This window comes from Nakamurella sp. UYEF19 (genome assembly GCF_040546275.1).
In the GTDB taxonomy this organism is placed as follows: domain Bacteria; phylum Actinomycetota; class Actinomycetes; order Mycobacteriales; family Nakamurellaceae; genus Nakamurella.
Genome location: NZ_JBEPNO010000014.1, coordinates 1 through 56,553, shown reverse-complemented (window position 1 = coordinate 56,553; position 56,553 = coordinate 1). Strand labels below are relative to the sequence as shown.

Here is a 56,553-nt window from a genome sequence, read left to right as displayed (position 1 = left end):
GGATCTGCTCGGCCGTCGCGCCCTCCAACTCGGCCGCACCCCTGGCAGCGGCAGCCGAGAGATCAACGGCGGAGCGAACTGTGGTGATCATCGGGTAACCCCTTCGTGGGCTGTGCCCGGTGTTCCACTGACCGCAGCGCCGGCGGCTGCATCCTGCGCAGCGCCGGCAACCGAGGAAGAATTCCCGGCGCCGGCAAGTCCGATGAATCTCACTGCGAACACGCGACGGCAGTCGCGGCAGCTCCACGCACCGTGGGACTCCTCGTGCGGCCACAGGTTCGTCTCGCCGCAGTAGGGGCAATACTGCGCGGGTGCGCGATTTTCAGACATCCGTTATCTCAACGCACCTTCGTCGGCGCGCGCGACCCAGCTGGCGAAGCGCTCACCCGGCTCGCGGGATGCGGTGTAGGAGTTGACGATCCGCTCGACGTAGTCAGGAAGCTCGTCACCGGTGATCTTGTGGCCGCGGACCTTGCGCCCGAACCCGGCGTCGAGCCCCAGACCGCCGCCCAGGTGCACCTGGAAGCCTTCGACCTGTTCGCCGTCGGCATCGGTGACGATCATGCCCTTGAGCCCGATGTCGGCGATCTGCGTCCGTGCGCAGGCGTTCGGGCAACCGTTGATGTTGATGGTCAACGGCACGTCCAGATCGCCGAGCCGCTTCTCCAGTTCGTCGACCAGCGCGATACCGCGCGCCTTGGTCTCGACGATCGCCAACTTGCAGAACTCCAAACCGGTGCAGGCCATCATGTTCCGCCGGAACGTCGACGGCGTGGTCGGCAAACCCAACTCCAGAAGGCCGGCCTGCAACGACGCCAGCTGATCGGCCTCGATGTCCAGGATCACCAGGGACTGCTCGGTGGTGGCCCGCACCCGGCTCGAACCGTGCGCTTCGACCAGGTTCGCGATGTCGGTCAGCAGCTTCCCGTTGACCCGGCCAACGGTCGGAGCAATCCCGACGTAGAACTTGCCGTCATTCTGCGGATGCACCCCGACGTGGTCACGCGGGCCCTCCCAGACCGCCGGTGCCGGGCCGTCGGTCAGCGTCCGGTGGAGGTATTCGGTCTCCAACACCTCGCGGAACTTCGCGATGCCCCAGTCGCCGACCAGGAACTTCAGCCGGGCGCGGTTCCGCAGCCGCCGGTATCCGTAGTCGCGGAAGATCGAGATGACGCCCTTCCAGATCTCCGGGATCTCCTCGATGGTCGCGAAGACCCCGAGTCGTTGCGCCAGCATCGGGTTCGTCGACAGTCCGCCGCCGACCCAGACGTCGAATCCCGCACCCAACTCCGGGTGTACGACGCCGACGAAGGAGATGTCGTTGATCTCGTGCGCGACGTCCTGACGCGGCGAACCGGAGATCGCCGTCTTGAACTTGCGCGGGAGGTTGGAGAATTCGTCCGAACCGATGAACTGGTCCAGGATCGCCTGCATCGCGGGCGTGCCGTCGATGATCTCGTCCGCCGCGATCCCCGCCAACGGCGACCCGAGGACCACCCGGGGGACGTCGCCGCACGCCTCGGCGGTACTGAGCCCGACGCCTTCCAGGGCCTCCCAGATGTCCGGGACGTCCTCGATCCGGACCCAGTGCAACTGGATGTTCTGCCGATCGGTCAGATCCGCGGTGTCGCGGGCGTAGCGCGTCGACACCTCCCCGATCGTCCGCAGCGCGGCCGTGGTCAACAGCCCACCGTCGACGCGGACCCGCAGCATGAAGAACGGATCCTCGAGCTCGTGCGGCTCCAGCACCGCCGTGCGGCCACCGTCGATGCCAGGGGCCCGCTGGGTGTAGAGGCCCCACCAACGGAAACGGCCCCGCAGATCACCAGGGTCGATACCGTCGAAACCCGTGTGGCGATAGATATTCTCGATCCGCGCCCGGCAGTGCAGGCCGTCGTCGTCCTTCTTCATCCGCTCGTTGGGATTGAGTGGCTCGCGGTGACCCATCGCCCACTGGCCCTGCCCGCGTCCGGCGTCCGGTCGCTTCCGCGCCGGGCGCGGGGCGCCGGCGGCATCGGGAGCGGGGCGGACCGACGTCATCTCGGCCGCGGTCACGCGGGAGTCGGTCACGGACCGATCAATCTGGGGTGTGGCTGAAGGCACGGCGAATCCTTGCGGAGGTGAGCCGGGCACGTGTCAGCGGCAATCAATCCGGAGCATGGCGATCCGGGCCGTCAACGCATACCCGACGGCTGGAAAGAGCGGCGGGGTCAGCGTTGAGCGCAACAGGCAGCGCTGGAGACGCGCGAGAGATCGATCTCGCGACGGCACACCAACGGAACTCCCTGGACGGACACGGTGCCGAGCATACCGCGCCGATACCCAGGCGCCTCGCCTTCGCGTCTCAGCCTGTGGGACGCAGGACCAGAGCGTGAGACCTGACGCGCCACCCCGACAGCTCCCGGGGAAGACTGTCGGTGCCCCGGGGGAAGCTATCGGCATGAACGCAACCGGGCTGCTGATCGGCGCCCTTCTCATCGCGGTCGGCGTCGGGATCGGCATCGCCCTGGCCGCGGGGTGGTGGCGCGAGAACTCCGCCGGCAGAACGAACCCGACGCTCGAGGTGGCGGCACTGCTGGCTCCGGCGTCGGACGCCCTGGTTCGGGTCGAGCAACGGTTGCGCGAGGTGGAGCGCGATCGGGCCGGCGCCTACGCCGGCCTCTACGAACAGGTGACGGCCCTGCATCGCACGTCAGCCGAGCTGGGCGCCCAGACCAGGTCGCTGGTCGGTGCGCTGCGAGCGCCCGCCGTCCGCGGCCGGTGGGGCGAGGTCCAGCTCCAGCGCATCGTGGAACTGGCCGGGATGCTCGAGCACTGCGACTTCGACACCCAGGTGTCCGCCGCTGTCGCGGACGCCGCCGGGGTCCGGCCGGACATGATCGTCCGATTGGCCGGCGGGCGGCACATCCCGGTGGACGCCAAGGTCCCGTTCGACTCCTGGCTGCAAGCCCGCGAGAGCAACGACGAGATGCGTCAGCGCCAACTGATGGGTCTGCACGCGAGGGCCGTGCGTGCCCACGTCGACGCTCTCGCCGCCAAGTCCTATTGGAAGCACTTCCAGCCATCACCGGAGTTCGTGGTGATGTTCGTGCCGGGTGAGCCACTGCTGGATGCGGCGATGACGGTCGACCCGGGCCTCACCGAGTACGCCTTCAGCCGCAAGGTGGTGATCACCACCCCGACCACGCTGATCGCCCTGCTCCGGACCGTCGCCTTCACCTGGCGGCAGGAGCGACTGTCGGAGTCGGCCGAGGCGATCCATGCGCTCGGACTCGAATTGCACGGTCGTCTGGCCACTCTCGGCTCGCACTTCTCGCGGCTGGGCAACGGGCTGGAACGCGCCGTCGATTCCTACAACAGCGCCGTCGGCTCGATCGAGAGCCGGGTCATGGTCACAGCCCGCCGCTTCACCGATCTCGGCGTCAGCACGCTGGATCTGCCCAGCCCGGAACCGGTGCTGACCACCCCGCGAAGACCTCAGGCACCCGAGTGGCTTGCCGCAGACGGCACACCAGATCCACCGGTGGTCGAGATGGCGACCCACCACCTGACCCTTGACGACCTCGCCTCCGGTCAGCACCGGGTGTTCGGACAGGCCCCGGGAAACGCCGTGGGGTGAGAATTTCGGACTGCTTCCTCCCGTGGGTTCGGTGCCGTGCGCTGCGACGATCACCGAAAATCGGGCATCTCCCGCTACCGTGAGGGGGTGAACACGCCTGACAACCGCCCGGTGCCGTCCAGGCCGACCCTGGCCAACGCGTCCGCGGTGCCGACGATCACCGGAATTCCCTCCTGGGCCGCCGTTCTGGTCGCCGTCCTGCTGACTGCGCTCGGTGCCACCTTCGACGGCCTGGTCTCCGGTGTACTGACCTGGGGCTTCCGCATCGGGTTCGTGGCGGGAGTGGCTCTGGCCGCAGTGCTGGTCCGACGTGGCTCGATCTTCACTGCGATGGTCCAGGCTCCACTGGTCATGGTGGTGGTCATCTACATCTCGTTGCGTCTGCTGGCGACCGAGCGCATGACGATCACGCTCATCAAGGTCGTCGACGCCTTCCCGACGATGCTGATCGGGACGGCCGTCGCCGTTCTGCTGTGCGTCATCCGCATCTTCGCGCAGCCACTACGCCGGCCGAAGAAGGCTCCCGCCCCGCAACGCGCCAACGTGTGACGGGTCCGGCCGACGAATCAGGCAGGACGCAGGTCCCGGCGCAGTTCCTTGGGTAGGGAGAAGGTCAACGTCTCCGTCGCCGCGGTGAACTCCTGGACATCGCCGAACCCGCGTGCGGCGAGCCATTCGAGCACTCCCTCGACCAGGTCCTCGGGAACCGAAGCACCGGAGGTCAGACCGACCGTGGTGACGCCCTCGAGCCACGCCTCGTCCACTTCGTGCGCGTAGTCCACCAGGTAGGAGCTCCGGGCCCCGGCGTCCAAAGCCACCTCGACCAGCCGAACCGAATTCGACGAGTTCTGTGATCCGACCACGATGACGAGGTCGCAGTCCGGCGCGATCTGCTTGACCACTTCCTGACGGTTCTGCGTGGCGTAGCAGATGTCGTCGCTCGGGGGTGCACTCATCAGCGGGAACCGGCGGCGCAGCAGATCGACGGTTTCCAGGGTCTCGTCCACCGACAGGGTGGTCTGCGACAGCCAGATGACCTTCTCCGGATCCTTCACCTCGACCCGATCCACGTCGGAGGCGTCCTGCACGAGTTGGATGACGTCGGGCGCCTCGCCCTGGGTTCCCTCGACCTCTTCGTGGCCGCGGTGTCCGATCAGCAGGATGTCGTAGCCCTCCGAGGCGAACTTCTTGGCCTCCTTGTGCACCTTGGTGACCAGAGGGCAGGTGGCATCGATCACCCGGAGATCACGCCGGGCGGCCTCCTCGTGCACAGCTGGCGAAACACCGTGGGCCGAGAACACCACCAGGGCGCCCTCCGGAACCTCCTCGGTTTCCTCCACGAAGATCGCTCCGCGGGCTTCCAGAGTGGCCACCACATGCTTGTTGTGGACGATCTGCTTGCGGACGTAGACCGGTGCGCCGTACTGCTCCAGCGCCTTCTCGACCGTGATCACCGCACGATCCACCCCGGCGCAATAGCCGCGGGGGCGGGCCAGCAGAACTCGTTTGGCGGGGGCAGTCATGGTCTCCATCGTAGGCGGCAGCGCCGCGCTGCTCTCCCGATCGCAGTCGACACGAATGACCCCGGACCGCATGCCAGCGCCGACCATGGGGCACCCTGGAGCAATGGCCATCACGCTGCCCATCGGTATCCGCGTCGCCGCCGGCCTCCTGGGCACGGCCATCGACCGCATCACCAAGCTGCCCGAGGAACTTCCGACCCTTGGCGTCACTGTGGTCGGGCAGGTCTTCAAGACCTCGATGCGACTGCGTCAGGAGGTCGCCGAGCTGGCCACCCGCGGCGACGATCTGCTGTCCGGGATCACCGGCGGAGCGCAGGAGAACCCGCCCTGGGCAACGTTCGACGAGGATGAAGACGGGGACGGGGTCCACGAAGCTGTCGACAACGGCGGCGGCGAGAGCGATGACCACCCAGCCTCTGCCCGGTTGACACCACCAGCACCGGGACCAGCAGAAGCGTCGGCGAGCCCGGCGTCGGCCCCGACGACGGCAACCGGCCCGACCGCGACCGGCCCGATGGCGACCGGCCCGGCGGCGACCGGCCCGATGGCGACCGGCAGGACAGCGACCGGGCTGACCGCCGCAGCACCGGCCGGCGGCCGGCGGCCGGCGAGCAAGGGCATTCCGGTTCGTCCTGCGATGCCCGCCCGGGTCGTCACGCCCGGCGATGCCGCCGACGCAGCCGAGGCGCGGGCCACGGCCCCCCCGCCCCCGAAGACGCCGAAGGTCGGCCCGGTCCGCAAGCCCCGACGCCCTGCTGCTGGTTCCGGCCATACCGGCACTCTCGCGGTTGCCACGCCGGCCGGCACTCCCACGCCAGCCACCACCACGGCCACCACCACGCCGGCCGCCACAGCCACCAGAGCCACGGGAACGGCCACCCCCACCACAGCGGACAACGTCACGGAAGCCATGTCCAACCGCCGTACCTCGGCCCGCCCCTCGACCGCGGGCGGCCCCGCCGGCGTCCGGAGCCACCCAGGTTCCGGAGTAGGCCTGCCCGACGGCCAATTGATCGGCCCGGACCACCAGTTGAGCGTCTCGGAGCTCAAGGAACGCCTGCTGGCCGTTGACCTGCCCGTCGTGCGGGCCCTGCTCGCCCAGGAGGAAGCGGGACCGCAACGGGCGGCCTTCCTCACGCTGCTGACCAACCGGATGACCACCCTCCAACACGAGCATCGGTGACCGAACCGACCGGCGGCGGCCCCCAGGGCCGTCCGCTCCGGGCCGGTGACACCACCCGACAGAATCCCTGGCCGGTACGGGCGCTGTCCCAGCGCATGGCGGAGTACATCTCGAAAGCGCCGGCGGCATGGATCGAAGGCCAGATCGCCCAGCTCAACATCAGGTCCGCCACTGCCTTCCTGACGCTCCGCGACCCATCGGTCGACCTGTCCGTGCAGGTCACCTGCTCGAGGGCGCTGCTGGCCTCGCTCCCGGTTCCCCCGACGGAGGGGTCACGGGTGGTGGTCCACGGACAGTTCGAGTTCTATCCGGCGAGGGGTTCGCTCTCGTTCCGGCTGGACCAATTGCACCCCGTCGGACTGGGTGAACTGCTGGCCCGCCTCGAGCGGGTCCGGCGCCTGCTGGCCGCCGAGGGCCTCACCGCGGCGGCGCGGAAGAAGCCGTTGCCCTTCCTCCCGCGCACGGTGGGTCTGATCACCGGCCGCGCCAGCGCCGCCGAGTCCGACGTGCTGGCCAACGCCCGCGCCCGGTGGCCCGCCGTCCGGTTCCGGGTCGAGAACACGGCCGTCCAGGGTGTGGGCGCTGTCACCGGAATCATCGACGCGCTGCAGAGACTCGACCGGGCGTCCGACGTCGACGTCATCGTGCTGGCCCGTGGCGGCGGATCGGTCGAGGACCTGCTGCCGTTCTCGGACGAAACCCTCTGCCGCGCCGTCTCCGACTGCCGGACGCCGGTGATCTCCGCGATCGGCCACGAGCCCGACCACCCGATCGTCGACGATGTCGCCGATGTGCGCTGCTCGACGCCGACGGATGCCGGCAAGCGGGTCGTCCCGGACGCGGCCGCCGAGAGCCGCGGTGTCGAGCAACTGCGGGCCAGAGCCCGGCGAGCACTCACCGGATGGGTCGATACCGAGTCAGCGCGGCTCGGGCGGCTGACCTCCGCCGCGGTCCTGCAGGACCCGATGAGCCCCCTGCTCGTCAGGGCCGACGGGGTACGACGGACCCGGGAACGGGCCCGATCGGTGATCGCCGCCAGGCTCGACGGCATGGATCGGGATCTGGCCCATCGGCGCGCTCAGCTGCTGGCGCTCGGGCCGGCGGCCACCCTGGCCCGTGGCTACGCGGTGGTGCAGGTCGGCATCACCATCCTGCGGTCGGTCGGCCAGGCTCCAGCCGGCACGGCTTTGCGTATCCGGGTCGCCGACGGCGCGTTGGCGGCGACCAGTGCGGGTGCGGAACAATTCTCATGACCGACCGGAGAACCCCGGCGAAGAACAGGACATCCCGTTGAGCGACCCGACCGAACCAACCGAACCCACTGCGCCGAAAGCCGCCAGGACCCCGGCGAAGAAGCCGAAGAACGCTGACGTCGACGCTCCACAGTCAGCGGCCGCGGATACCCAGGCGGCGGTCGCGACGTACGAGTTGGCCCGCGACGAACTGGCCGCCGTGGTGTCGAAGCTGGAATCCGGCGGCTTGAGCCTGGACGAGTCGCTTTCACTCTGGGAGCGCGGCGAGCATCTGGCCGGCGTCTGCAATCGCTTTCTCGAGGGTGCCCGCGAACGGGTGGAGGTCGCACTGGCCCGCGCCGACGGCGACGACTGACTGCGAAACCGGTTCGGCACGAACAGCTTCCATCACCGGGGAAGAAGAGCCCGTCATGGTGCCGCCGGAGTCGTCATGTTCGGAGGCCGCCCGTCAGGCCACGATCGTCCCGGCCAGCGTCGTGAAGTCGGCCACGGTGGCATTGCCGGTGATCAGCAGCGTCACTGCGCCGGCCGTCCGGGTCCAGGCCGTTTCCTGCCGTACACCCGGGCTGACGGTCCAACTCGCACCACCGGCGGTGACGGTGCCGCTGACCGCCCCGCTGGTCTGCCCGATCTCCGCGCCCAGCACCGCGGCCACCGGCCCCGACGACTCGATCAGCGTGATGTATGAACCGTCCGGGGTCAGCCAGCCGGCGCGCACCGTCGGCGGCGCCTCCTTGGTACCGGGCGGATCGGTGATGGAGAAGGAACTGCCCTTCCACGCGGCAGGCACGCCCTTGGGCACGATCACCGCGAACCCGGCAGTTCGGCCGGCGGTGCCGAACCGGCCCTGGACGTCCGCGGTGGCAGCGATACCGCCCGACGCCTTGCCCGGTGAGAACGAGAAGCCGCCGTTCAGGATGCCCAGGATCAGCACACCCACGACGATGACGCCCATCGAGATGGTCATGTCCCGGACGGTCTTGTTCCTGCGATCAGCCACCACCTCATGCTCCCACGCGCTGCGATTGGCCGGGTTCCCGCGGCCACGGCCAGATGAAGCAGCCGACCGCCCCGGCACCTGCTGTGACGCAGATCGGAGGCGCTCGGCTGGCTACGCCTGATCGCGCCCGGCTAGCGTGAGGTGCATGGCAGAACACAACGGCGCGTTCCCATCAGCGGAGACGACAGCCTCAGACAGCGGCGAGTACCGCATCGAACACGACACCATGGGCGAGGTGCGGGTACCGGTATCGGCCCGCTACCAGGCCCAGACCCAGCGGGCCGTCGAGAACTTCCCGATCTCCGGACGTGGCCTCGAGCGCGGTCAGATCCGGGCCCTGGCCCTGATCAAATCGGCCGCCGCCGGGGTCAACGCCGAGCTGGGGGTGATCGACGCCGAGATCGCAGCGGCCATCGGACGCGCAGCTGACCTGGTCGCCGCCGGTGACTTCGACGCAGACTTCCCGATCGACGTCTTCCAGACCGGGTCGGGCACCAGTTCCAACATGAACACCAACGAGGTGCTGGCCACGCTGGCTTCGGAGTCGTTGGGCCGCAGGGTGCATCCGAACGATCACGTCAACGCGTCGCAGTCCTCCAACGACGTCTTCCCGACGTCGATCCACGTCGCCGCCACCGAAGGCGTCGTCCGCGACCTGATCCCGGCCCTCGATCACCTGGCCGCCTCGTTGGAGGCCAAGTCGCAGGAGTGGTCCGGCGTGGTCAAGTCCGGCCGCACCCACCTCATGGATGCCACCCCGGTCACCCTCGGGCAGGAGTTCGGTGGCTACGCTGCGCAGATCCGCGGCGGTATCGCGCGGCTGACGTCGAGCCTGCCGCGGCTCGCCGAACTCCCCCTCGGCGGCACGGCCGTCGGCACCGGCATCAACACTCCGCCCGGATTCTCCCCGGCCGTCATCGCCAGTCTCGCGACGAAGACCGGGCTTCCGTTCACGGAGGCCGCCAACCACTTCGAGGCGCAGGGATCCTGCGATCGGCTGGTCGAGACGTCCGGCCAGTTGCGGAGCATCGCCGTCGCGCTGGTCAAGATCTGCAACGACATCCGCTGGATGGGCTCGGGTCCGCGGGCCGGCCTGGCCGAGATCCACCTACCCGATCTGCAGCCCGGTTCCTCGATCATGCCCGGCAAGGTCAACCCGGTGCTGCCCGAGGCGACCGCCATGGTCGCCGCCCAGGTGATCGGCAACGATGCGACGGTCGCGTTCGCCGGCACCACCGGCTCGTTCGAGCTGAATGTGATGCTCCCGGTGATCGCCCGGAACCTCCTGGAGTCGATCCGGCTGCTCTCCAGCGTCACCCGGCTGCTGGCCGATCGCTGCATCTCCGGGATCGTCGCCGACGAGGAGCGCTGCCGGGTCTACGCCGAGTCCTCTCCCTCGATCGTCACGCCGCTGAACAAGTACATCGGCTACGAGGAGGCCGCCTCGGTCGCCAAGCAGGCGCTGAAGCAGGGCAAGACCATCAAGTCGGTGGTCACCGAGCGCGGCCACGTCGACAACGGCACGCTCACCCTTGCGCAGCTCGACGCCGCACTCGACGTGCTCTCCATGACCCACCCGTAGTACCGACCCACCGAGCCGGCCGGGCGGGCGTCACCGGCTGTGGCGTCCGCCCGGCGACGGTTCGTCGCCGTCCGGATCGGCATCCGCTTCGCGGCCCGGATCGGCATCCGCTTCGCGGCCCGGATCGGCATCCGCTTCGCGGCCCGGATCGACGGAAGGCTGGTCAGTGAAGTCCGGCCGCCAAGCCCCGGTCTGCGGACCGGCGATCTCGGTCGGCGGCTGTTCGGTGAAGTCCGGCCGCCACGCGCCCGTCGGCGGGCCTGCCTCGTTCCTCGCATCCGGAACGTCGCCTGTGCCGAAGGATCCCGGCCGACCCGGAGTACCCGAGGGCGGCAGATACGTGGTCGGCTGGTCGGCGGTGTCGTCCGGCCGATAGGTGTTGCCCGACAACAGACCTGGATTGTCCGGGTTGTCACGGCCGGACAGCAGGCCGTGCTCGCCGGGGTGATATCCGGTGTAGCCACCGGTCTGCCCGCTGTATCCGCCCAATTGTTCCGTTGGACGGTCCCCGAGGTAGGCGGTGGGGGCATCGGAGTTCGCCGCTCCAAGGGCATCCGTGGCCCGTTGGTGTTCTGCCGCAGCACCTTCGGCGAGAATTCTTTCCTTCTCGCGCATGTCGGCGTCCAGCCGGTGTCGACGCCGCTGCAGCATCCAGACGGCGAAGCCGATCCAGAGCAGCACGATCACACCGAGGACGTACCACGGCCACACCAGGCGTGAACCCGAAGACGCACTCCCGGGCACCGGCGCCGCCGCCGAGGTTACCGGCGCTGACGAGACCACTGACGGCGAGGGGGAGGCAACGGTGACCGGCGGGACGACGGCCGAGCTGACCGGCGCACTGGAGACGGCCGCCGAAGACGCCACCGGGGTGCTGGAGGGCGGCGCGCTGGAGATCGGAGCACTCGACACCGGCGGCGCGATGACCTGGAAAGAGGCGACCCCGGTCACCTTCGATTTCGCCCCGACGATGCGGAGCAGGTGGGTGCCGACCGGCAGATCGGCCGGCACGATGAAGGCGATCCTGACCACCCCGTCGGAGTCCGCCTTGGCCGCCGGCAGCGAGCGCGGCGCGGAGTAGAGGGTGACCGAGACGAACTCACCCTTGGTGAAGCCGGCGAACAGCACCTCCTGGTTCCCACCGGCCACGACTGTCGACGCCTTGATCGTCTTCGGCGACACCGTGGTCGGGACGGCGGCGATGATGCTCGTGCTCTGCGAGGTCGGCGTTGGCGTCGGCGTCGAACTACTGGAGGTGGAGGACACCGGGGCGGTGGACGCCGGCGTCGACGTCGGCGAGCCAGAGCCCGAGCCCGCAGCAGCGGCGTAGACGAGCGGAACCGAGAGGGATTGCGAGGTGTCCGAGCCGCTGTCGGCCTTGGTGTAGACCGCGCAGGGCACCTTGGAGCAGTCGAGGGCGTCCGAAGCCGGGTTGGAGGCGGGCAGCGTCAGGTTGACCGAGAACGCCCCACCGCTGAACCATTTCGCGCCCACCGGGCCACCGCCGGCCGGCGTCGTGCCCGCGGTGGTGATGTGGCCCCAGGAGGTGCTGGTGTTGGAGTTGGGGATCGCCCCGCCGACGCAGTCCGCCAGGTTGGCCGGCGCCTTCCCGTCGGCGTGGCAGATCACCACCCAGAGCCCGGCGCCGCCGTCCATCTTGAAGCCGTTGCCGACGACGTTGATCGTCCCGCCCGCGGCCGTCAGCCCACTGGCCGGCTCGACCGACAGGGAGATCTTCCCGACGGTCGTGGTCACCGGAGCGGCGGCGGCCGCCGGAACCGCCAGAACGACGCCAGGACCGGCAAGGGCAGTCTGGTCGAGCGCGATCACGAGGCCGGCCACCACCACCGTGACCGCCGCGAGAGCGGCCGCGGTACGGCGGCGGAGCGACGGGGCGAGGTGCATTCCGATGGTCACCGGATCATTTTGTCCCACGACGTACTGCGATTCGGTGAGCAGGCTTGCACGGCGTGTGATTTCACACGCCATCGGCCCGCCCACCGATCCGCCGAGCTCAGCTCGATCCAGCTCAGCTCAGCTCAGGGAACTCCAGCAGCTCGGTCACCAGGGCGGCGATCGGCGAACGCTCCGACCGGGTGAGGGTCACATGGGCGAAAAGGGGGTGGCCCTTGAGCGCCTCGATGACGGCGGCGATCCCGTCGTGCCGCCCGACCAGCAGGTTGTCCCGCTGCGCGACGTCGTGGGTCAGCACTACTCGCGAGTTGGTCCCGAGACGGGACAGCACGGTCAGCAACACGTTGCGCTCCAACGACTGTGCCTCGTCGACGATGACGAAAGAATCGTGCAGCGAGCGGCCGCGGATGTGCGTCAGCGGGAGCACCTCGAGCATCCCCCGCGCGATGACCTCCTCCACGACGGCTGGCGAGGCGATCGCCGACAGCGTGTCGAAGACGGCCTGCGCCCACGGCTGCATCTTGTCGTTCTCGCTGCCCGGCAGGTAGCCGAGCTCCTGGCCGCCGACGGCGTACAGCGGACGGAACACCACCACCTTGCGGTGGGCGCGCCGCTCCATCACCAGATCCAGTCCGGCGCAGAGCGCCAGCGCCGACTTGCCGGTGCCGGCCCGGCCACCGAGCGAGACGATGCCCACCTCGTCGTCCATCAGCAGGTCGAGGGCGATACGCTGTTCGGCCGACCTTCCCCGGAGGCCGAACGCCTCCTTCTCGCCCCTGACCAGCCGGATCTGCTTGCCCGGGGTCACCCGGCCGAGCGCGGAACCGGTCGGCGTGATCAGCTTGACGCCGGTGTGACAGGGCAGCTCCCTGGCCACGTCGGCGTCGATCAGGCCGGTGTGGAACAGCGTGTCGACCTGCTCGGTGGTGACGTCGAGCTCGGCCATCCCGGTCCACCCCGAGGAGACCACGTCCTGGGCGCGGTACTCGTCGGCAGCCAGCCCGACGGCGGAGGCCTTGACCCGCAGCGGCATGTCCTTGGACACCAGGGTCACGGACCTGCCCTCGGCCGCGAGATTCAGCGCACAGGCCAGGATCCGGGAGTCGTTGCTGTCATTGCGGAAACCGGCCGGGAGCAGCGAGGGATCGGTGTGGTTCAGCTCGACATGCAATGTCCCCGGACCGATCTCACCCGTCTTCCCACCGATCGGGACGGGGGCGTCCAGCCTCCCGTGCTCGATGCGAAGGTCGTCCAGCATGCGCAGGGCCTGGCGGGCGAAGTACCCGAGTTCGGGGTGATGACGCTTTGCTTCCAATTCACCGATGACCACCAGCGGCAGGACCACCTCGTGCTCCGCGAACTTCGTCAGTGCCCAGGGATCCGACAGCAGGACGGACGTGTCGATGACATACGTCCGGCGGTGCGGGGCGGCGGCAGCCTGGGGGGATGTCGGGGCGGCGGCAGCCTGGGGGGGTGTCGGGGCGGCGGCAGCCTGGGGGGGTGTCACAGAGGCGGAACGGCGTGGGACCACGAACAGCTCCTTGACGGCGCGGGCACGCGCGCCTTGCAGAGTGGACCGGTGGTCCCCATCCCGATCCGGCACTTCGCCGGCGAGGAAAAAGGGCCCGCTACCGGCCCTCTCACTGTCCTGTGCTGGAAATGTCCGGCACTGTCCAATCGGGGCCTCCCGTGTGTTCCGCAGTACTGCGGTGCACTGATTCGGACGCTACCCGGGCGATTCCGGCCAATCCCGCAGAAACGCGAGGAGGCGGGTGAACATCAGGTTTCGGGTGTGTTGAGGGCGTCGTCCGGCCGCGCGGAACGTGACACGACCGACATCTGGCCACCGGGGGATGGCAGGCCGCCACCCGACGGGGCGGCGGCCGAGAACGCGAGCGCGGAGAGGTCGATCGGGCCGGTATTGACCCCGACCGGCGCCCCGGTGGCCAGCCCGGTGACGGCGGCCGTCCCGACCGGTCGCGGCAGTACGACCGTCATCGTGAGACCACCACCCCGGGCGTTCGCGGCCAGGATCCGGCCGGAGTGCGACCTGACGATGGCCGCCACGATGGACAGACCCAGCCCGCTGCCGCCGTTCTCCCTCGACCTCGACTCGTCCTCCCGGAAGAAGCGGTCGAAGAGCCTCGGGAGGGCCTCCGGAGCGACGCCCGGACCGTCGTCGGTGATGCTCACGGCGATCTCGTCGTGGCCCGGCAGCAACGAAACCGTCGCCGTGGTCCCGGCCGGCGTGTGCGTCCGGACGTTGGACAGCAGGTTGGCGAACAGCTGGTGCAACCGCAGCCGGTCCCCCACCACGTTGGTCATCCGGGTCGCGCCGACCAGACGCCAGGTCCGGGATCCGTCGATCACCGCCGCGTCGTCGACCACCCCCACCAGCAACTGGGCCAGATCCACCAACTCGTGCTCGCGGGCCTTCTCCGCATCGGCCTTGATCAGGGTCAGCAGGTCCTCCACCAGGCCACCCATCCGCCTCGCCTCGAAGCCCATGCGGTTCATCGCCTTCGCCACCGAGGCCTCGTCCGGGAGCATGCCGGCGCGGTAGAGCTCGGAGTAGCCCTGCACCGCGGCGACCGGGGTGCGGAGCTCGTGCGAGGCGTCGGCGACGAACTGGCGGAGTCTGGCCTCGTTGCGCTGCTGCTCGTCGAGCAACCCGTTGATGCCGTCCAGCATGCCGTTGAAGGCGGTGCCCAGCCGGCCGATCTCGGTGCTGGGATCTCCGGGGGCGACTCGTCGTTCCAGCTCGCCCCCGGCGATCTCGTCGGCCGCGGTGGCCATCGCCTCGAGGGGCCTCAGTTCGCGCCGGATGATCAGGCTGGCCACCAGCCCCAGCAGGATCAGCAGGCCGACGGTGATCAGGAACTCCAGGAACACCAGTTGGCTCAGCGTGGCGGTGACCTCGTCCAGATCGCTCCAGGCCACCAGGTAGACCGGACTGTTCGACGGATCGAAGATGACGACGGCCAGGATCCGGTATCGGGCCGACGAACCGGAGACGTCACCGACGGTGCGGGCCACCCCGACGGGCGGCGGATTGCCGAAGTCGGGGGTCCCGATCGGGTCGCGCGGCGGCTGCACGATCACCTGCGCCGTCCCTGACCTGGTCACCACCGTCCAGCCGACCTCGCTGCGCAGCGGGTTGTTCTTGGTCAGTTCGGTGAGCGAGGACGAGTTGATCGTGGCCGGCAGTTTCTGGACGACGCTGGCCAGGCCCTTGTCCCGATCGGAGATCAGGGCCGCCCTGACGTTCAGCGGCACGATCACATCGACCGCGATGAGCGCGAGGGCCGCCACGGTCAGCACCACCGCGATCAATCTGACGCGCAGCCCCCACCGGCGCCGCGGGGGCAGAACGGCCGCGGACATGGTCAGCGCCGCGGGACGCGCAGCACGTAGCCGAAGCCGCGATGGGTGTGGATCAACGGCTCACCCGTCGCGTCGACCTTGCGCCGCAGGTAGGAGATGTAGGTCGCGACCACCGAGTCGTCGCCGTAGAAGTCGGTGCCCCACACCGCGTCCAGCAACTGCTGGCGGGACAGCACCACGTTGGCGTTGATCATCAGGTGGCGCAGCATCTTGTACTCGGTCGGAGCCAGCTCGATGGGCACCCCCGCCCGGCTGACCTGGTAGGTCTCGGGATCGAGCTCGAGGTCGGCGACCTTGAGCACGCCGTCTGCGGCCAGATCGGGACGGACCCGCCGGAGAACGGCCGTCACCCTGGCCGCCAGCTCCTCGAGTCCGAACGGCTTCGTCACGTAGTCGTCGCCGCCGGCACTCAGACCGGCGATCTTGTCCGCCGGTGTGTCCCGGGCGGACAGGAAGACCACACCGGCATCGACCCCGGCCGCGCGGACCCGCCGCATCACCTCGAGCCCGTCGAAATCGGGCAGCATGATGTCCAGGATGATCAGGTCGGGGCGGACGTCGGTGGCGACTCGCACAGCCTCGCGGCCGGTGGCCGCGACGCTCACGTCGTAGCCGAGGAACCGCATCGACGTGGCGACGATGTCCTGCAGGGAGGGCTCGTCGTCGACCACCAGCAACTTGGACTGCGCCGTCATCTGTGGTAGCTCACTCTTCTCGTCCGCGCGAGGCACCGCCTCGACTGCTCCACCATGCCTGATGGTGACCGTGCTCCGGCGTCCAAGGGGTGGCCACCGGTGAGGACAACATCTCATTCCACCAGGGTGAACGCCTGGTCTAGGGGTGTGAAGCGGATGGGAGAGCCAGCTCGCCGCCGACCCCGTCCGCTCAGCTGCTGGGCGCTGTGGTCACCACGACGATCAGACCGGCGACCACCATCACCGTCCCCACCCACGTCCAGGCGTTCGCCCGCTCGTTCAGGATCACCGTACTGGCCACCAGGATCACCACGTAGCCGAGTGCGTTGAACGGATAGGCGACGCTCAGCGGGACCCGCGACAGGGTCACCAGCCAGGCCACCGCGGAGACCCCGAAGATGACCAGCCCGCCGAGGATCCACGGTGAGGTGCCGGCCGTCAGGATCAGTGACTTCCCCTGGGCCGCCGCTGCTTCCTTGGCGATGTTCATACCGTTCTTGAGCACCAGCTGGCCGGTGGCCGCCAGGGCGACCGCGAACAGCAGGATGCCGAGACTGGCCAGGCTCATGCGGGCTCCTCTGCGCGGTGTGTCGGCTGCGGGGACGATTGCCCTCGGGGCGGGATCGGCGGTCCGACGATCGCCGGGCCGGATGCCATCGGGGAGGGCATCGGCGGGTTTAGCGGGTTCAGGCGCCGATGGCACGTGACAGCACATTCGGCTCGCGCAGGGTGATCGCTGCGGTGAGCACGTCCTCGGCGTGGGGGGTGAGCCGCAGGACGTTCTGGTAGCCGAACAGCGTTGGACGCAGACGGACCAGCGCGGCGTCGATCTTGCGGAGCACCCCGGCGAGGCCACCGGAAGCGCCGATGGTCCCCAGCGGCAGCCCGGTCGACGCCTCCTGCAATACATCGAAACCGGCCCGACGCACGGTGCGGCGGAGCGTGGACCGGGTGAAGAAGCGCAGGTGGGTGTTGTCGAGCACCCCTCGACGGTCGTACCCGAAGAGACCGAAGGTGACCCGGAAACGCGGATACCAGTGACCGAAGTTCGGCACCGACAGGATCAGCTGTCCACCGGGGCGCAGCACCCGTCGCATCTCGCGCAACGCGTCGCCCGGGCGGGCGAGGTGCTCGATGATGTCGCCCGCGATCACCACGTCGAAGCCGGTCCCGATCTCCGGGGCAAGCGGCTTCTCCAGATCGGCGACGAAGAAGGCGTCGGTACGGTCCCTGACCTCGGGCAGCTCGATGGCATCGACCCCGACGACGGTGTGCCCGGCGGCCCTGATCTGCTCCGCCAGCAGACCCGCCGAGCAGCCGAGGTCCAGCACCTTCGAGGGCGCCAGACCGGCCATCATCTCCAGGATCAGCGAGTGCGAGGAGCCGTCACCCTCCTTGAACGCGTATTCGTCCGGCGTGGGGACCCACTCCGACGTCCCGAAGCCCTGCACGGCCAATCGGTACTCGATGACGTCCCTGACCACGTCCTTGGCGTACTTCAGGCCGTTGACGTAGCAGATCTCGTCGCCGTAGTAGGTGGGGATCGGGACCTCGACGATCCGTCCGCCGGCGTGGATCACCTGGGCGATGATCTGCGTGTCGAAGTCGAAACCGTCACTGTTCGCCTCGAAGGGAATCTCCCGCAACGCACTTGTCCGGTATGCGCGGTATCCGGAGTGGAATTCGGTCAGATCCGTGCCGAGCACCGTGTTCTCGAATCGGGTGAGAACCTTGTTGCCGATCCGCTTGTAGAAAGGCATTCCGCCGTTCTTCGCAGCTCCCTTGTCCATCATCCGGGAGCCGAAAACAGCGGCGCAATCGGTAGTGTAGAACGGCGCGACGATGTCAACGAGGCTCTCCGGTGCGTATTGACCATCGGCATGCAGGAGTACGACGAGATCGAGTCCCTGCTCGATCGCCAGCAGATAGGCAGCTTTCTGATTTCCGCCGTAGCCGAGATTCTTCGTGTGCTTGATCACAGTGGTCGACGGGGTGTCGTCCCGCGCGGCCCACTGCTGTCCGTACTCGAAGGTCAGGTCACCGCTGGCGTCATCGCAGATGATGACTTCCTCGATGCTCGGCCGGAAGCCGACCGGGATTCGGTCGAGCGTCTCCAGCAGGGTCGACTGGGCGTTGTAGGCGACCACCACGATCCCGATGCGCAACGACTCAGTCTTGCTGTGCGGCATTCTGATTCCTTTCAACTGCTTCCTGAGAACTTCTGTCGGCAACCCATCTCGGGTCACCGGCCACGACGGCCATCGGCACCGGGGGCAACCGCAGACCTGGGCCGGCCGCGCTGCCGGTTCGTCCCGAGAACATGGTCCTGGTGGCCTGGAAGGCCAGCACGACCAAGGTCAACCATGGTAGGAGAAGGAAGAGCTTCTCCGGCTGCGTGAATTCCGAGGCCGAGGCATTGAACCACGGAAATCCCCCGGACCAGCGGGTGTAGACCTCCACCATGATGAGGCCTGCGGAGAAGCTGTACAACGTGGCGAGTCGAACGCTGACCAGGTAGCAGGCCGCAAGCGGCCACACCAGGTACTGGGTACCGAAGGTGGTGGCCAACGTCAGGAACACCGTCAGCGACCAGGCCACCGCGACCGTCACCGACTCGGGCCGGCGCCAGACGGCGACGGCCGGGACCGCCACGCAGAGCAGGACGAGCAGCGAGCGTCCCGGCCCGGCGGCAAAGGCCACCCACGACGGATTGCCCATCCAGTGGCCCAACTGCATGAATCCCCACCAGGACTGTCCGATGCCGCTGTAGCCGATGACGTTCGACCGGACGGCGTCGAACTGCAGCAGCAGGGCCGGCCCCCAGGTGACGGCGACCACCGCGACGAACGCGGCCAGGAATCGCACAGCAGCGCCACGACCCTGCCGGTAGGCGTAGATCAGCAGCGCCGGGACCAGCACGAAGGGCACGATCTTGATACCGACCGCGAGTCCGATGGCGACCCCCGCCAGCACCGGTGCCCGGCGGTCGACCAGGAGGTAGAGGCCGAGCATCGTCAGGAAGGTGAAGATCGGGTCGGTATTCCCGTGGAAACCCGAGATGATGAACAGCAGCGGACTGGCGACCACGAGGATCGCTGCGGTCAGGGCCTGCCCGAGAGTCGACCTGCGGCGCAGCATTTCGAACAGCACCAGCGCCGTCCCGACGTCGGCCAGGCTGGACATCGCGCGAATGGTGAAATTGATCGGTATGCGGAGATCGTGGACGCCATTGACGAACCAGAGGAAATAGCCGATCAACGGAGGGTGGTTGTAGAACGACAACTGAAAATGTAGACCATAGATTCCGACCGGCCCCGCCGCTCGGACGCCATTGGTGAAATCGACCCAGTGGATGATGTCATTCGTGCCGAAAGTCGTTGCAGCGACGACGAGCTTGAGGGCCAACACCGGAAGAGCGAATAACAGGACCAGACGCCACGGATGGGCAGCACCGCCGGCGCGCGCCAACAGCACTTTCACTCCTGTCATAGGCGCACAGTACCGTCCCGGAGGCCGCCAACCGATCTGGCCGCGCCAAGGCGCGAACGCCTCGCGCGCGGCTCCGACCCGTCGGTCAGCTGACCCGGCGGGCCAGCGCGACGATACCGTTGCCTTTGCTCTGGACCAGTCGCTGCATCACCTGGAACGGGAAGATACCGACCGTGATGACGATGGCGGACAGGCGCTTGGTGGGCTGGAGCCAGCGTCCGGAATGCGCCGTCTGGTCGGCCGCCGAGTCCTCCATCTGGGCCGAACCGTCGGCGACCCGGTTGCGGATCGCTTCCAGCAGGAAGGCCAGCGGCCAGCCGTAGAGGCCGATCTTCACCGGCTCGAACCCGGCCGCCCTCAGCTTCGTCGCCAATTCGTCCGGCGAGTAGCGGCGGTAGTGCCCGACGGCCTTGTCCCAGGTACCGAACATGTGCTGCCAGGCGGGGACGGAGAGCACCAGGTGCCCGCCGATCCTGACCTTCTTGACCCAGGCATCGAGTGCACCGGTGTCGTCCTCCAGGTGCTCGAGCACCTCGAAGGCGCAGACCATGTCGAAGGTCCGGTCGTCGTCGAGTTCGTCGGACGTGCAGTTGAGTACGGTCCCGCCACGCGTCCCGATCCGCTCCTTGGCGATCTGGTAGGACGACACATCGGGCTCGACCGCGGTGAAGGACGGGGTGAGCCCGACCAGGCGGGCTCCCATGGCGCCCTGCCCGCAGCCGATCTCGAGCGTGGTGGCCGGCCGGGTCTGCTTCATGGCCCGCTTGATCAGCGGCCAGCGTAGTGCCGCCCGCGGAGTGAGCGGCGCCACCGGCGCGGAATGCTTGCTGGCAGCGGCGGTGGACACGTCATCGAGGGGCACGTCGGCCAGCCTATCCAGAAGGGGAAGCACCACAGCGCCACCGGTGAACGAACTCAGGGCAAGTTCACGCGCTTGGCGGCGGCGGTGGACGAGCAGCTGACGATCCTCCACCAGACGGGCGATCGCGTCGGCCAGGGCCGATGGATCACCGACGGGCACGAACTCGGCCGCCTCGCCGAGCACCCGACGTTGCGGCCGGGTGTCCGACGTGATGATCGCGCAGCCGGCGGCCGCTGATTGATACACCTTGTTGGGCACGACGTCTGCCCCTTTCGGCGTAGTACCGAAGATCCCCAGGGCCACCTGGTGGGAAGCCACCACGGCCGGCAGACGGGCCGGATCGACCCAGCCGACCCACTCGGCGGGAGCCTCCGGGCCGGCTGCCGCCTGCGCGGCCGCCAGGTCCTGGCCGCTGCCGATCATGGTGACTCTCAACCGGTCAGCGCCGAAGCCGCGGCGATGCAGCAGATTCAACGCCTCACCGATCACCACCGCGCCCTGCAGCGGGGTGAACAGGCCGAAGAAGACCACCCTGACCGGCTCGTCGAGGGCCGGGGCCGGGGATGCGTGCCCGCCTGCCTCGAACCAGGTCGCGTCGGCTCCGACCGCGGCGACCAGCGCGCGCGACGACAGTTCCTCCGGCACCCGGTCCCGATGTTCGGCGGTGTCCAGCACGATGACGTCGGCGGCCCGCAGCGCCCGGCGGTCGAGGACCTCGAGGGCGCCGGTCACCAGTCCCTTGGCCGAGCCGCGATCCACGGCAGTACCGGCGGCGAAGATCAGGTGATCGAGCACGATCGGGGTGCCGTGGAACACCCGCCGGGCCAGGTGCACGTCGAAGTGGCCGAGATAGCCGACCAGGACGGCGTCGGGCGGCTGACGTTTCGACTCGGACCGTCCACGACGGGCGAGCCTGGTCCAGCGGTGCGCCAGGCGAAGCCCCAGCACCGGCAGGGTCCAGGGCTTGCGCAGCATCGAGACCCGTTCCGCGGTGGACAGTCCCAGCGGTTCGTTGATCTCGAGCACGTCGTGACCCTGTGCCCGCAGACCCTCGATCAGCACCCGCACCCTGGGGTGCGAATCAGCCTGGTAGGTGCCGAAAGCGATGATCCGCATGGTGGTCTGAGTGCTCCGATCCGGGTGGGTGGTCATCGTGCCGTGGTCATCGTGCGGTGGTCATCGTGCGGTGCTCGTCATCGTGAGGTGGTGGTTCGGCGGCCGGCGCGGAGAGCTATCCCGGCCAGGACGAGGTCGACGACGGTCAGGACGGCCCGGGACAGCAGGACGACCAGTGCCGCCGATCCGGGCGGCATCAGCGGGTTGAGACCGGCCGCGAGCAGCAGTTCACGAGGGCCGGCACCGGCCGAGGCGAAGATCACCACGATGCCGACCGCGGTGGCCGTCGAGAACAGGCCGATGGCCAGCAGTGGGTTCGGGTAGGTACCGCCGACCATGCCGACGAGGAGGAAGAACTGCAGCCCGTTCACCACCTGGCCGCCGATGGACCAGGCCGCAGCGATGACCAGGTTGCGGGCCGGGATGCGTTGCAGCGGCACGTTCCGTCGGGTGATCCGGCTGACCACCCGTCCGGCCCAGACCAGGACGGCCGGGTGCAGCAGCGCCACCAGTGGCAGCACCAACCAGAGGGTCCAGCCGTAGTCGCCGAGGATCTGCCGGCCGGCGATGCCCAGGCAGAGGGCCCCCATCGAGGCGGCCGTGACGACCGACAGCAGGATGGACATCAGGCTTGCGGTCGCGCTCCGGGTCGTCGGTACGTCCAGGTCCTTGGCCAGCCGGGCCTGGGCGACCACCGTCCAGACACCACCGGGGATGTACTTGCCGAGCTGCCCGGTGAGGAAGACCCGTTGGGCGTCCTTCAACGGCAGCGGCGAACCGAGACCGGCGAGGACCGAGCGCCAGGCCGGTACACCGGACCAGGCGCCGAGGGCACCGGCCACCAGCGCGCCGGCGATGGGCCAGAAGGTGATGCGCTGCGCAGCATCGGCGAACGAGTGGCGGTTCTTGATGACCCAGTAGGCGCCGAAGGCAAGCACCAGCAGTAGGAATCCGACCCGCACGAGCGTGCCGAGCGAGCGCTTCCGCCGCGTCGGCGACGCGTCCTGCCGGGCTTCGGACGAGGAATCGGACGCCGGATCCGACCGGGCGTCCGAGACTGGATCAGGCGGCGTCAGTGGTCGAACTCCTTGCTCTGATCGGCAGCGCGGCGAGGACCACCGGCGGTCGGTCGGCGAATGATCACCGACGGCCGGACGTGAGTTTAGCCGTCCTTGCCGGGCAGGCCGACGAAGATCACCGTGCCCGGGCCACCAGGCTGATCCTCGATCCGGTCACCGTCGCAGCCACCACGAACGCAAGGAGCGGAAGCCCCACGATCAGCACGGCGATCGGTCCCCACGGCACCTCGAAGTAGGGCTTCGGGAATCCGCCGGACTGGTAGACGAGTCGCACCAGCCCGAACGCCGGGACCAGACCCAGGAGAGCGCCCAGCACGCACCCGATCCCGGTGATGAGCATTGCCGACCAGCCGGAGAATCGACGACGCATCCACCCGGGGGCGCCGACGGCGCCCAGGGTCGACAGGTCATCGCGCGCATCCGACACCGACAGGGCAGTGACCACCGCGACCGTCAGCGCGATGAGAAGTGCCGCGGCGGCGAAGATCAACCAGGGTGACGGTCCACCCGTCAACGAATCCTGTCCGGTCTCGAGGTAGGTGAAGACCTGACTCCCTCCTGCCGCGAGCTGCTGCTGGAGCGAATCGGTCTGATCAGCCGTCGCAACGCCCCCCGGGTCGATGATCAGGCCGGCCGATACCGTACGCAGGCCTGCCTCCCGAGCCGCCGACGGTGAGACGATGGCGCTGATCCGGGTGGGCGACCAACGGGCCGCCGAGGCGTTCAGCGAGATCACCCGGTCCTGGACCCATTCATCCTTCGTCCCCTCGTAGTGGCTCTGCGCCAGGGTGAGAACGCCTGCAGGCGAGAGGAATCGGCGATCGAGGGTGACGGTGCCGCCGGCGGCGAGCACCCGGTCAGCGGCCGGATCCTCGATCCCGGTGACCAGAGCTCGCAGCTCGGGGCCACCGACCAGCAACCGCGGAACGGCAAGGCCACTCCGGATCCCCGAGGCGTGCGTACCCGACTGCTCGTCGGAAACGGTCGAATAGTCCGCACCGGCGCACCGCCAGTCGCCGACGGCTGCCGGAATCTCGGCGGGGGTCGGTAGCGCCAGGCCCCGGATCGAGCCGTCGACGAGCGACGCGTAGTGAGACACCATCCAGGGACAGCCGTTGCCGGCCGGAATCTGCGGATCGACCGAACTTGCTTCGGTCGGACCGGTCGGCGTGGTCAGGATGGCAAATGTCGATTTCGGCCAGATCGCCGAGAGACCGGCCGCGGACACTCCCGTGTCGGCGGGGGTGTCGGTCGGTGGGAGCTTCGGATCTGCCGGTTGGACCATCACCGCCCCGAGGGGGATCCCGGGGGTGTAGTTGTCGGCTCTGCTGAGCTCCAGCGTGGCGAACAGGCTGGTCAGCGCCACGGCGAGGGCGGTCACCGTCATCACGGCAGCAACTGCGGGAGCACTCCGGCCACTGTGTCGCGCGGCATCGCGGACCGCCAGTCGAGGCATGGTGGGCAACACCCGACCGAGCCGGGCGATCACCCGCAGCAGCAGCGGGGTACCCATCAACAGACCGATTTCGGTCAGCAGCAGGCCGGCACCGATGACCACGGCCCGGAGCTCGCCGGGTTGTGCCCGCTGGGCTTCGGTCACGCCGGACAGCGCGACGGCGAGAGTCACCCCGATACCGATCAGAGCGGTGACGGCGCCCGCAATCGACCACCAGCGGATGGTCCGCTTCGCCACCGGGGACTGGCCGAGCAGTGCCATGACGCTCGCCCGCGACGCCGAGATGGCCGGCAACAGGGCGGCGAGCATCGCCGTCAGCAGACCGAGGGCGAAGATCGCAAGCAGGTCCGCGGGCACGACATGCGTTGCCACATAGGGCAGACCGAGCTTCTCGACGGCAACGCCACGACCGGCCAGTCCCGCGGCCACCCCGAGCAGGACGCCGAGACCCGACCCGAGCGCGCCCAGCACCAGCCCGCTGCCCAGCACCACCAGGCGCAGCTGGCCGGGCGTCGCACCAGCCGCACCCAGCTGCCCGAGCTGGCGTCGCATGCGTTTGGCGCCGACGGCGAAGGCCGGGCCGGCCAGGAAGATCACCTGCATCACCGCCAGCAGCCCGCCCAGCACGGCACCGGCCACCATCAGCACCGATTCGCTCTGCTGCTGCTCCGGCACCGCGGTGGCCCCGGGACCGGAGATGGCAGCCCGGGAGAACACTCCGAGTCCGTGCTTGTTGAGGCCCTCGACCTCGCTCCAGCTCAGCGAGACACCGGACATCAGATATCGCGGCCCGCGGTAGGACTCGAAATACTTCACCTGACCGAAGTCGGTGACGGCGATGGACCGATCGCCTGGCTTGTCCGACGGCACCAGGGACTGCACCATCCCGACCACCGTGTAGGCCGCAGCCGGTGCGCCGAGGGAGACGACCGCACCGATCCCGGTGTCCAGACGCTTCGCCAGGGCCGGCGTCAAGGCGACCTGGCCGGGTCCGGCCGGTGCGGTACCGGCCGTGACCCGGAATCGGCCGGCGGCCGCAGTGGCCGCCAGGTCCAGCATTTCCAGGTCCGTCCGGAAGTATTGCCCACCAACACCTTTGGCGGGGACCTCGGTCTGCACCCAGGGAGCCAGCTCGGCCCCGGCCGGAAGCAGCGCGAGCACCTCCGAGGCCGGGCGCAGCGGATGCGCAGAAGGGAGGTACCCGGCCACCCCGGGACCGGTGTCGAAATTGAAGCCGTCGTCGGTCGGGCCGTACTGGACCACCGCCGGCGCTCCGGCCGGGGCCTCGATCCAGGCACTTGCCGCACCGAGATCGGCCCGCCCCAGAGTCAGGTCGGCCCGTTCGGCCGGTGTGCCGAAGGACGATCTCAGCAGCACGTCCGCGGCCGCCATGACCAGGATGGGCAGGGCGATCAGGATGATGATCAGCAGTGAATTGCCCTTGTGCCGGAGCGTGTCGCGGCGCGCGATGCGTAGCGCCGGCCCCAGCCCGGTGATCACCGTCACGGCTGCGTCACCAGCAACGACGCGGCGTCGTCGCGTCCGGCGGTGTCGACCATCCTGCCGTCGCGCAGGAACACGACCCGGTCGGCCCAGGCGGCGTGCCGGGCCTCGTGGGTGACCAGCACGACGGCCGATCCGGCATCGGCCCGGCTGCGGAGCAGCGCCAGCACCAGCTCTCCGGTCGCACTGTCCAGTGCACCCGTCGGTTCGTCGGCCAGCACCAGTCGGCGGTCTCCGACCAGGGCCCTGGCGATCGCGACCCGCTGCTGCTGACCCCCGGACATCTCGTCGGGGAACCGATCGATCATGTCGGCGAGGTCGACCTCGCGAAGGGCGGTCCGGGCGTCCCGTCTGGCCTGGTGCCGACGAACTCCGTCCAGTTCCCTCGGCAGCGCCACGTTCTCGCCGGCGGTCAGCGTCGGCAGCAGGTTGAAATCCTGGAAGACGTAGCCGACGTGCTTGCGCCGGAGCGCCGCCCGCGCCGAGCCGCCGAGCGAACCGATATCGAGGCCCGCGACACCCACCGAACCCGACGACGGGGTGTCGAGGCCACCGGCCAGATGGAGCAGGGTGGACTTCCCGGAACCGGACGGTCCCATCACCGCGACGAATTCCCCGGCCGAGACCACCAGGTCGATGTTGTCCAGAGCAGTGACGCTGGCCCCTCCCCGGCCGTGCACGCGGCGTACGTCCGTCATCTGCAGCAGCACCGTCATGAGGAGACCTCCGAGTTCTCGGCGGGTGCCGCCGCGATCGGGGCGACAGCGCGTTGCTGAACGGCGTGCCGGATCACCGCCGACTCGCAGTGGTCCAGCCATCGGATCTCCGCCTCGGCGGCGAAGATCATCGATTCCAGGACCAGCCGCCACGGGAGGTCTGCGACGTCGGCATGACGCTTGAGCCGGGTCAGATCCTGCATGGCCCGCATCGTGTCCAGCCGCTGGGTCTGCAGGATCGCACTGGCATCGACGCCGGTCGCGGTGACGGCCAACGCGATCTTGATGGCCAGTTCGTCACGGGGCCGGTCGTTGCGGGAAACCGGTGAGCGCCACCAGCTCTGCAGCTCTGCCTGCCCCGCCTCGGTGAGGTGGTACATGGCCCGGCCGTCGTCACCCGTACCGGTGCCCAGCACCAGTCCGTCGCGCTCCAGCCGCGCCAAAGTGGTGTAGACCTGCCCGATGTTCAGCGGCCAGACGGATCCGGTGAGCGACTCGAACCGGGACCGGAGCTGATAGCCGTAGGCATCGTGATCGGCGAGCAGGGCGAGAAGACTGTGACGGATGGACATACTCGGTATGTATACCCGGTATGTGGTCGGGTGGCAATGGTCCGCCCGCAGCGTCCTGCAGCGTCCTGCAGCGTCCTGCACAGTGCTCGCTATAGCGAGCACTGTGCAGGACGCTGCGTCGCGAGCCGGCCGAAGCTGTCCGGGGCAGTCCCGCGGTCTCCGTCAACCGGAGCGGACGGCCGACATCTCCGCCTGGATGACGGCCGGGGTGAGCGGCTCGTCGAGCAATCGCTGGAAGCGTTGCAGCGCGCTCTGACCCTGCGGTCGGGCCTCCAACCAGGGCCGCAGCAGTCGCTCCCCCTCGACGTAGGTCGAGGTGTAGGCCCGCCAGAGCGGATCGGACAGGAACCGGAGCGACTGCCGCGACCGCTTCTCGTCCGCCAGACTCCATTTCTGCAGGTAGGACACCACGTCCTCGGGATCGGCGCCCTGGTCGTGCAGCATGATCGCGGCATTCTGGCGCACCGAGTTGAGTGGCCGCGATGCCACCTCCAGCGCCTCGGCGAGTTCCGGTTCGAAGCTCGGGCCGATCCCGTCCAGCACTCCGGCGGCCCAGGTCGCCCAGCCGGGACCGATGGCAGCGGTCAGCGCCAGATCGCCAAGGCCTTCGGCCATCAGGCACTGCGGGGTGTTCACCAGGAAGATGGTCTGCTCGGCCTGTCCGCCCTGCTCGACGAGCAGGCTCTCCTTGCGGCAGTGCTCGGTGTGATGTCCCGGGTAGCACTCGTGCGCCACCAGCACCGGGAACTGGCTCATCCGGTGGCCGACGTCCGCGTTGACCGCCACCCGGGACGAGTACGACCCGAGGTAGTAGTTGAAGCCGCTCCATGCCACGTCGCGCTCGATGTCGAAGTCGATGTTCTCCTGCTCGAGAAGCCCGGTGGCGCTGACGATCTGCGGTCGCAGCGCCGCGGCGACCGCCCGCACGGCCGTCTCGACCAACTCGGGCGGACAGGCTTCGGCGGCACGGACCGCGCCGAGTCGCTCGGCGAGATCGGGGTTCGCCGGGGCGCCGGCGCCGTCCAGCAGCCCGGAGATCCTGGCGTGCGCGTCGGCGTAGACGTCGGTGTCCACCAGAGCGATCTCGACCTGGAAGTACGAGTGCACCTCGGCGATGAACGACATCTCCTGCCCGGCCAACCGGGCACCGGCGACGGCCAGGGCATCCAGATGCGCGGTCAGGAAGGCCGAACGGTCCGCGGACAACCCGGCGTCCGGGATCTGCGCGGACAGCTCGGCGGCCCGACGCGACAGCTGCGCCGGATCGGGGGCCGGTTCGGCGGCGACCTGATCCTTGAGTGCCGGGTCACCGATGTAGGCGTCGACGAACCCGTCGACCACCCGATCGAACCGCAGGCCCAGCTTCAGGTACTCGCTGACGACATCCACTGCTAGCACTCCACTCTCGTTCGATCACCATCGTTGTGCGTCAGGATCTTCCGCCTCGTCATTCGCCGAACCGGCGGTGGCGCGCGGCGTAGTCGCGCAGCGCTCGCAGGAAGTCGACCCGGCGGAAGTCGGGCCAGTCGGCCTCGTAGAACCAGTACTCCGAATGTGCGCTCTGCCAGAGCAGGAATCCGGACAGGCGCTGCTCACCGGACGTGCGGATGACCAGGTCGGGATCGGGCTGGCCCGACGTGTAGAGGTGCTCGCTGATCGCATCGACGTCCAGTCGGGCGATGACCTCCTCGACCGACAGCCCGGCGTCGGCTCCGGACTGCAGCAGCGACTTCACCGCATCGGCGATCTCCTGACGACCGCCGTAACCCACCGCGATGTTGACCTCGACCCCCGTGCGGTCGGCGGTGCGCATCTCGGCCGCGGTCAGCCGGGTCACCATGGCCGGCGGCAACACCTCCATGGCGCCGACGATCCGCAGTTTCCAGGGCTGGTCCGGCGCGGCGAGATCGTCCACCACGTCGGTGATGATGGCGAGCAGGGGTTGGAGTTCCTCGTCCGGACGCCGCAGGTTGTCGGTCGACAGCAGCCACAGGGTGACCATGCCGATTCCACTGGTCTGGCACCACTCCAGCAGGTTGGAGATGTGGGCCGCACCGGCGCGGTGACCGTCGTTCGGGTTGGTCATCCCCTCCTTGCGGGCCCATCGGCGATTGCCGTCGATGATCACGCCGACGTGGTGCGGGACGGCCGCGCCACCCAGGAGTTGGTGGATCAGCCTGCGCTCGTAGACCCGGTAGAGCAGCGTCGGAAGCCTCACGAGTGCCGACCCTACTGGCGCGGGGGCGCGAACCCTGACCCGACCGGCTCATCGGAGCACGCCCGATCCGGCGCAGTGATTCCAGCCCGCTGCTTCTACGAATCGTCGAATAGACCACAGGCACCTCGCAATATCCGCGCATCTGACGGAACATGGATCTCATGACGTCCGGGACCCTGCCACGCACCTCCACGACACGGCCCCGTGCCCGCGGCTGGATCCACTGGTACTCCGCGCTGGCCGGGGGCGTGCTCGGCATCGTGCTCGTGGTGGTGGCCGCGACCACCGTCGGAGCGGGCGCCGCAGTTGCCTGCGTCATCTACGCCCTCACGATCGTTGGCCTGTTCGGCATCAGTGCGACCTACCACCGTCATACCTGGGTGTCGGTCAGGGCCAGGACGTGGATGAAGCGGGCCGACCACTCGATGATCTTCGTGTTCATCGCCGGCACCTACACCCCGCTCGCCGTACTGGCCATTCCCGGCCGCACCGGAACCGTTCTGCTGACGATCGTCTGGATCGGTGCTGCCGGTGGTGTCGCGCTCAAGATGCTGCTGCCCAATTCGCCGCGCTGGGTCGGTGTGCCGTTCTACATCGCGCTGGGCTGGGTCGCCGTCTTCGCGATGCCGCAGCTGCTGCACAACGGTGGCGTGGCGGTCGTCGTGCTCGTCATCGCCGGCGGTCTGATGTACACCGTCGGCGCGGTGTTCTACGCGATCCGCAGGCCCAACATCTGGCCCGGCACGTTCGGCTACCACGAAGCGTTCCACGCTTTCGTCACGCTTGCCGCCCTCTGCCACTACATCGCGATCTTCCTGGTCCTCTACCCCGGCTGAACCGCCCCGCCCACGGGGCCACACCACCCCGCATGACGACAGAACGCCCACCCGCGCAGGCGGGTGGGCGTTCTGCTGGCTCGAACTCACGGCAGATGGCTCAGCCGAGGTCGGGACCCTCGTTGCGGAGACGGTTGACCTGCTCCATGGCTTCGCGGAGTTCGCCCAGCCACTCATCGGCGTGATCGCCCACCAGACGGATGGCCCAGACGAGGGCATCCGACCGGGAGCGCGCGACACCGGAGTCGACCAGGGTGTCCAGGATCTGCCGTTCCGGCTGGCGTAGACGCGTCATGACCGGGACCGAGGCCGTGGTGAACAGCTCTTCGGAGCCGCCGAGCTTCGCACCCCAGGAGATCTCGCGGCCGTAGCGGAACTGTCCCTGACGGGCGATCTCGATACGGGCCTCGCGGGTGTCCTCGCGGAAACGGGCGATCCGGCCGGCCTCGGCCGCAGCAACCGCTGCGGCATCCTGCTTCTCGGTGGTCGTCTCGAGAGCGGGCAGCTCTCCGACGATCAGCACCTCTTCACGATCCACCGTAACGGTCGGGGTTCCGACGAACCAGTCGCTGGGCAGTCGGCCGGCGAACCAGCCGGCCGCGTCGGAGGCATCCGGTGCTTCCGGCGATCCCCCGCGGCCTCGACCCCGCGGTCCGAACGGACGGCCACCGTGCCCGCCGAAGCCGGGACCGAAGCCGGGGCCGCGCCCACGTCCGCCGCCCTTGCCTCCGCGACCACGGCCACCTTCGCCGCGCGGGCCGTCGCCCTCACCTTCGAACTCGGGACCGAAGCCAGGGGCGCCGGGTCCACCGAGCGGGAACTTGCCGGGGTTGAATGGTGTCCTCATGTCAGACTCTCTCTCTATCATTCGCTGCAATGATTACAACGTTACAGCGCTTACAACGAGAGCACCAGCATGTTTGTTCCCGGGTCTCATCCCTGGCGCGGTCGCGCTCATGATCGGGTCGATTCGCGCACCACGCGTCCCAAAACCCGCACGATCATGAGCGCCGTCGAAGTTGATCAGCGCGGGGGCCTAGCGGCGGGTGAGAAGCTCCACCAGATCGTCGACCGAGACCACCGGTCGGTCGCACACGAAGCCGCGGCACACGTAGGCGGCGGGCCGGCCGTCGATCGTCGGCCGGGCGGCGAGCAGTGCGGCGGAATCGGCTTCCCCGACCACGATCACCGACCCGCCCGGAGCATGCTTCCACGCGGCAGCGACCAGTAGATCGCGGTCCGCACCCGGCCGACCCGAGAGGGCGATCTGCAATGGTCCGGCCGCCAGCGCCTCGGCGGCGGCCAGATGCCAGCCGGCCGAGCGCGGCACCCGCATCAACAGCGTGGCGACCGTCCCCATAGCACGCTCGGCGGCCAGCAGGTATCCGGTCTCGCCGGTGAGGGCAGCGGCCGTCACCAGCGCGTCGGCGATGGAGGACGCGCCGGACGGGGCGGCCCCGTCCCCGGGATCACGCGGACGCAGGAACAGTTGCTCCGCGTCGTCGGCGGTGTCGTTGAACCCACCGTCCGGGGCGAGGAAGTGGTCCAGCACCAGGTCCAGCACCCCGCGGGCCTCAAGGAGCCAGTCCGGGTCTCCGTCGGCCTGGTGCAGGGCCAGCAGGGCTGCGGCGACGTCGGCGTGGTCGACCAGCACCGCCTCACCCGGGCCGGCCGCACCATCCCGGGACGAGCGGCGCCAACGGCCGTCGACCAGGTGGACCGACAGCAGATACCGCGCACCTCGCGCCGCCGCCTGCACCCAGTCGGCCCGTCCGTGGGCGGCACCGGCCTCGGCCAGACCGCGGATGGCGAGGCCGTTGCTGCGCATGACCACCAGCTCGTCGCGACCGGGCTGCGGGCGCAGCTGACGGGCCACCAGCAGCGATCCGCGGATCGCTTCGAACCAGGCCGGATCGTCCGGATCCTCCCGCAGGCGCAGGACGGCTCCGGCCAGTTCGTCGTCGTGATCTGGGAGGTCCAGGCCGAAGATCGTCGCGGCCCGCGCACCGTCGGCCTCGCCGAGCACCTCGTCGAGCTGTCCGCGATCCCACAGGTAGGTGGCGCCCTCGACCCCCTTCGTGTCGGCGTCGAGGGAGGCTGCGAACCGGCCGTCGACCAGCTGCAACCCGTCGATGAGGAACTGCGCCGTCTGCTCCGTGACGCGGTGGGACAGAGCACTACCGGTGAGTCGCGCGTGGTGCGAATACACCATCAGCAGCAGGCCGTTGTCATCGAGCATCTTCTCGAAATGCGGGACATGCCAACGGGAGTCGACGCTGTACCGGGAGAAGCCGCCGGCCAGCTGATCGTGGATGCCACCCCGGGCCATCTTCTCCAGGGTCACCGTCACGGCGTCGAGGGCGTCCTGGTCGCCGGTCCGCTCGTGGTGTCGCAGCAGGAATTCGCACACCATCGCCGGCGGGAACTTCGGTGCCCCGGGGAATCCACCCTCGACGTGGTCCATCCGGGTGACCAGCGATTCGGCAGCCAGGGTCAGCTCGTCGCGGTCCAACGGGCCGAGCCGGGACTCCCCGCCGGCCAGCGCATCGGGCACGTTGACCTCGGCGAGCGAGGTCCGGATCCCGGCGGCTGCGGTCAGGACGCCGGCGTTGTCGTCCTGCCAGGCCTTGGTGATGGCAGTGAGCAACTGCGGGAACGACGGAAGGCCCCGGGACGGCACCGGAGGAAAATAGGTACCGGCGTAGAACGGGTCACCGCTCGGCGTCAGGAAGCAGGTCATCGGCCAACCACCCGAGCCGGTCAGCGCCTGGGTGGCCGTCATGTAGACGGCATCCACGTCAGGCCGCTCCTCCCGATCGACCTTGATCGGGACGAAGCCGTCGTTGATCTGGGCGGCGACGACCGGATCGGAGAACGACTCCCTGGCCATCACATGGCACCAGTGGCAGGACGCGTACCCGATGGACAGCAGGACGGGGACCTGACGCCGGGCCGCCTCGGCCATGGCATCGGGCCCCCACGGCCACCAGTCGACCGGCTGCGCCGCGTGCTGACGCAGGTAGGTCGAGGTGGCTTCCGCCAGCCGCGAGCCACTCATCGTCGTCCTACGGGGTGGCAGATGGTGGCGAGGGGTCGGTCTTGGGAGCCGGGTTCCCGGCAGTCCCGGCCTCGGCGGCTGTCGTGTCCGCTCCATCGGCCGTTGCCCTGGTCCCGGACGCGGATCCGGAGGCGGACGCGGATCCGGCCGCGGAGGCGGACCCGGCCCCGGACGCACCGACCAGCGCCGGCTCGCTGTCGAAGGATTTCGGCACCTTCTTGAGGTTCCGGTTCATCGATTTCACCAGGAAGTACACGGCCACGCACATGAGGACGATGACGAGCAGACCGATCGGCGCCGCCTCTCCCCACTCCGGACCTTTTCCGGTGGTCGGATCCACGTCCGACGGGCTGTTGCCCCCGTCCGCCAGGAATGTCTGCACGGCCAGGACCGCTTCGGACATCGTCGTCATGACACCACCCTCTCCCTGACCCCGGCGAAGAGGTCCGTTTCCGGTACATCGGTATCGACCAGCGATCTGGCCAGTTCGTAGTCGTCGGTGCCCCAGACGGACGCCTCGATGTCGTGCGGCACCGCGAACCAGTGTGCATCGGGATCGATCTGGGTCTCGTGTGCCTTGAGCGCTGCATCGCGCTGCGGGAAGAAGTCGGCGGCTTCGATCCTGGTGGTGATGCGGGCGCCGGGATCGGGACGCGGGTTTTCCGCGAAACGCTTGATCCACTCGTCGAACGGCCCCTCCCCGGTGCGCTCGCGGACCGCTTCGTTGATGGCCAGCATGCGTTCCCTGGAGAACCCGACGTTGTAGTAGAGCTTGAGCGGCTGCCACGGTTCGCCGGTGCCCGGGTAGGCGTCCGGGTCGCCGGCAGCCTCGAACGCGGCCATCGACACCACATGGCACCGAATGTGGTCGGGGTGCGGGTACCCGCCGTTCTCGTCGTACGTCGTCATCACATGAGGACGAAAGGCCCTGACCACCCGGACCAGCGCCTCGATCTCCACCGCCGGGTCGAGAGCGCCGAAGCTGCCCTCCGGCAGGGTCCAGGTATCGGGGGCGCCTTCGTGGTAGCCGGAGTCCTCAAAACCCAGCCACACGTGGGCCACTCCGAGAATCTCTGCTGCCCTTGCCATCTCGGTCACCCGGAGGGTGGGGATGTCGATCGCCGTGTCGGCGAACTTCGGATTGAGCACGTCACCACGCTCGCCGCCCGTGCAGGACACGACCACCACGCCGACCCCGTCGCTGGAGTACTTGGCCAGGCTGGCCGCTCCCTTGCTCGACTCGTCGTCGGGGTGGGCGTGCACTGCCATCAGGCGCAGCGGCGCGGCCGTGGCGACTTCGGTGCGCGCCCGGGCGCCGTCGGCGAGGACGGAATCACCGAGCAGGTTCTCGTCGGACGCCGGGTGGACGGAACCCGGTACATCCCGATCCTTGACGTCGACACCGCTGCTGGTGCCCCGGGTGCTCGTGTTGTCCATCTGTCCCTCACTGGCCGTACTTTGCATGCTCACAGTGCCTTCGATGCTCACAGTGCCTTCGGTTCCCTTCGAGGCCGGGCGCCCTGACGCCCTCGTTCCTCCATTGTCCCCCGCTCGCGGTCGGACTCCGACAGGCCCGTGCAAGGCATCGTCCGGCACGGTCGTCGCAATCCGCGATCGAGCCGCCGCGGGGAGCCTGTCCGCGCAGAAATCAAGGGGCTGTCGGTGGCTGCGTGTTAAACTTGGTCACCACTTCCGGCGGCCCCTGACGGGGCCGTCTGGTGTTTCAGGAGCGAACGACGGGTGCCGCAACGGACTCGATCTCCGTCCGCGAGCAACCCAGCGGTGCTTCCGAGCGTCGTGACACGCGGGGATGGTCACGTCATCGGCAGTGGGAACAGCGCATTGCCCGAGACGGCCGCAGCTCCACCCTCAGTCAGATTCACCCGTGACGGCCTGTACCTGGTCGTACCGAGAAGTAGATGTCCGCCAGAATCCAGTCCGCCCCATTGACGTAGCAAGGAGTTGCCATGACCGGAACAGTTGCAACTTGGTTGACCCAGGAAGCACACGATCGACTCAAGCACGAGCTCGACGAGCTGGTGCTGCAGCGACCGGTCATCGCGTCGGAGATCAACGCGCGCCGCGAAGAGGGCGACCTCAAGGAGAACGGTGGCTACCACGCTGCCCGCGACGAGCAGGCGAAGCAGGAGGACCGGATCCGCAAGATCCAGGAGCTGCTGCGCGAGGCCCAGGTCGGCGTTCGCCCGGCGGACGACGGCACCGTCGAGCCCGGCATGGTCGTGACGGTCGCCTACGACGGTGACGACAGCGACCAGGAGACGTTCCTGCTCGGATCACGCGAGGAAGGGGCCCACGGCTCCCTCCAGGTCTACTCGCCGCAGTCGCCGCTCGGCGCAGCGATCCGGGGCGCCACCAAGGGCGAGTCCCGCGAGTACCTGCTGCCCAACGGCAAGACGCAGAAGGTCAGCATCGTGGAAGCCAAGCCGTTCAACGGCTGACCACCCGTCGGCGGTGGTCGAGCACCCTTGTCGAGCACCCGTCAGTGGTGGTCGAGCACCCTTGTCGAGCACCCGTCAGTGGTGGTCGAGCACCCTTGTCGAGCACCCGTCAGTGGTGGTCGAGCACCCGGTAGTCGGCCCCGGCCAGGGACTCGAGCAACTCGTCCCGGTGTTCGGCGCCGCGGCACTCCAGCCGTAGGTCCACCTGCACGTCACCGAGCGCCAGCGTGCTGCCCAACCGGGACTGCTCGACATCCACCACGGACGCGCCGAGCTTGCCGACCAGAGCCAGCAGGCGGGCCAGTGAACCCGGCCGGTCCGAGATCTCGATCCGCAGCGACAGGAACCGACCGGCTGCGACGAGTCCGTGCTGGGTGACGTGCAGCAACACCAGCGGATCGATGTTGCCGCCCGACAGCACGGCAACGACCGGCGGCCGGAACCTCTCGGGGTGGGCCATGATCGCGGCGATCGACGCTGCGCCGGCCGGTTCGACTACCAGCTTCGCCCGCTCCAGGCACAGCAGCATGGCCCGGGAGAGCTGGTCCTCCGAGACCGTCACCATGTCGTCGACCAGTCCACTGACGTGCGAATAGGTCAGGTCGGTCGGCTCTCCGACGGCGATGCCGTCGGCGAGCGTGGACATCTTCATCAGCCGGACCGGCCTGCCCGCGGCCAGGGAACCCGGCCAGGCCGCCGCCTGCTCGGCCTGCACCCCGACGATCTGCACGTCCGGGCGACGGGCCTTCACCGCCGCCGCGATACCGCTCAGCAGCCCGCCACCGCCGGCCGACACCACGATGGTCGCCACCTCGGGCACCTGCTCCAGGATCTCCAGTCCGACGGTGCCCTGCCCCCGGACGATGTCCGGGTGGTCGAACGGGTGGACCAGGATGGCACCGGTCCGCTCGGCGAAGGCGCGAGCCTCGATCAACGCCTCGTCCAGCGTCTCGCCGTGCAGATGCACCGTCGCGCCGTAGGCCCTGGTTGCGGTCAGCTTGGCGATCGACGCCCCGACGGGCATGTAGACCGTCGCCTCACAACCGAGCAGCGCGGCGGCGAGCGCGACGCCCTGCGCATGGTTGCCCGCACTGGCCGCGACCACCCCGTTCGAGCGCTCGGCATCGGACAGCCGGGAGATCCGGGTGTAAGCCCCGCGGATCTTGAAAGACCCGGTGCGCTGCAGGTTCTCGCACTTGAGGAAGACAGGTCCGCCGACCATCAGGTTCAGCGGGCGGGACGACTCCATCGGGGTGTACCGGATGACACCGCGCAGCAACTCGGCGGCCGCCTCGATCTCCTCGACACCGATCAGTCCCACCACGGATTCCGTCATACGGGCATCCTGCCACCACCACCGACCACCCGAACCTGCCACCGGAATCAGAAGCTGTGCGGCCAATACGATTCGGCCTGCAGGACGGCGGCGGCCGCCCCGATCAGCCCGGCGTCACCACCGAGCAGCGCGGGGACCACCCTGGGTGACGAGGCATAGCCAAGCCCGGCGTACCGCGAGTAGGCGTCGGCGATCGGATCGAACAGCAACGAACCGGCCGCGGCCACCCCACCACCGATGACCACGACGTCGAGATCGAGGAGCGTCACGGCCCCGGCGACCGCAAGACCGATCGCCTCCCCGGCCCGACGGAAGGTGGCCAGTGCCACCGGGTCTCCCCGTCGGGCGGCATCGGCCAGGGCCACCGCGTCCGGTGCGTCGCTCCCGTGCGCCCGCGCCCAGGCCGCGATGTTGGTGCCACTGGCGATCGCCTCCAGGCAACCGATGCCGCCGCAGACGCACTTCGGTCCGAACGGATCCACGCTGATGTGTCCGATGTGCCCGGCGTTGCCGGTGGTCCCCGTCACCACCTTGCCGTCGATGATCACCCCGCCGCCGACCCCCGTCGAGACCACCATCCCCAGGACGTTGCGTCGACCGCGGGCAGCTCCACGCCAATGCTCCCCGACCGCCACGGCGACAGCGTCGCCGAACATCCTGACCTCCAGCCCGTAGCGCTCGACCAGACGGTCCCGCAGCGCGAACCCGCGCCAGGCCGGGATGTTCACCGGCGACACCGTGCCGGCGTCACGGTCCATCGGAGCCGCGGTGGCGATACCGATCGCCGGCAGCGGAAGCGGGCCCTCCGGTTCGATACCGGCCGCGTGCAGCACCGAGTCGATGACCTCGGTCAACGCGGCGAACAGCGCCTCCGGGTCGTGGCCCTGCGGATTGCGAATGCGTCGCGAGGAGACGATCTCGCCCAATTCGGTGACCAGTCCCGCGGCGAACTTCGTCCCGCCGATGTCGATGGCCAGTGCGCAACGATCCAGATCGAGGGGCGGCACGGCGGGCGGATCGTCGTCGGCGGGCTGGCGGTCGTCAGGATTCGGCACCCAAGGATTCTCACCCACCGAGGGGCGCCCCCGCGACGTTTCGCGCCAGCAACGAGCGGCCCGTTCGCCGACGGGTCAGTTCAGCGCGTCGGACAGATCGGCCATCAGATCGTCGATGTCCTCGATTCCGACGGACAGCCGGATGAGATCGTCCGGTACCTCGAGCGACGAACCGGCGACGCTGGCGTGCGTCATCAGCCCGGGGTGCTCGATCAGCGACTCGACTCCGCCGAGTGATTCCGCAAGCGTGAAAAGCCTTGTCCTGGAACAGATCTTCACTGCCTCTTCACGTCCGCCGGCGACCCGGAACGACACCATCCCGCCGTAGCGGAGCATCTGTCCGGCCGCGACGTCGTGACCTTCGTGGTTCTCCAGGCCGGGGTAGTAGACCCGTCCGACCCGGCTGTGCGACTGGAGCAGGTCCGCGATCGCCTCGGCGTTGTCGCAGTGCCGTTCCATCCGGACGGCCAGCGTCTTGAGGCCGCGGAGCGTCAGCCACGCGTCGAACGGGCCCGCGATGCCGCCCATCGACTTGGCGTGGAAGCTGAAGGACTCCCCCAGTTCGTCGTCCGCGGTGATCAACGCCCCGCCGATGATGTCCGAGTGCCCGCCGACGTACTTGGTGGTGGAGTGCATCACCACGTCGGCACCCAGCACCAGTGGCTGCTGGAGATAGGGCGATGCAAAGGTGTTGTCCACCAGCAGCTTCGCTCCCGCATCGTGGGCGATCTCGGAAATGGCGTAGATGTCGGCGATGGTCAGCAGCGGGTTGGTCGGGGTTTCGCACCAGATCAACCGGGTGGTCGGGCGTACCGCGGCGCGAACAGCGTCCAGGTCCGCGATCGGCACCGCCGTGTAGGTCAGACCCCATGGCACACCGATCTTGTCGATCAGCCGGAAGGAACCACCGTAGGCATCGTCCGGGATGATCAGGTGGTCGCCAGGTCGCAGCATCGCCCGGATCGCGGTGTCGGCCGCGGCCATTCCCGACGCGAACGCCTTGGCGTGACGGCCGCGCTCGAGGCTGGCCAGCGCGAGTTCCAGCGCAGTGCTGGTCGGGTTGCCGGCCCGCGAGTAGTCGTACCCGGCGCGGGTCTGGCCGACGACGTCCTGGGCGAACGTCGATGTCTGGTAGATGGGCAGGACCACGGCGCCGGTGGTCGGGTCGGGTTCCTGACCGACGTGGATGGCGCGGGTCGAGAAGCCGTCATCGGCCGGGAGGGTCATGGTCCCCAGATTAGTGGCCGCCCGACCGATCGCCGGCCAGCCGGCGTCAGCAACCTCCGGCCTGCGTCAACGACTGCCGGCCTGGGTCAGCGACTGCCGGCCGACGTCAGCGACCGCCGGCCTGCGTCAGGAACCGAACGGCCTGGTCGCGTTGGTCGGATAGGCCGGGGCAGGGGCCGTCCGAGCGATCCAGCGGCCGGTCGCCGGCAGCACGGCCACCAGCAGCACCACCACGCCGCCCCAGTAGAGCGCCCACTGCGGCACCGGCTGCGCCGCAGACCCGAGGCCGAACGAGTAGCGGGCGATCGCGGTGGTGGCGATCGAGATCAGCGCACCCAGGATCAGGGCGCCGCGGCCCCGACGGAAGGCCAGCAGCAGGCCGCCGGTCACCATCAGCGCCACGGCGATCGACCAGCCGACACTGGTCACCACCAACTCCCGGGGCAGCTGATTGCGAGCCTTCCCCAGGTCGACGAGGGTCCGAATACCTTGGTAGGCCCAGTGTCCCAGGATCCAGCTGGTGATCCCGGCGACGGTGACCGTCAGGCCGGCGCCCAGTGCCGCCGGCAGGTCGTCCTGTTTCGCCGCCTCGTACGGCGCCGGTAGATAGCTCACGTCAGCGCCGCTGCCTTCGGTCGTACTGCTCGCGGGCCTTTCCGACGGCGGAGGCCTCGTCCTCGACCAGGCGGACCAGCGCGACCAGGCGGGTGGCGACCCTGGTGCCCAGGTCGGTCAGCGTGTACTCGACGCGTGGCGGGATCTCGGTCTGCACGTCGCGGAGGACCATGCCGTCACGCTCCAGCGTCTGCAGGGTCTGCGACAACATCCGTTCGCTGACCCCGTCGATCCGCCGGCGGAGAGCGTTGAACCGGCGTGGTTCCTCCGTCAGCGCCAACATCACCAGCGTGCCCCACTTGCCTGCCACGTCCTCGACGATCGAGCGGGACGAGCAGTCACGGGCGAAGACGTCGGCGACCCACTCGCGCGGGAGGTCGCCGAAGTCCGCGGACTCCTCGCGCTCTACCGTTTTTCCCGTGGCCACAGACCTGAAGCTACCGCGCCCGGGCCGCGGACGACAGGGCACGACGAGAGAAGTCACTTGCGGAATAGCAGGCACTAACCAATAGTTAGTGTCAGTGATCCAGTCATCGCTGGACCGTCCTCCCCTCTCACACCAGGAGTGCCTCATGATCGCCATCACCGGAGCCGCCGGCCAACTCGGCCGACTCGTCATCGAAGACCTTCTCGCCGCTGGTGTGCCGGCCGGTGACATCGTCGCCGTCGTCCGGACGCCCGCAAAGGTCGCCGACCTCGCCGAGAAGGGTGTCGTCGTCCGCGAGGCCGACTACGAGCAGCCGGCCGCACTGACCGCCGCCCTGACCGGGGTCGACACCCTGCTGCTGGTCTCCGGCAGCGACTTCGGCCGCCGAATCCCGCAGCACACCAACGTGATCGACGCCGCCAAGGCCGCCGGGGTCGGCCGTGTCGCCTACACCAGCATCCTGCACGCCGACACCACCCAGGTCTCGCTGGCGGTCGATCACAAGGCCACCGAAGAGGTCATCCTGGCGTCCGGCCTGCCGTACACGTTCCTCCGCAACGGCTGGTACTACGAGACCGCCTTCGGCGATGTCGCCGACTCGGTGGCCCGCGGTGCGCTGGTCGGCGCGTCCGGAGACGGACGGGTCGCCTACGCCACCCGCAGCGACTTCGCCGCCGCGGCAGTGGCCGTGCTGACCGGCACCGGCCACGAGAACCGCATCTACGAACTCGGCGGCGACCGCTCCCTGACCATGACCGAGATCGCGGAGGCGATCAGCGAGGCGTCGGGCAGGACGGTGGTCTACCAGGACCTGGGCGCGGACGGTTACGCCGGCATGCTCGGCTCGGTGGGACTACCTGCGCCGGTCGTCGAGATGCTCGCCGACATCCAGGCCGGTAACCGCCGCGGCGAGCTCGAGGTGACCTCCGGTGACCTCGAGAAGCTGATCGGACGCCCCAGCACCCCCGCCGTCGACTACTTCCGGTCCGCCCTCAACGCCTGACACCCGTTGCGTCCTGCAAAGCGTGCGGTATAGCGAGCACTTTGCAGGACGCAACAGGCGGCAGCAGGACGCGGCGGGCAGCGCTCAGCCGGCCAGGAAGTTGAGCAGGTCGGCCCTGGTCAACACACCCGCGGGCTTGCCGTCGTCGACCACCATCACCGCGTCCGACGACTCGAGCGCCGTCCGGACGGCCGGGATCTCCTCGCCCGACCCGACCAGCGGCAGCGGCTTCGCCATGTGCGCCGACACCGCGTCGGACAGCGTGGCCCGCCCGGTGAACAGGTCCTCCAGCAGGGCACGTTCGGACACCGATCCGACCACTTCACCCGCCATCACCGGAGGCTCGGCCGAGACCACCGGCATCTGCGAGACGCCGTACTCGTGCATGATCTCGACGGCGTCCCTGACGGTCTCGTTCGGATGGGTGTGCACCATCGACGGGAGCTCACCACTCTTGCGACGCAACACATCTCCGACGGTGGTGAGCCCGTCCTGGCTGAGGAATCCGTAGGACGCCATCCAGCCGTCGTTGAAGATCTTCGACAGGTAGCCGCGCCCGCCGTCGGGTAGGAGCACCACCACGACGTCGTCCTCGGTGAGGTGTTGGGCGACGCGCAGAGCGGCCGCCACGGCCATGCCGCAGGACCCGCCGACCAGCAGGCCCTCCTCGCGGGCCAGTCGCCTGGTGGTCGCGAACGACTCGGCATCGGACACCGCGACGATCTCGTCCGCGACGGTCGGGTCGTAGGCGGTGGGCCAGAAGTCCTCCCCCACCCCCTCTACCAGGTACGGCCGGCCCGTACCGCCGGAGTACACCGACCCCTCGGGGTCCGCGCCAATCACCTTCACCGCGCCGCCGGAGACGTCCTTGAGGTAACGGCCGGTCCCGGAGATGGTGCCGCCGGTGCCCACCCCGGTGACGAAATGCGTGACCCGGCCGTCCGTGTCGGCCCAGATCTCGGGACCGGTCGACTCGTAGTGGCTCGCCGGGTTCGCCGGGTTGGAGTACTGGTCGGGCTTCCAGGCGTTCGGGGTCTCCCGCACCAGTCGGTCCGACACGGAGTAGTAGCTGTCCGGGTCCTCGGGCGCCACCGCGGTCGGGCACACCACCACCTGGGCGCCGTAGGCCCGCAGCACGTTGCGCTTGTCCTCGCTGACCTTGTCCGGGCAGACGAAGATGCAGTGGTAGCCCCGCTGCTGGGCGACCAGTGCCAGCCCGACGCCGGTGTTGCCGCTGGTCGGCTCGACGATCGTGCCGCCCGGGAGCAGCGCGCCGGAGGCTTCCGCCTCGGTGATCATCTTCAGGGCGATCCGGTCCTTCACCGAGCCGCCCGGATTCACGTACTCGACCTTCGCCAGCACCAACGGCTTCAGGCCCGCGGCCAACGAATTGAGCCGCACCAGCGGCGTGTTGCCGACCAGGTCGATCACTGATTGGGCGTAGCGCACGGCTCGATCTCCTTCTCCGGCCGCCGACCGGCGAGTCCGGTGGGGCGACGTCTCTCTCCACTGCGGTCGCCTCGCCGGTGGGCGCTGCGTTGACGCTGACACTCTGTGTCGTGATTGTTCGCCTTGCGAGGGAATGTCCGGACGGCTCCGTGACGTTGCCCTCGTCGTCAGGCTATCGGTATGTGACCCCCCGCTTCCTCGTCGTCGCGTGAACGGTCGGGTCGTTCCAGCGCGTGATCGACCCCCGATCGGATGGAGATCCGATCACAGATCGGGGATTCCCAGGACGCCGGGCCGGACTGCGGATGAAGATATTTCGAGGAACTGCTGCGGAAGCGGAGGCCGGCATGAGCCAGATCGGGTGCGCGAGCGGAGGCATCACCATCGGGATGTCCACGGGTGGCACCGGTTCGGAGGGGGTCGGGCGGGCCGGTTCGATCCGAATGGCGGTGACCGCAGCTGCGGGGTTCGGGGTCGTCGCCGGGATGGCGGGTGCGGCCGTCGCCGCGCTGCTGAACCAGGCGAGGGCCACCGTCAGGGTGATCGAGCAGGCGGCGATCGATGCGGCGGTGGCCGACGGCCTGATCCCGGCCGGACAGGTCGTCGCCCGCGCACTGGTTGCACAGCTACCGGTCCCGCGAGCCGACGGTGTCTACCTGCCCGACGGGTCCTTGCAGGCCGAAACCTATGCCCCGGTGGGGTTCTCGGGCCTGCGTCCGATCGTCCTGGCGATGCTCGGCGACTCCACCGCCGTCGGCTACGGCACCCGCGACGCCGCCGAGACGCCGGGCGTGATGCTGGCCAAGGGGCTCGCCTCCGAACTCGCCCGGCCGGTGCGCCTGCAGACCCACGGACTCAGCGGCTGTGGCGCCTCTGACCTACCCCGACAGATTGCCGAGGCCCTGCCGGGACATCCCGATGTGGTGGTGATCGTGGTGGGCGCCAACGACATCCGGAACAAGGTACCGCCGAAGCGGTCGGCCGATCACCTGGGTGAAGCGGTCCGCACCCTGCGGGCCGAGAGCATTCCGGTGGTGGTCGGGACCTGTCCGGACTTCGGCGTCATCGAACCCATTCCACAACCGCTGCGGTCCGTGCTGCACACCTGGTCGATGCTGCTCGCCACCCTGCAGGAGCGCGCGGTGCTCGCCGAGGGCGGGCGCAGTGTGCCCGTCGGTCGGCTGGTCAGTCCGGAGTTCGCAAACCATCCCGAACTCTTCGCCGGCGATCACTTCCACCCCTCGGGGGCCGGCTACGCCAAGGCGGTCGCGGCCCTGCTGCCACCCACCCTCGAGGAGCTCCGCGGCGCCGTTGCGGCGCAGCAATCCTCGGGAGCAGCCTGACTTCTCAGCGCGCTCGGAAGCCCAGCTGCCGACCGAGTTCGACGAGCAATGTCTCGACCTCCACCAGGTCCACCCCGGCATCGATCGCATCGTCGGCCAGCACCTGGACCTGGTCCGCCAGGGCATGGACGCCGGCATCCGGAACGAGCGGGCGAACCCGACCGTCCGCAGAGGTCGCCTTGGCCGCCAGCTGCTGCAGAGCCGACCTCGTCACGACGATGCGGTCGCCGTGGCTCCAGGACGAAACCGACCAGGCCCGCAGCCGCCGGAGCAACTCGGCGACGTGCGGGCCTGGATCGAAGACTGGGGTTGTCAATTGCTGCGCATGTACCCGAGCAGACGCAGGATCTCCAGGTACAGCCAGACCAGCGTCAACATCAGGCCGAAGGCGAAGTACCACGCCGTGCTGGCGGGAGCACCGGCCTTGATCGCGCGGTCGATCTGGTCGAAGTCGAGCAGGAAGCTCAGCGCTGCGATGACGATGATGACCAGCGAGATGACGATCGACATCGGGCCGCCGTCACGGATGCCGGTGTCGACCCCGAACGCACTGGCGATCAGGTTGAAGACCAGCAGCACCATCACGCCGATCATGGCGCCGATCAGCATCTTGGTGAACTTGGGCGTGACCCGGATGGCCCCGGTCTTGTAGACGACCAGCATGCCGGCGAACACGCCCAAGGTGCCGACCAACGCCTGGAGCCCGATGCCCTGGTACTTCGGGATGGACTCGAACGCTCCGGTGATAGCGCCGAGCAGGATGCCCTCGGCCACCGAGTACGCCAGGATCAGCGCCGGGTTCCTGGACTGCTTGAAGATGATGATCAACGAGAGCACCAGCCCGACGACGAGCGCCGGGATCGCCAGCACCCACGTCGAACTGAACGTCATGGTCAGGACGGCCGCGACGACACCAACGCCGAGCACGGTCGCGGTCTTGGCGACCACGTCGTCCAGGGTGAGGAATCGTTCGCGGGCCGGCGCGCCGGTGGAGGGCTGCGCGTACATCTGCTGGAGGTACGCGGCACTCGGCGCGGCCCCCTGGGCCGTACCGGCCGGTTGACGGAGACTGCGGAAGGCTGGGTTACTGCTCTGCACGGTGTGCTCCTCGGGTCAGGAGATCGATCTCGCTGGAACATGTCGGTGGGCCGGGTGGAACCTGCACGTTCCGTCCCATTCCGATCATGTCACCGTGTCAACGCCCGCGGTTGTCGCCGAGTTCCCCGGCGGTGTTGCGTGCAGCAGGTGTTCCCGCAGGAAAATCCGGACGGCGACTGAACCCAGAGGCGACCGAGCTGGGTATACACGGGTATGACGGTCCTATCGGGGGTGGGCGACGAGGTGACCGCGTCCGACGACCGCAATGATTTCGCGGACTGGGTGTCTCCGCACCGCCGGACCATGGCCTGGCTGATCGAACGGCTGGCGCCCTGGGTCGATCGTGATGACGTCCTGCAGGAGGCGGTCCTGCGCGCGTGGGTCAAGCGCGGGCAGTTCGATCCGTCCCGGGGCAGCGCCCGGTCCTGGTTGTGCGCCATCGCCGCGGATCAGGCCCGCAAGGCCGGCCGGAAGAGTCGTCCCCCGCAGACCTCGATGACCGACGTCGCGGCGGACGGGCCCGACCTGGAGGGACGACTCGACGTCGAACAGGCTGTCGCGACGCTGCCGGCCCGGCAACGCCTTGCCGTCGACTGCTTCTACTTCGTGGGTCTGTCCGTGGCCGAGAGCGCCGTGGTCATGGCGTGCTCCGAGGGAACCGTGAAATCGACACTGTCCGCAGCACGGGCACGACTGCGCAGCATTCTGGAGGTCGACGAACCATGAACATCGAAGATCTGCTGACGAGCGAGGGCGACATCTGGCGGGCGGGCCGACGTCCCCTTCCCGAGCCGTTCGAGACGATCGAGCCTCTCGAGACGATCGAGATGGCTGCGTTCGAGGACTTGGACCTCACGCCGGCAACGCGACGGGCGCACGTCCGGCGCCGTCGGTGGGTGACCGTTGCGGCCGCTGCCGCGGTGGTGGCCATCGCAGCGAGCGCCGTGCTGATCGCACGTCCGTCTGCGGCACCGACCGCCGGTCGCGGTGAACAGCCGACACCCTCGGCCGTGTTCACCGCGGCCAACAGCGCCCGGTCCGTCCCGGGCGACCCGTCGGCCCGGCTTGTCGGCGGCGCACAATTGCCCCGTTCGTTCAGCCCGAACTCGGGATACGTCACGTCGGGACGAGTCGGCGGGACGAACGAGTTCATCGATCCCGGCGACGACCCGCACTACCCGCGGGCCCTGACCCAACTCGATGGCCTCATTGCGTCGATCCCGTTGCTCGACGGCGCCGTCGAGTCGACCGGGCCCTCCGCCCGCGTGCTGGGAACGCCGCAGGGCACTCCCGGCTCCTTCGAATTGATCGCCCGTACTCGGTGGTGGACCAGCGCCAATGCACCGGACCAGGTCCTGGCGGCTCTGTCCGACTGGAAAGGCGACGGCCCCATCACGAGTCGGGGCGGGATCAATGGCGTCAGCGTGACCTACCTGAATTGGGCGGTGCCGGACCTGGGCTCTGACCAGGCGCTTGCGAACGTCACGCTGGCGGTCTCAGTCATCGCGGTCGGCGGGAAAACCGCTGTGCGCCTCGACGTCCAAGCCGACTGGGTGCGCACCCGGCCGGCCGAATCGATTCTTCCCGCCGGACTGACGTCCCTGGCGGTGACCATCACTCGGCGCGGGCAGAGCCCCGTTCATCGGACGCTCGTCGGGCCGGATCTCAAGACGATCGTGCAGCTGCTCGACGACCAGCAGGTCGCCGGCTCCGGCACCTTCTATTGCATGGCTATGAAGGCGGAAGATCTGAAGAATCCCGAAACAGACGTCATCGTGGCGACGGGCCCCGGCGGCACGATCAAGGCCACGGTGGCGCTCCACGGGTGTACCGGGCCGTTCCTGACCGTCGAACACGACGGAACCAGCTTTCCCATCCTGACCGGAGGTGCAGAAGTCGACTCGACGCTGCTGAAGATCCTGGGCCTGCCCGCGACCGGCTGATCCTGGGCGCGGTTCACGGCAGGGAGGGCAGCACCTCGTGGAGCACCGAGTTGATCGAGCCGTCCCGGGTCAACATGTGATTCTGGCCGCCGGCCGCGAGAAATGGTCCTGGAAGCCAGGTCTCGCCGAGTGTCATCACGACGACACGGCGGTCGGCGGGGTGGATGGTGAGCGTGGTGACGGCGTCGAAACCCGTGACGGTGGCGCGGAACGTCGCCGCGCCCCGACCAGGCTTCTCGCATAGCGGCCAGACGCGAGAAGGACACGCTCGGGTTGCACTTGCCTCAGCGACGCGATGCCCGCGCGGGGACGACTGGATCGGTTGCACTCCCACAGGTGGTACCCCGTACTCCAGCGGAATTGTCACCGGGCGGGTGTTGCGGGACGGTGCGAGGGCACAACCCCGAACGCCTGCGGCGTTGCCGCTCACGGTTCGGCTTGCGGGTGCGTGCCGGTGCGGCTATCGCGCCTCAGCGAAGACGCGTCGCGCGATCGCCTCGACCTGTTCCGCGGTCATGGCCTGCGATGCTGAGGCCTGCAGGCCTTCCCGTAGCAGTCTCGAGCACCTGCGTCCGAAGGGCGAGGCGGGGCCTCCCCACTTCGGCCAACGGCCGGCTCAGCCATCTGACAAGGACGCACCAGGATCCACCGGCAATGCGCGGCGACGACGCGGGTGACCCGAGACCGTCGATGTGCGGGGCATCAACGACGGGCGGCGTCGGGGGTGAGCTACCGAGGTTGGGCTACGCCGAATCCCCGATTTCTGGCTGCCCCGATCAATTGTCGGTCTGCACTTGCCACAACAGTGGCCCGCACCGCCACCGCAGCCGCCAAATGCACGGCGTCGTAACCACGGAGCCCGTCGAGTTCGGCTATGTCTCCGGCCGCCTTCACCAGCGCTGTGTCCACCGCGATGACGTTGATCTGTTTCCAGAGCGCCCCGAACTGCTCCTTGGCAACTCGCAGGTCGGCATCGTCAAGACGCCCACCGCGCCGGGCGGCGGCCAGAGCTGCCCGCGTTTCGACGTAGCCGACTTCTGCGCATACAAGATGGTCTGCCTCGAGCCAGATCCGTTCCGCTTCTGCTCGGTATTCCTCGTCGTCGACGAGGAGTTTGACCAGCATCGACGTGTCGAAGTACGCGATCACCCGCGCTGCGCAGCGACATCGTCATCCAGAGAACTGGTTCCCACCAGTTTGATCCGCTCAGAGGGGAGCCCTCGTTTCGCTGACAGCGGCGGTTGGACTATGCCGGCCGCCACCAGAGCAGCCATCCGATCGGTGTCCGCAGATACAGGACTCAACCTCGCGATCGGCCGTCCATGTTCGGTCACCACGATCTCCTGCCCGCTCTTGACCAGGTCGAGGTAGGCACTGAGACGATTCTTCAGGTCACGCACGCCAACCGAGGCCGACCCACTGGATGTAGCCATTTTCATTTGGTCAGTGTAGCCACAAGTAAGACCTAGGTGCTAGCTCGACCCGGCCGATGGACGGATCAGCCGTCCACCCGGCATTCACTGCGTGACCACGGTGGTGTCCCGGTAGTCGATCACGTTCCGGTCGCCGATCCACTTCCGGCATGGCGCCGATCGGAGTGGTGCAGCGGTATCTACTTCGGCCGCTGCCGTGAGTCGCCGCGCCGCGGTGACCCGGCCCCACACAGGAGGTGCGCCATGGCGGCCTGCCGGGAAGGCGACACCATGGTCGTCGCTCCACTCGACCGACGTACTGGCCATGATCGCCGAGTTCGAATCGGACCTGATCCGGCTGCGGACCCGGGAAGGGATGAATGTCGCGCGTCAGGAGGCGCACCTGGTCGCCCTGTTCGAGGCGGGGAGACACTGCACGGCGGAAGTCGCTGACCTGTTCGGGGTGGGCCGATCCACCGTCCACCGAGCTGAACAACGCCACCTGGCCGCTGCCGCCAAATGGCCGTCCTGCCGCATGCACTGCCACAGGACGGCGGCGCGTTGTCGGCTTCACGATCGTGGACAACATTCATCCTTGCCGGCCGTAGCGTGCCAGGCAGTGCCACAGCCACTTGACCGCCTGAGCACTGTGAACCTCGGACCTGGATGCGGCGGCGAGCTTGGCCGGCGTGATCTCACCGCCGAGTTCGAGCGCCAGTTCGATCGGGGCTGGGCCGCGGTAGTCAGGGTCGATCGCGTCGGCAGTGACTCGGTAGCCGGGGTGAATCAGGACGGGGCAGGCGATCTGGTCAAGGACTTCGGCGTTCGCTTCACGATCGCTCGGGTCCAGGACGAGCGCCTCGACGTCCCGCGCAATGCTAAGGCCACCGTGGACATGCGCCTCGACGTAGTCGTCGAGGGGGTCCGCGAGCGGCCGTCCCGTGGCCGAGTCGGCGAGCACGCCGCGATCGAGAATCCCTCGGTCAGCCAGCCGGCATAGTTCCTCCAGCTTTTCAGGACCACCAATGGCCTCTGGGCGACAGACGCTGTCGGGCCAGCAGAAGGTGGCGCGTGCGGTTGCCCGGTCCGGCGCGGGTACCACGTCCTCACCTTCGACGGTCCGGGCCAGGTCAGCGCCCTGCGCGAGCAGGGCCTGACCTTCCGCCCCGACTGGGAGGCCGTGGTCAGTCCGGCCGTCGACTTCGCACTGACCCTGCCCGAGACCGACCCGGACCGGATCACCCTCATCGGCACGAGCCTGGGCGGCTACCTCGCCGCCCGCGCGGCAGCCTTCGAGCCGCGGCTGGCCGCGTGCATCCTGCACGACGGCGTCCACAGCCTGTCCGACACGCTCGGAAAGCTGCTCACCGCTCCCGAGGCCGAACTCCTGCGCATCACCTCCGGCCGCTGGGTCGTCCACAACGGCCTGTGGACCTTCGGCGCCACCGACCTCGACCAGCTCCGCGAACTGGCCCGCGCCTACACCCTCGCCGGCGTCGCCGGACGGATCACCTGCCCCACCCTCGTCCTGGACGCCGAGAACGACCAGTTCTTCCGCGGCCAACCCGACCAGGTGTACGCGGAACTGAGCTGCCCGAAGCGCCTCATCCGGTTCGCCGAAGCCGACGGCGGCGGCGAACACTGCCATGCAGGCGCCGCGGCGCTCTGGCATCGACAAGCCTTCGACTGGCTCGACGCAACACTGACGCACACAAAGCGTCAAGTGCCAGCCTGAAGCCCGGCACTCCTGCAGTGCAGCCGTGCACGGTCCACCGCAGGAGCGATCTGGATCCTGGTGAAAGCGACGGTGACGACGGCGCCGCTCAACACGGTGTCCCGGGCAACGATTGGCGACCGGTCCACCCGTCGGCTTGTGCGATTCACAAAACCATCCACGATCACGGGTATGAGATCGCTCGACTGTCGATCCGCGATCTTGGTCACCGGCATGTCCGGCACCGGCAAATCAACCGCCCTCGAGGCCCTGGGTCACCGAACGGTCGACACCGATGATCCAGGCTGGATTGTTGAGGTCGGTACCGATCACGGTGGCGAGCCGATGTGGGATCTGGACCGAATGTCCGTGCTGCTCAGTGGACATCGACAGGGTTGGCTTTTCGTTTCCGGCTGTGTGACCAACCAGGCTTCCGTCTACGACCGCTTCGACGCCGTCGTGTTGTTGAGCGCGCCCGTTGATGTGATCCTCTCCCGCGTGATGGACCGGGCCAACCCGTTCGGATCCGAACCGCAGCACCGCGCGCAGATCGCGAGCGACGTAGCCGAGTTCGAGCCGAGGCCGCGCGCCGGCGCCGGGCACGAGATCGTGACGACCTTGCCAGTGGATCAGGTCGTCGTGGCACTGGAACGGATAGCGACCTATCGGGCGCGTAACCGTCCTCCGAATTTGCTGAGCGAACGCTGACCGGTGACCGGACGACCCCTCAGCGTGAGATGAAGGCGAGGGATCTGACCGGGTAGATTTGCCCGTTATGAGCTTGCGGCCTCGCACAAGGCAGTCGTGGTGGATGGCGGGGTCGGGTCCGGCCAATGCGATCTGGTCGTTTGTCGGGACGGCTGGGTTGTTCTTGCTGATCCTCTCCTTGGCCAATCGGTCCGATCACCCGGACTCTCAATGGCACGGTCGGTTGCTGACTGGGCTGTTCATCGTGTTGATGGTCATGAATCTGGTGTCGTGCGTGGCGACGGTGATCGTGTGGCGTTCTGAGCGCACGCGGTGGCCGTCGATCCACCGCCTTGCGACACCCCATCGATTGCGGGCCTGGTCATGGGTTGCAGGGGCAACTGTCCTGCTGGCGACTGTGGCCTGGCTACTCGGTCCCAACTTCCCGTCGGCGCTTTTCGTTCAGTTCACGGGCATGGTGATGGCTTGGGTCTGGCGGAACCATGACCGCCGGCAGCATGACCACCTCCTGCTTGAGCTGGCAGCGATCGATGCCTCGGCCACCGGGATCCAGCAACCACCGATCCGTTGGAGCTGACCCCGCTCGCGGACCAGGCCGGCGGGTAGTCGTACTACGGGACCGAGAGGCTATGCGGTGCAGCGACGATCCAGGTCGAGAGTCACCGATCGGACTACGAAGCCGCGCCGGGCGTAGAAGCTCAGCGCACGCGCGTTGCGCGCGTAGGCCGACACAGTGACCCGGTCGACCCCGGTGACGTGCGCGAGGAAGTATTCGAAAAGCAGACCCCCCGACACCGCGTCCTCGATGAGCGGCGTAGACGTGGATGCTCTCGGGATCTGCGGTGGTGATCGGGTACAGCGCGCTCGGGCCGTGTCGGCGTGCAACCAGGTGGCCGACCACTTCGGCGCCGTCCCGCGCCAGCAGGGTGAAGTCATCGCCGGTGGTGACCAGTGAGGTCGGTCTCGTTGCCGCCGGATGCGCCGCGCAAGAACCGGTTGGCCTTACTACCGAGTGGTGCGACACCGGTCACCCTCACGTGTCCCGATAGTCCGCTACTAGCTCCTCGAGCGCACGTGCTTGGTGCGAGTACAGGGTGCTGGCCGGACGGCACAGCGTCACCAGTGCCTTCCACAGCGCCCAACCCCTACCCCGCACCCACGCATCTTCGGGCAGCGCGGCCGCGTCCCGGAAGATGCCCCGCTCGGCTCGGGTGAATACGGTCCAGGCGATCACCAGGTCGCAGGCGGGGTCGCCCACACCGCAGGTGCCGAAGTCGATGACAGCGATCATGCGACCGCGATCGGTAAGAATGTTGCCCGGTGCGACGTCTCCGTGGAACCAGACCGGGTCCGCCGACCAGGCCGTCCGCATGGCTTCTGCCCAGATGGCATGACAGGCCGTGACATCCACCCGGTTCGCGAGCTGCCCGATCGCCTGCTGAACCTGGTCCCCGTACACGCTGGGGTGAGTACCGCGGTAGAAGGAATGCGCCCCGGCTGCCGGTCCGTCGCCCGGCGGGACCGCCCTCAACTCGCACAAGAACAGACCCACATCCTTGGCCAGCGCGACACGGTCGAGATCGGAATCACGGTCCGGTGTGGTGCCGGTGATCCAACGCCGCACCGACCACGGGTACGGGTACTCCTTGCTGGGCACCCCGGTCGCGACCGTGACGGGCACACCGGTGCTCAGGTATTGCGCCATCACCGGCAGCCAGAGATCCTCCTTGGCAACACCCGCGACGTACCCCTCGGCGCTCGGCAGGCGCACCGCCAGCTCCTGCCCGAGCCGGAACGTGCGGTTGTCGTTGCCCTGCTCGAGAACCGGAGTCACCTCGAGCTCCGCCCACTGCGGCAGCTGTTCCCTGATCAACTGGCGTACGGTCTCGCTGCTGATCTCCATGGGCGCGAGTCTCCCGCACAATCCGCTGCCGGTCACTCGCGTTTCGGACCTGACCTCCACCCAACCGCCAGCTCTTGGCCCTCCTGCGGCGATGCGCGTCCCGTTTGGGGAACGGCTACCGATCACAAATCGGAGACGCGACGGCTGCGTAGCTGGACGCGGGATCAAATGGGCCGAGCGTACGGAAGGAACTCACCCTGCTTTGGTCGACTACACCGGACTCCTGGACACGGATCAGAATGACACCCCTGCTGATGACCACCAGCGCCAGTCCCCGCAGCCCTGGGTGCGCCAGTGATCGTCTTCAATGTGCGCGGTAGCCGGCATGCCCAGGCGGTGCGCCAGGTGCTCACACCACCGAATTTTGCCGGAACACGATGGCGCGTTGGATTTGTCGTACCGCGACTCAAAGATTCATAGTGGCGTGGGCGGGGCCGCCACGGGTTGGGAAGCGGTGGTTCGCTCCTGCGGTGATGGCCCGGGCCAGAATGGACACGACGAGCGGCGCGGCGGAGAGTACGACTATTTCCGAAACGCCGAAATGGCCACGGGGGCCGGATTGGCCCGCGAGATTATTCCCCAGCCCGCCGGCAACGTACTTCGCAGCGACCATGAATGCCACCAAGCCCGCAATGATCGGCAATGCGGCGCGCCCCGCGGCGCTCAGCAGCGCCACACCACCTGCGACCAGCGCCAGCAGCACCGCTACCAGCGACACCCAGGAGTAGTCACCGATTGATAGCCGGAACTGATCGGCCGACGAGACAGCCAGACCCCCACCGGCAGCCGCCACGCCGATCGCGGCGGCCCACCAGCGCCTCACCTGGCTGCGCCCGTGAACGACCCAGGCCGGCGAGGCCAGCGCAACGGTCGCGACTACCTGCACTCCGAGCCAGCCCAACGCGTTGGCCACCGTCGAAAAGTTGTTGTCGGCATACTGGATCACCGCTGCGACCAGGTAGGCCGCCACACCCGTCGCCGCCGACCACCGAGCCCATGACGGACGCCCGAAGACACACAGCAGGGCCGTCACGCACCACAGCAACCACGCCGGGATATCCGCCCCGAAGGGCAATTCGCTCATTCCGAACCGCCCGACGCGCGCATCTATGTACAGGGCGGTCGCGGCCGGGAACAGCAACACCATAGGCAGGACCACGGCAAGCAGTCCCATCGCGTCCCGCGCCGCCGCAGGTGTCGGCGAGATCGCCCGGCACGCCCAGGTACGGGCGCTGAACCGCAGCAGCGCAACAGATTCCGCCGGCGATGGCTTGCGCTGCCCCGGATCGGCCCGTTCCATCAGAACATCGATCAACTCTCGCCCACGGGCTCTGCGATAGCTGGGCGGGAACAACCACAACAACCGCCTGTAGGACTGCTCCAACTGCGCGTGCGGATCAACCGTGCTCATGCCAGCAGTCCGTTCCCCGTGGCCAGCCGCGACAGCGCCAACTCGGCCTGCCGCGCCGAACGCTGCGCCTCTTGGGCCAACCGCCCTGCGCCAGCAGCGGAAAGCCGGTAATAGCGCCGTAGCCGGGAATCCACCACCTCTTCATGGTCGAACTCGATGAGGCCCTCCCCGGCCAATCGGTCCAACGCCCCGTACAACGTCCCCACCCGCAACACCACTGCCCCATCGGACTGGGCCTGCACGTCCTTGATGATGCCGTACCCGTGCCGCGGTTCGCTGGCCAGAGCACTCAGGATCAAAAATGACGCTTCCCGCAGCCGAACCTCTGTCATTCGAGAACTATATATCGATCACCGAAGTATGCCAAGAGGTCGCACCGCTCCCTAACACGCCGCCCGAAGCGCGTAGGTCCAGCGGCGACAGCGGTGGGTGGCCGTCGGTGGCGGGTGATTGACGGCGGTCGCCCGACGAAATGGGGCTCCCGCAAGCGGATCACTATGTCGGCTCTGTGTGTTCGGGACCGTAACGGCTCAAGAAGGTGGCGACGCCTTCTTTGGCCACTGCCTCGAGTTCGGCTTCACCGTAGGAGTTGGTTCCAGTCTGCAGGGTCAGTCGATTGAGCGGCGCGGCGACCACGAGCCAGGTCAACTGTTCGGCCGCGAGTTCGGGATCTTCGATGCGCAGCAGCCCGCGCGCTGCGAGGGCGCTGAGCGCCTCGGCCAGGATGTGGATATTGCGGGTCCAGCTGCGCGTGACGTAGTCGGAGGCGACGTCGGGGAACCGCTGTGCTTCTGCGGCGATCAAGGTTCGCATCTGCAGGACTGGTGGGCTCAGTAGTCCTGCTTGCAGGACGCGGGCGAGAACGAGCAGTCCCTCGCGGGCCCCGTCGGCCTCGGTCAGCGCGGTGGTGTGCGGGCGCATCGCGTCGTAGCCGCGTTCGACCCAGTCCCGCACGACGGCGGAATACAGCGCATCCTTCGACGGGTACTGGCGGTAGAGCGACTGCTTGGAGATGTGTGCATCCATCGCGACCGCGTCCATGGTCGTCCCGCGAAAGCCGTTGGCGATGAACATCTTGCGGGCGATGGACAACAGTTCTGGAGCCTCGCTTCCCCGGGGTCGGCCACGGCGAGCGGAGGTGGGGCTGATCGACACTCCTTCACTTTAGTACTTGACAGTACGGAAGTCATCCAGCAATATAGTACTTGCTCGTACTAAAGCATGGGAGGTCGTCATGATCGGTCTCGGGATCGCCACAGCGGCGGTAGCGGCGTTCGTGTTCAGCTCGGTGTACTACGCCGCAGCGACGCCCCTGGAGCGCCGGGCTGTCGGCGAAGCCGCGCTGGACCGCGGACGACCCAAACCGTGGAAAGTGCTGGCCGAGTTGCTCAGAACTGCGATTGTCGCCTCGGCATTCGCCTGGATCGCCGACCGTGGCGGTGATCTCGACATCAGCCACGCCATCGTGCTCGCGCTGATCATCTGGGTGGGGTTTCCGCTGGTCCTGCTCACCGGCTCGGTGATCTGGGAGAAAGTTCATCCTGCCACGGCAGCGATGCACGCCGGGGACTGGTTGTTGAAGCTCGTGCTGATCGCCGTCATCGTGGGCGTCCTGCACTGACCGCGAACCCGACAGATCACCACGACAACCCACACCCGAAAAGCCGAAGCCCCAAAGGGGATGACCGATGAACAGCACCTCAGCATCGAAGGCAGGACCGCTTGACCGCACCTTCACCGCGACACTCGCGCAGAGTCCCGCCAAAGGCGGCTGGACTTACGTCATGATGGACGGCTCCGCCGAATTCTTCGCTACCCGCGGACTGGTCAAAGTCAGCGGGACGATCGACGACGTGCCCTTCACCAGCTCATTCATGGCGCTCGGGGACGGTACACACAAACTCCCGGTCAATGCCACTATCCGGCGTCGCCTCGGCAAGCAGGCCGGCGACTCGGTCACCGTCCATCTCGACCAACGACTGAACTAGACAACTGCACCGATTGGCCTGGCCGGTGGTGCGCTCGGGTGGGCGGCCGTCCGGACATCCCCGCAAACGACGCATCCTCAGGTACCGCGGCGATGCCGGCGCGACTCTCCGGACCAATGACCCCGGCATAGGTGCTTCCGCGCTGTTGCCAAAGACCAGTCCCCACGTCTCGCTCGCAACGGATGTCATCTCGGAGACGTTCTCGCTGCGGCTGGACCACACGGCGGAGATCCACGGCGAGTCCGAGGAACGCGTCGCACTGTGCAGGCCCACTCACCCACCCTAGTTGTATCGCCATCCAGGCTGAACCTAGTGTCGCGTGTTGCAAGTGACTTTACTGTGGATGTTTGAGAAAATGGGGTATGTCCAGAGCTGCCCCGCTGATACTGCGTCCCGGCGACGAA

At 68.4% G+C, this 56,553-nt stretch carries 56 protein-coding genes and 1 pseudogene (1 of these 57 only partly in view); 18 read left to right on the top strand and 39 right to left on the bottom strand.

The window, feature by feature from the left end; all coding sequences use genetic code 11:
• Both ABIB25_RS18335 and ABIB25_RS18330 read right to left on the bottom strand, forming a co-directional pair.
• Positions 1 to 91, bottom strand: the beginning of a protein-coding gene (locus ABIB25_RS18335) for a phosphoadenylyl-sulfate reductase (protein WP_354529930.1). It extends 614 nt beyond the left edge of the window; only the first 91 of its 705 coding nucleotides appear in the window; it begins with the start codon at positions 89 to 91; its stop codon lies beyond the left edge, outside the window.
• Between the two features lie 242 nt (positions 92 to 333).
• The gene (locus ABIB25_RS18330; RefSeq protein ID WP_354530017.1) at positions 334 to 2,040 is read right to left on the bottom strand and encodes a nitrite/sulfite reductase; all 1,707 of its coding nucleotides are present in this window, start codon (positions 2,038 to 2,040) and stop codon (positions 334 to 336) included.
• A gap of 400 nt (positions 2,041 to 2,440) precedes the next feature.
• Between ABIB25_RS18330 and ABIB25_RS18325 the strand changes: the two genes are divergently transcribed.
• Entirely contained in the window at positions 2,441 to 3,619 is a 1,179-nt protein-coding gene (locus ABIB25_RS18325) for a DNA recombination protein RmuC (RefSeq protein ID WP_354529929.1), read from the top strand.
• 87 nt (positions 3,620 to 3,706) lie between these two features.
• On the top strand, positions 3,707 to 4,168 hold the full coding sequence (locus ABIB25_RS18320; RefSeq protein WP_354529928.1) for a DUF6542 domain-containing protein: 462 nt from the start codon (positions 3,707 to 3,709) through the stop codon (positions 4,166 to 4,168).
• A 17-nt stretch (positions 4,169 to 4,185) separates the two neighbouring features.
• Here ABIB25_RS18320 and ABIB25_RS18315 read toward each other — a convergent pair whose 3' ends face one another.
• Entirely contained in the window at positions 4,186 to 5,151 is a 966-nt protein-coding gene (locus tag ABIB25_RS18315) for a 4-hydroxy-3-methylbut-2-enyl diphosphate reductase (RefSeq protein ID WP_502919849.1), read from the bottom strand.
• Positions 5,152 to 5,245: 94 nt separating this feature from the next.
• Here ABIB25_RS18315 and ABIB25_RS18310 point away from each other — a divergent pair, with 94 nt between their 5' ends.
• From ABIB25_RS18310 to ABIB25_RS18300, 3 genes are read left to right on the top strand one after another with little or no spacing between them, the layout of a single operon-like run.
• The gene (locus ABIB25_RS18310) at positions 5,246 to 6,325 is read left to right on the top strand and encodes a hypothetical protein (protein ID WP_354529926.1); all 1,080 of its coding nucleotides are present in this window, start codon (positions 5,246 to 5,248) and stop codon (positions 6,323 to 6,325) included.
• Positions 6,322 to 7,578 carry an exodeoxyribonuclease VII large subunit gene (xseA, locus tag ABIB25_RS18305; RefSeq protein ID WP_354529925.1) on the top strand — a complete coding sequence of 419 codons (1,257 nt, stop codon included), beginning with the start codon at positions 6,322 to 6,324 and terminating at the stop codon, positions 7,576 to 7,578. The genes ABIB25_RS18310 and xseA overlap by 4 nt, the downstream gene beginning before the upstream one ends.
• Before the next feature lie 37 nt (positions 7,579 to 7,615).
• Complete coding sequence (locus ABIB25_RS18300) at positions 7,616 to 7,933, top strand: exodeoxyribonuclease VII small subunit (protein ID WP_354529924.1); 318 nt, start codon at positions 7,616 to 7,618, stop codon at positions 7,931 to 7,933.
• A 93-nt stretch (positions 7,934 to 8,026) separates the two neighbouring features.
• Here the strand turns inward: ABIB25_RS18300 and ABIB25_RS18295 are convergent, their stop codons facing one another.
• Entirely contained in the window at positions 8,027 to 8,578 is a 552-nt protein-coding gene (locus ABIB25_RS18295; RefSeq protein WP_354529923.1) for a DUF4245 domain-containing protein, read from the bottom strand.
• A 145-nt stretch (positions 8,579 to 8,723) separates the two neighbouring features.
• Between ABIB25_RS18295 and ABIB25_RS18290 the strand changes: the two genes are divergently transcribed.
• Positions 8,724 to 10,160, top strand: coding sequence for a class II fumarate hydratase (locus ABIB25_RS18290; RefSeq protein ID WP_354529922.1), 1,437 nt, complete (start codon positions 8,724 to 8,726; stop codon positions 10,158 to 10,160).
• Positions 10,161 to 10,190: 30 nt separating this feature from the next.
• On the opposite strand, the gene ABIB25_RS18285 is transcribed toward ABIB25_RS18290, so the two are convergent.
• The 14 genes from ABIB25_RS18285 to ABIB25_RS18220 all read right to left on the bottom strand — a co-directional run bounded on the left by ABIB25_RS18285 (position 10,191) and on the right by ABIB25_RS18220 (position 29,164).
• Positions 10,191 to 12,077, bottom strand: coding sequence for a hypothetical protein (locus ABIB25_RS18285; RefSeq protein ID WP_354529921.1), 1,887 nt, complete (start codon positions 12,075 to 12,077; stop codon positions 10,191 to 10,193).
• A 112-nt stretch (positions 12,078 to 12,189) separates the two neighbouring features.
• Positions 12,190 to 13,479 carry an RNA 5'-3' helicase PhoH2 gene (gene phoH2 / locus ABIB25_RS18280; RefSeq protein WP_354530016.1) on the bottom strand — a complete coding sequence of 430 codons (1,290 nt, stop codon included), beginning with the start codon at positions 13,477 to 13,479 and terminating at the stop codon, positions 12,190 to 12,192.
• Positions 13,480 to 13,853: 374 nt separating this feature from the next.
• A complete protein-coding gene (locus ABIB25_RS18275; RefSeq protein ID WP_354529920.1) occupies positions 13,854 to 15,458 on the bottom strand; it encodes a sensor histidine kinase in 1,605 nt (534 codons plus the stop codon).
• Positions 15,459 to 15,460: 2 nt separating this feature from the next.
• Positions 15,461 to 16,153 (bottom strand): response regulator transcription factor, encoded by a 693-nt coding sequence (locus ABIB25_RS18270; RefSeq protein WP_354529919.1) that lies wholly within the window; start codon positions 16,151 to 16,153, stop codon positions 15,461 to 15,463.
• A gap of 190 nt (positions 16,154 to 16,343) precedes the next feature.
• Positions 16,344 to 16,721: a DMT family transporter gene (locus ABIB25_RS18265; protein WP_354529918.1), complete on the bottom strand. Its 378-nt coding sequence runs from the start codon at positions 16,719 to 16,721 to the stop codon at positions 16,344 to 16,346.
• 118 nt (positions 16,722 to 16,839) lie between these two features.
• Positions 16,840 to 18,342: a methyltransferase domain-containing protein gene (locus ABIB25_RS18260; protein ID WP_354529917.1), complete on the bottom strand. Its 1,503-nt coding sequence runs from the start codon at positions 18,340 to 18,342 to the stop codon at positions 16,840 to 16,842.
• A complete protein-coding gene (locus tag ABIB25_RS18255; protein WP_354529915.1) occupies positions 18,323 to 19,642 on the bottom strand; it encodes a glycosyltransferase family 39 protein in 1,320 nt (439 codons plus the stop codon). Before ABIB25_RS18255 ends, ABIB25_RS18260 begins: the two co-directional genes overlap by 20 nt.
• Positions 19,643 to 19,727: 85 nt before the next feature.
• Complete coding sequence (locus tag ABIB25_RS18250) at positions 19,728 to 21,656, bottom strand: methyltransferase domain-containing protein (protein WP_354529914.1); 1,929 nt, start codon at positions 21,654 to 21,656, stop codon at positions 19,728 to 19,730.
• 41 nt (positions 21,657 to 21,697) lie between these two features.
• Positions 21,698 to 22,582, bottom strand: coding sequence for a lysylphosphatidylglycerol synthase domain-containing protein (locus tag ABIB25_RS18245; protein ID WP_354529913.1), 885 nt, complete (start codon positions 22,580 to 22,582; stop codon positions 21,698 to 21,700).
• Between the two features lie 232 nt (positions 22,583 to 22,814).
• A complete protein-coding gene (locus ABIB25_RS18240) occupies positions 22,815 to 25,661 on the bottom strand; it encodes an FtsX-like permease family protein (protein ID WP_354529912.1) in 2,847 nt (948 codons plus the stop codon).
• Positions 25,658 to 26,374, bottom strand: coding sequence for an ABC transporter ATP-binding protein (locus ABIB25_RS18235; protein WP_354529911.1), 717 nt, complete (start codon positions 26,372 to 26,374; stop codon positions 25,658 to 25,660). The genes ABIB25_RS18240 and ABIB25_RS18235 overlap by 4 nt, the downstream gene beginning before the upstream one ends.
• Positions 26,371 to 26,946 carry a PadR family transcriptional regulator gene (locus tag ABIB25_RS18230; protein ID WP_354529910.1) on the bottom strand — a complete coding sequence of 192 codons (576 nt, stop codon included), beginning with the start codon at positions 26,944 to 26,946 and terminating at the stop codon, positions 26,371 to 26,373. The genes ABIB25_RS18235 and ABIB25_RS18230 overlap by 4 nt, the downstream gene beginning before the upstream one ends.
• A gap of 162 nt (positions 26,947 to 27,108) precedes the next feature.
• Complete coding sequence (locus ABIB25_RS18225) at positions 27,109 to 28,335, bottom strand: DUF885 domain-containing protein (protein WP_354529909.1); 1,227 nt, start codon at positions 28,333 to 28,335, stop codon at positions 27,109 to 27,111.
• Between the two features lie 58 nt (positions 28,336 to 28,393).
• On the bottom strand, positions 28,394 to 29,164 hold the full coding sequence (locus ABIB25_RS18220; protein ID WP_354529908.1) for an isoprenyl transferase: 771 nt from the start codon (positions 29,162 to 29,164) through the stop codon (positions 28,394 to 28,396).
• 161 nt (positions 29,165 to 29,325) lie between these two features.
• Between ABIB25_RS18220 and trhA the strand changes: the two genes are divergently transcribed.
• Complete coding sequence (gene trhA, locus ABIB25_RS18215) at positions 29,326 to 30,000, top strand: PAQR family membrane homeostasis protein TrhA (RefSeq protein WP_354529907.1); 675 nt, start codon at positions 29,326 to 29,328, stop codon at positions 29,998 to 30,000.
• A gap of 100 nt (positions 30,001 to 30,100) precedes the next feature.
• Here trhA and abmR read toward each other — a convergent pair.
• From abmR to mca, 4 genes and pseudogenes are all read right to left on the bottom strand, one after another.
• Positions 30,101 to 30,646: pseudogene (gene abmR / locus ABIB25_RS18210) on the bottom strand (ATP-binding transcription factor AbmR); the annotation flags it as partial.
• A 390-nt stretch (positions 30,647 to 31,036) separates the two neighbouring features.
• Positions 31,037 to 33,058 (bottom strand): thioredoxin domain-containing protein, encoded by a 2,022-nt coding sequence (locus ABIB25_RS18205; protein WP_354529906.1) that lies wholly within the window; start codon positions 33,056 to 33,058, stop codon positions 31,037 to 31,039.
• A 7-nt stretch (positions 33,059 to 33,065) separates the two neighbouring features.
• The gene (locus ABIB25_RS18200) at positions 33,066 to 33,470 is read right to left on the bottom strand and encodes a hypothetical protein (protein WP_354529905.1); all 405 of its coding nucleotides are present in this window, start codon (positions 33,468 to 33,470) and stop codon (positions 33,066 to 33,068) included.
• Positions 33,467 to 34,495 (bottom strand): mycothiol conjugate amidase Mca, encoded by a 1,029-nt coding sequence (gene mca / locus ABIB25_RS18195; protein WP_502919848.1) that lies wholly within the window; start codon positions 34,493 to 34,495, stop codon positions 33,467 to 33,469. Before mca ends, ABIB25_RS18200 begins: the two co-directional genes overlap by 4 nt.
• Positions 34,496 to 35,025: 530 nt before the next feature.
• On the opposite strand from mca, the gene greA reads away from it, so the two are divergent.
• The gene (gene greA, locus ABIB25_RS18190; protein WP_354529904.1) at positions 35,026 to 35,517 is read left to right on the top strand and encodes a transcription elongation factor GreA; all 492 of its coding nucleotides are present in this window, start codon (positions 35,026 to 35,028) and stop codon (positions 35,515 to 35,517) included.
• Between the two features lie 109 nt (positions 35,518 to 35,626).
• Here greA and ilvA read toward each other — a convergent pair whose 3' ends face one another.
• From ilvA to ABIB25_RS18165, 5 genes are all read right to left on the bottom strand, one after another.
• Complete coding sequence (gene ilvA, locus ABIB25_RS18185; protein ID WP_502919847.1) at positions 35,627 to 36,853, bottom strand: threonine ammonia-lyase; 1,227 nt, start codon at positions 36,851 to 36,853, stop codon at positions 35,627 to 35,629.
• 47 nt (positions 36,854 to 36,900) lie between these two features.
• Positions 36,901 to 37,908 (bottom strand): ROK family protein, encoded by a 1,008-nt coding sequence (locus ABIB25_RS18180; RefSeq protein WP_354529903.1) that lies wholly within the window; start codon positions 37,906 to 37,908, stop codon positions 36,901 to 36,903.
• Between the two features lie 75 nt (positions 37,909 to 37,983).
• Positions 37,984 to 39,135, bottom strand: a complete 1,152-nt coding sequence (locus ABIB25_RS18175; RefSeq protein WP_354529902.1) for a cystathionine gamma-synthase — start codon at positions 39,133 to 39,135, stop codon at positions 37,984 to 37,986.
• A gap of 126 nt (positions 39,136 to 39,261) precedes the next feature.
• A complete protein-coding gene (locus ABIB25_RS18170; RefSeq protein ID WP_354529901.1) occupies positions 39,262 to 39,750 on the bottom strand; it encodes a hypothetical protein in 489 nt (162 codons plus the stop codon).
• A 1-nt stretch (position 39,751) separates the two neighbouring features.
• Positions 39,752 to 40,177 carry a winged helix-turn-helix transcriptional regulator gene (locus tag ABIB25_RS18165; protein ID WP_354529900.1) on the bottom strand — a complete coding sequence of 142 codons (426 nt, stop codon included), beginning with the start codon at positions 40,175 to 40,177 and terminating at the stop codon, positions 39,752 to 39,754.
• Between the two features lie 145 nt (positions 40,178 to 40,322).
• Between ABIB25_RS18165 and ABIB25_RS18160 the strand changes: the two genes are divergently transcribed.
• A complete protein-coding gene (locus ABIB25_RS18160) occupies positions 40,323 to 41,180 on the top strand; it encodes an SDR family oxidoreductase (protein WP_354529899.1) in 858 nt (285 codons plus the stop codon).
• Positions 41,181 to 41,264: 84 nt separating this feature from the next.
• On the opposite strand, the gene ABIB25_RS18155 is transcribed toward ABIB25_RS18160, so the two are convergent.
• Positions 41,265 to 42,629, bottom strand: a complete 1,365-nt coding sequence (locus tag ABIB25_RS18155; protein WP_354529898.1) for a cystathionine beta-synthase — start codon at positions 42,627 to 42,629, stop codon at positions 41,265 to 41,267.
• 347 nt (positions 42,630 to 42,976) lie between these two features.
• On the opposite strand from ABIB25_RS18155, the gene ABIB25_RS18150 reads away from it, so the two are divergent.
• A complete protein-coding gene (locus tag ABIB25_RS18150; protein ID WP_354529897.1) occupies positions 42,977 to 43,972 on the top strand; it encodes an SGNH/GDSL hydrolase family protein in 996 nt (331 codons plus the stop codon).
• A 4-nt stretch (positions 43,973 to 43,976) separates the two neighbouring features.
• Here ABIB25_RS18150 and ABIB25_RS18145 read toward each other — a convergent pair whose 3' ends face one another.
• The gene (locus ABIB25_RS18145) at positions 43,977 to 44,288 is read right to left on the bottom strand and encodes a hypothetical protein (RefSeq protein ID WP_354529896.1); all 312 of its coding nucleotides are present in this window, start codon (positions 44,286 to 44,288) and stop codon (positions 43,977 to 43,979) included.
• Entirely contained in the window at positions 44,285 to 45,070 is a 786-nt protein-coding gene (locus ABIB25_RS18140; RefSeq protein ID WP_354529895.1) for a Bax inhibitor-1/YccA family protein, read from the bottom strand. The genes ABIB25_RS18145 and ABIB25_RS18140 overlap by 4 nt, the downstream gene beginning before the upstream one ends.
• 213 nt (positions 45,071 to 45,283) lie before the next feature.
• Here ABIB25_RS18140 and ABIB25_RS18135 point away from each other — a divergent pair, with 213 nt between their 5' ends.
• On the top strand, positions 45,284 to 45,796 hold the full coding sequence (locus ABIB25_RS18135) for an RNA polymerase sigma factor (protein ID WP_354529894.1): 513 nt from the start codon (positions 45,284 to 45,286) through the stop codon (positions 45,794 to 45,796).
• Positions 45,793 to 47,013, top strand: a complete 1,221-nt coding sequence (locus ABIB25_RS18130; protein ID WP_354529893.1) for a hypothetical protein — start codon at positions 45,793 to 45,795, stop codon at positions 47,011 to 47,013. Before ABIB25_RS18135 ends, ABIB25_RS18130 begins: the two co-directional genes overlap by 4 nt.
• 13 nt (positions 47,014 to 47,026) lie before the next feature.
• On the opposite strand, the gene ABIB25_RS18125 is transcribed toward ABIB25_RS18130, so the two are convergent.
• The 4 genes from ABIB25_RS18125 to ABIB25_RS18110 all read right to left on the bottom strand — a co-directional run bounded on the left by ABIB25_RS18125 (position 47,027) and on the right by ABIB25_RS18110 (position 49,527).
• Positions 47,027 to 47,149 carry a hypothetical protein gene (locus tag ABIB25_RS18125; protein ID WP_354529892.1) on the bottom strand — a complete coding sequence of 41 codons (123 nt, stop codon included), beginning with the start codon at positions 47,147 to 47,149 and terminating at the stop codon, positions 47,027 to 47,029.
• Positions 47,150 to 47,742: 593 nt separating this feature from the next.
• On the bottom strand, positions 47,743 to 48,162 hold the full coding sequence (locus ABIB25_RS18120; RefSeq protein WP_354529891.1) for a PIN domain-containing protein: 420 nt from the start codon (positions 48,160 to 48,162) through the stop codon (positions 47,743 to 47,745).
• Complete coding sequence (locus ABIB25_RS18115; RefSeq protein ID WP_354530013.1) at positions 48,159 to 48,446, bottom strand: type II toxin-antitoxin system Phd/YefM family antitoxin; 288 nt, start codon at positions 48,444 to 48,446, stop codon at positions 48,159 to 48,161. Before ABIB25_RS18115 ends, ABIB25_RS18120 begins: the two co-directional genes overlap by 4 nt.
• A gap of 568 nt (positions 48,447 to 49,014) precedes the next feature.
• Positions 49,015 to 49,527, bottom strand: a complete 513-nt coding sequence (locus ABIB25_RS18110) for a DUF3626 domain-containing protein (protein ID WP_354529890.1) — start codon at positions 49,525 to 49,527, stop codon at positions 49,015 to 49,017.
• 36 nt (positions 49,528 to 49,563) lie between these two features.
• Between ABIB25_RS18110 and ABIB25_RS18105 the strand changes: the two genes are divergently transcribed.
• The 3 genes from ABIB25_RS18105 (at position 49,564) to ABIB25_RS18095 (ending at position 51,424) form a co-directional block, all read left to right on the top strand.
• On the top strand, positions 49,564 to 50,160 hold the full coding sequence (locus tag ABIB25_RS18105; RefSeq protein ID WP_354530012.1) for an alpha/beta hydrolase family protein: 597 nt from the start codon (positions 49,564 to 49,566) through the stop codon (positions 50,158 to 50,160).
• Between the two features lie 171 nt (positions 50,161 to 50,331).
• On the top strand, positions 50,332 to 50,847 hold the full coding sequence (locus ABIB25_RS18100; protein ID WP_354530011.1) for an AAA family ATPase: 516 nt from the start codon (positions 50,332 to 50,334) through the stop codon (positions 50,845 to 50,847).
• 157 nt (positions 50,848 to 51,004) lie between these two features.
• Positions 51,005 to 51,424 carry a hypothetical protein gene (locus ABIB25_RS18095; protein ID WP_354529888.1) on the top strand — a complete coding sequence of 140 codons (420 nt, stop codon included), beginning with the start codon at positions 51,005 to 51,007 and terminating at the stop codon, positions 51,422 to 51,424.
• 50 nt (positions 51,425 to 51,474) lie between these two features.
• Here ABIB25_RS18095 and ABIB25_RS18090 read toward each other — a convergent pair whose 3' ends face one another.
• Positions 51,475 to 51,642 carry an N-acetyltransferase gene (locus ABIB25_RS18090; RefSeq protein WP_354529887.1) on the bottom strand — a complete coding sequence of 56 codons (168 nt, stop codon included), beginning with the start codon at positions 51,640 to 51,642 and terminating at the stop codon, positions 51,475 to 51,477.
• Positions 51,643 to 51,652: 10 nt separating this feature from the next.
• Here ABIB25_RS18090 and ABIB25_RS18085 point away from each other — a divergent pair, with 10 nt between their 5' ends.
• Positions 51,653 to 51,802 carry a hypothetical protein gene (locus tag ABIB25_RS18085; protein ID WP_354529886.1) on the top strand — a complete coding sequence of 50 codons (150 nt, stop codon included), beginning with the start codon at positions 51,653 to 51,655 and terminating at the stop codon, positions 51,800 to 51,802.
• A gap of 78 nt (positions 51,803 to 51,880) precedes the next feature.
• On the opposite strand, the gene ABIB25_RS18080 is transcribed toward ABIB25_RS18085, so the two are convergent.
• The 4 genes from ABIB25_RS18080 to ABIB25_RS18065 all read right to left on the bottom strand — a co-directional run bounded on the left by ABIB25_RS18080 (position 51,881) and on the right by ABIB25_RS18065 (position 55,316).
• On the bottom strand, positions 51,881 to 52,750 hold the full coding sequence (locus ABIB25_RS18080) for an aminoglycoside phosphotransferase family protein (RefSeq protein ID WP_354529885.1): 870 nt from the start codon (positions 52,748 to 52,750) through the stop codon (positions 51,881 to 51,883).
• A 406-nt stretch (positions 52,751 to 53,156) separates the two neighbouring features.
• The gene (locus ABIB25_RS18075; protein ID WP_354529884.1) at positions 53,157 to 54,161 is read right to left on the bottom strand and encodes a hypothetical protein; all 1,005 of its coding nucleotides are present in this window, start codon (positions 54,159 to 54,161) and stop codon (positions 53,157 to 53,159) included.
• A complete protein-coding gene (locus ABIB25_RS18070) occupies positions 54,158 to 54,493 on the bottom strand; it encodes a PadR family transcriptional regulator (protein WP_354529883.1) in 336 nt (111 codons plus the stop codon). Before ABIB25_RS18070 ends, ABIB25_RS18075 begins: the two co-directional genes overlap by 4 nt.
• A 163-nt stretch (positions 54,494 to 54,656) precedes the next feature.
• Positions 54,657 to 55,316, bottom strand: a complete 660-nt coding sequence (locus tag ABIB25_RS18065) for a TetR/AcrR family transcriptional regulator (protein WP_354529881.1) — start codon at positions 55,314 to 55,316, stop codon at positions 54,657 to 54,659.
• Between the two features lie 79 nt (positions 55,317 to 55,395).
• Here ABIB25_RS18065 and ABIB25_RS18060 point away from each other — a divergent pair, with 79 nt between their 5' ends.
• Positions 55,396 to 55,782: a DUF1761 domain-containing protein gene (locus ABIB25_RS18060; protein WP_354529879.1), complete on the top strand. Its 387-nt coding sequence runs from the start codon at positions 55,396 to 55,398 to the stop codon at positions 55,780 to 55,782.
• Positions 55,783 to 55,849: 67 nt separating this feature from the next.
• Positions 55,850 to 56,149, top strand: a complete 300-nt coding sequence (locus ABIB25_RS18055; RefSeq protein WP_354529878.1) for a DUF1905 domain-containing protein — start codon at positions 55,850 to 55,852, stop codon at positions 56,147 to 56,149.
• The last annotated feature ends 404 nt before the right edge of the window (positions 56,150 to 56,553 follow it).

Coding starts and splice junctions, on each gene's coding strand:
- ABIB25_RS18330 (WP_354530017.1), bottom strand. CDS start 2,040: ATGACGTCGGTCCGCCCCGCTCCCGATGCCGCCGGCGCCCCGCGCCCG.
- ABIB25_RS18325 (WP_354529929.1), top strand. CDS start 2,441: ATGAACGCAACCGGGCTGCTGATCGGCGCCCTTCTCATCGCGGTCGGC.
- ABIB25_RS18315 (WP_502919849.1), bottom strand. CDS start 5,151: ATGGAGACCATGACTGCCCCCGCCAAACGAGTTCTGCTGGCCCGCCCC.
- ABIB25_RS18310 (WP_354529926.1), top strand. CDS start 5,246: ATGGCCATCACGCTGCCCATCGGTATCCGCGTCGCCGCCGGCCTCCTG.
- ABIB25_RS18290 (WP_354529922.1), top strand. CDS start 8,724: ATGGCAGAACACAACGGCGCGTTCCCATCAGCGGAGACGACAGCCTCA.
- ABIB25_RS18275 (WP_354529920.1), bottom strand. CDS start 15,458: ATGTCCGCGGCCGTTCTGCCCCCGCGGCGCCGGTGGGGGCTGCGCGTC.
- ABIB25_RS18270 (WP_354529919.1), bottom strand. CDS start 16,153: ATGACGGCGCAGTCCAAGTTGCTGGTGGTCGACGACGAGCCCTCCCTG.
- ABIB25_RS18265 (WP_354529918.1), bottom strand. CDS start 16,721: ATGAGCCTGGCCAGTCTCGGCATCCTGCTGTTCGCGGTCGCCCTGGCG.
- ABIB25_RS18260 (WP_354529917.1), bottom strand. CDS start 18,342: ATGCCGCACAGCAAGACTGAGTCGTTGCGCATCGGGATCGTGGTGGTC.
- ABIB25_RS18255 (WP_354529915.1), bottom strand. CDS start 19,642: ATGACAGGAGTGAAAGTGCTGTTGGCGCGCGCCGGCGGTGCTGCCCAT.
- ABIB25_RS18250 (WP_354529914.1), bottom strand. CDS start 21,656: ATGACCACCCACCCGGATCGGAGCACTCAGACCACCATGCGGATCATC.
- ABIB25_RS18235 (WP_354529911.1), bottom strand. CDS start 26,374: ATGACGGTGCTGCTGCAGATGACGGACGTACGCCGCGTGCACGGCCGG.
- ABIB25_RS18230 (WP_354529910.1), bottom strand. CDS start 26,946: ATGTCCATCCGTCACAGTCTTCTCGCCCTGCTCGCCGATCACGATGCC.
- trhA (WP_354529907.1), top strand. CDS start 29,326: ATGACGTCCGGGACCCTGCCACGCACCTCCACGACACGGCCCCGTGCC.
- ABIB25_RS18205 (WP_354529906.1), bottom strand. CDS start 33,058: ATGAGTGGCTCGCGGCTGGCGGAAGCCACCTCGACCTACCTGCGTCAG.
- ABIB25_RS18200 (WP_354529905.1), bottom strand. CDS start 33,470: ATGACGACGATGTCCGAAGCGGTCCTGGCCGTGCAGACATTCCTGGCG.
- mca (WP_502919848.1), bottom strand. CDS start 34,495: ATGGACAACACGAGCACCCGGGGCACCAGCAGCGGTGTCGACGTCAAG.
- greA (WP_354529904.1), top strand. CDS start 35,026: ATGACCGGAACAGTTGCAACTTGGTTGACCCAGGAAGCACACGATCGA.
- ilvA (WP_502919847.1), bottom strand. CDS start 36,853: ATGACGGAATCCGTGGTGGGACTGATCGGTGTCGAGGAGATCGAGGCG.
- ABIB25_RS18175 (WP_354529902.1), bottom strand. CDS start 39,135: ATGACCCTCCCGGCCGATGACGGCTTCTCGACCCGCGCCATCCACGTC.
- ABIB25_RS18160 (WP_354529899.1), top strand. CDS start 40,323: ATGATCGCCATCACCGGAGCCGCCGGCCAACTCGGCCGACTCGTCATC.
- ABIB25_RS18150 (WP_354529897.1), top strand. CDS start 42,977: ATGAGCCAGATCGGGTGCGCGAGCGGAGGCATCACCATCGGGATGTCC.
- ABIB25_RS18135 (WP_354529894.1), top strand. CDS start 45,284: ATGACGGTCCTATCGGGGGTGGGCGACGAGGTGACCGCGTCCGACGAC.
- ABIB25_RS18130 (WP_354529893.1), top strand. CDS start 45,793: ATGAACATCGAAGATCTGCTGACGAGCGAGGGCGACATCTGGCGGGCG.
- ABIB25_RS18125 (WP_354529892.1), bottom strand. CDS start 47,149: ATGACACTCGGCGAGACCTGGCTTCCAGGACCATTTCTCGCGGCCGGC.
- ABIB25_RS18115 (WP_354530013.1), bottom strand. CDS start 48,446: ATGGCTACATCCAGTGGGTCGGCCTCGGTTGGCGTGCGTGACCTGAAG.
- ABIB25_RS18100 (WP_354530011.1), top strand. CDS start 50,332: ATGAGATCGCTCGACTGTCGATCCGCGATCTTGGTCACCGGCATGTCC.
- ABIB25_RS18085 (WP_354529886.1), top strand. CDS start 51,653: ATGAGCGGCGTAGACGTGGATGCTCTCGGGATCTGCGGTGGTGATCGG.
- ABIB25_RS18080 (WP_354529885.1), bottom strand. CDS start 52,750: ATGGAGATCAGCAGCGAGACCGTACGCCAGTTGATCAGGGAACAGCTG.
- ABIB25_RS18075 (WP_354529884.1), bottom strand. CDS start 54,161: ATGAGCACGGTTGATCCGCACGCGCAGTTGGAGCAGTCCTACAGGCGG.
- ABIB25_RS18070 (WP_354529883.1), bottom strand. CDS start 54,493: ATGACAGAGGTTCGGCTGCGGGAAGCGTCATTTTTGATCCTGAGTGCT.
- ABIB25_RS18060 (WP_354529879.1), top strand. CDS start 55,396: ATGATCGGTCTCGGGATCGCCACAGCGGCGGTAGCGGCGTTCGTGTTC.
- ABIB25_RS18055 (WP_354529878.1), top strand. CDS start 55,850: ATGAACAGCACCTCAGCATCGAAGGCAGGACCGCTTGACCGCACCTTC.